This is a genomic window from Kitasatospora sp. NPDC092286 (assembly GCF_044755565.1).
In the GTDB taxonomy this organism is placed as follows: Bacteria; Actinomycetota; Actinomycetes; order Streptomycetales; family Streptomycetaceae; genus Kitasatospora.
Genome location: NZ_JBIVRD010000029.1, coordinates 1 through 56,668 on the forward strand (window position 1 = coordinate 1; position 56,668 = coordinate 56,668).

48 protein-coding genes and 2 tRNA genes (1 of these 50 cut by a window edge) are annotated in these 56,668 nt (G+C 72.4%); 20 read left to right on the forward strand and 30 right to left on the reverse strand.

All coding sequences use genetic code 11. The features are described 5' to 3' along the window. Positions 1-91 precede the first annotated feature (91 nt). On the reverse strand, positions 92-544 hold the full coding sequence (locus ACIQIB_RS26535; protein ID WP_400761193.1) for a GNAT family N-acetyltransferase: 453 nt from the start codon (positions 542-544) through the stop codon (positions 92-94). Positions 545-690: 146 nt separating this feature from the next. After that, complete coding sequence (locus tag ACIQIB_RS26540) at positions 691-1,482, reverse strand: VOC family protein (RefSeq protein WP_363608104.1); 792 nt, start codon at positions 1,480-1,482, stop codon at positions 691-693. Between the two features lie 180 nt (positions 1,483-1,662). On the opposite strand from ACIQIB_RS26540, the gene ACIQIB_RS26545 reads away from it, so the two are divergent. From ACIQIB_RS26545 to ACIQIB_RS26555, 3 genes are all read left to right on the forward strand, one after another. After that, positions 1,663-3,900, forward strand: a complete 2,238-nt coding sequence (locus tag ACIQIB_RS26545; protein ID WP_363608103.1) for an ATP-dependent RecD-like DNA helicase — start codon at positions 1,663-1,665, stop codon at positions 3,898-3,900. Between the two features lie 224 nt (positions 3,901-4,124). Then, positions 4,125-5,414: a citrate synthase gene (locus ACIQIB_RS26550; protein ID WP_363608102.1), complete on the forward strand. Its 1,290-nt coding sequence runs from the start codon at positions 4,125-4,127 to the stop codon at positions 5,412-5,414. A gap of 521 nt (positions 5,415-5,935) precedes the next feature. Next, the gene (locus ACIQIB_RS26555; RefSeq protein ID WP_363608101.1) at positions 5,936-6,655 is read left to right on the forward strand and encodes an SDR family oxidoreductase; all 720 of its coding nucleotides are present in this window, start codon (positions 5,936-5,938) and stop codon (positions 6,653-6,655) included. A 71-nt stretch (positions 6,656-6,726) separates the two neighbouring features. On the opposite strand, the gene ACIQIB_RS26560 is transcribed toward ACIQIB_RS26555, so the two are convergent. Both ACIQIB_RS26560 and ACIQIB_RS26565 read right to left on the reverse strand, forming a co-directional pair. Further along, positions 6,727-9,045, reverse strand: a complete 2,319-nt coding sequence (locus ACIQIB_RS26560) for a heavy metal translocating P-type ATPase (RefSeq protein WP_363608100.1) — start codon at positions 9,043-9,045, stop codon at positions 6,727-6,729. Between the two features lie 79 nt (positions 9,046-9,124). Continuing rightward, entirely contained in the window at positions 9,125-9,343 is a 219-nt protein-coding gene (locus tag ACIQIB_RS26565) for a cation transporter (protein WP_363608099.1), read from the reverse strand. Positions 9,344-9,586: 243 nt separating this feature from the next. Here ACIQIB_RS26565 and ACIQIB_RS26570 point away from each other — a divergent pair, with 243 nt between their 5' ends. After that, on the forward strand, positions 9,587-10,759 hold the full coding sequence (locus tag ACIQIB_RS26570) for a PP2C family protein-serine/threonine phosphatase (RefSeq protein ID WP_363608098.1): 1,173 nt from the start codon (positions 9,587-9,589) through the stop codon (positions 10,757-10,759). A 22-nt stretch (positions 10,760-10,781) separates the two neighbouring features. Here ACIQIB_RS26570 and dhaL read toward each other — a convergent pair whose 3' ends face one another. Together dhaL and dhaK are read right to left on the reverse strand one after the other, a co-directional pair. Beyond that, on the reverse strand, positions 10,782-11,489 hold the full coding sequence (gene dhaL, locus ACIQIB_RS26575; protein WP_400761091.1) for a dihydroxyacetone kinase subunit DhaL: 708 nt from the start codon (positions 11,487-11,489) through the stop codon (positions 10,782-10,784). Positions 11,490-11,511: 22 nt separating this feature from the next. Further along, positions 11,512-12,507, reverse strand: a complete 996-nt coding sequence (gene dhaK, locus ACIQIB_RS26580) for a dihydroxyacetone kinase subunit DhaK (RefSeq protein WP_363608096.1) — start codon at positions 12,505-12,507, stop codon at positions 11,512-11,514. Positions 12,508-12,646: 139 nt separating this feature from the next. Between dhaK and dhaM the strand changes: the two genes are divergently transcribed. Then, positions 12,647-13,039: a dihydroxyacetone kinase phosphoryl donor subunit DhaM gene (gene dhaM, locus ACIQIB_RS26585; RefSeq protein ID WP_400655796.1), complete on the forward strand. Its 393-nt coding sequence runs from the start codon at positions 12,647-12,649 to the stop codon at positions 13,037-13,039. 50 nt (positions 13,040-13,089) lie between these two features. Here the strand turns inward: dhaM and ACIQIB_RS26590 are convergent, their stop codons facing one another. After that, positions 13,090-14,805 carry a bifunctional 3'-5' exonuclease/DNA polymerase gene (locus ACIQIB_RS26590; RefSeq protein ID WP_400761094.1) on the reverse strand — a complete coding sequence of 572 codons (1,716 nt, stop codon included), beginning with the start codon at positions 14,803-14,805 and terminating at the stop codon, positions 13,090-13,092. A gap of 125 nt (positions 14,806-14,930) precedes the next feature. Between ACIQIB_RS26590 and ACIQIB_RS26595 the strand changes: the two genes are divergently transcribed. Further along, complete coding sequence (locus ACIQIB_RS26595) at positions 14,931-16,955, forward strand: M3 family metallopeptidase (RefSeq protein WP_400761096.1); 2,025 nt, start codon at positions 14,931-14,933, stop codon at positions 16,953-16,955. A gap of 82 nt (positions 16,956-17,037) precedes the next feature. Here ACIQIB_RS26595 and ACIQIB_RS26600 read toward each other — a convergent pair whose 3' ends face one another. Next, positions 17,038-17,703: a TetR family transcriptional regulator gene (locus ACIQIB_RS26600; RefSeq protein WP_363608092.1), complete on the reverse strand. Its 666-nt coding sequence runs from the start codon at positions 17,701-17,703 to the stop codon at positions 17,038-17,040. Positions 17,704-17,897: 194 nt separating this feature from the next. On the opposite strand from ACIQIB_RS26600, the gene ACIQIB_RS26605 reads away from it, so the two are divergent. Then, positions 17,898-19,121 (forward strand): acyl-CoA dehydrogenase family protein, encoded by a 1,224-nt coding sequence (locus tag ACIQIB_RS26605; RefSeq protein WP_363608091.1) that lies wholly within the window; start codon positions 17,898-17,900, stop codon positions 19,119-19,121. Between the two features lie 72 nt (positions 19,122-19,193). Here the strand turns inward: ACIQIB_RS26605 and ACIQIB_RS26610 are convergent, their stop codons facing one another. The 3 genes from ACIQIB_RS26610 to ACIQIB_RS26620 form a co-directional block, all read right to left on the reverse strand. Next, entirely contained in the window at positions 19,194-19,793 is a 600-nt protein-coding gene (locus tag ACIQIB_RS26610) for a phosphatase PAP2 family protein (RefSeq protein ID WP_363608090.1), read from the reverse strand. A gap of 140 nt (positions 19,794-19,933) precedes the next feature. Further along, on the reverse strand, positions 19,934-20,743 hold the full coding sequence (locus ACIQIB_RS26615) for an enoyl-CoA hydratase/isomerase family protein (RefSeq protein WP_400761099.1): 810 nt from the start codon (positions 20,741-20,743) through the stop codon (positions 19,934-19,936). A 210-nt stretch (positions 20,744-20,953) separates the two neighbouring features. Further along, entirely contained in the window at positions 20,954-21,502 is a 549-nt protein-coding gene (locus ACIQIB_RS26620; RefSeq protein ID WP_363608087.1) for a GNAT family protein, read from the reverse strand. A 96-nt stretch (positions 21,503-21,598) separates the two neighbouring features. Between ACIQIB_RS26620 and ACIQIB_RS26625 the strand changes: the two genes are divergently transcribed. Continuing rightward, positions 21,599-22,246, forward strand: coding sequence for a TetR/AcrR family transcriptional regulator (locus tag ACIQIB_RS26625; protein WP_363608086.1), 648 nt, complete (start codon positions 21,599-21,601; stop codon positions 22,244-22,246). 490 nt (positions 22,247-22,736) lie between these two features. Here ACIQIB_RS26625 and ACIQIB_RS26630 read toward each other — a convergent pair. Then, positions 22,737-22,809: transfer RNA gene (locus ACIQIB_RS26630), tRNA-Arg, on the reverse strand. Positions 22,810-23,311: 502 nt separating this feature from the next. Here ACIQIB_RS26630 and ACIQIB_RS26635 point away from each other — a divergent pair. The 5 genes from ACIQIB_RS26635 (at position 23,312) to ACIQIB_RS26655 (ending at position 29,138) form a co-directional block, all read left to right on the forward strand. Then, positions 23,312-23,986, forward strand: a complete 675-nt coding sequence (locus ACIQIB_RS26635; protein WP_400761102.1) for a single-stranded DNA-binding protein — start codon at positions 23,312-23,314, stop codon at positions 23,984-23,986. A 347-nt stretch (positions 23,987-24,333) separates the two neighbouring features. Next, on the forward strand, positions 24,334-25,794 hold the full coding sequence (locus ACIQIB_RS26640; protein ID WP_400761105.1) for a Cys-Gln thioester bond-forming surface protein: 1,461 nt from the start codon (positions 24,334-24,336) through the stop codon (positions 25,792-25,794). A 342-nt stretch (positions 25,795-26,136) separates the two neighbouring features. Beyond that, a complete protein-coding gene (ettA, locus tag ACIQIB_RS26645) occupies positions 26,137-27,801 on the forward strand; it encodes an energy-dependent translational throttle protein EttA (RefSeq protein WP_363608083.1) in 1,665 nt (554 codons plus the stop codon). Positions 27,802-27,910: 109 nt separating this feature from the next. Further along, the gene (locus tag ACIQIB_RS26650) at positions 27,911-28,399 is read left to right on the forward strand and encodes an acyl-CoA thioesterase (RefSeq protein WP_400761108.1); all 489 of its coding nucleotides are present in this window, start codon (positions 27,911-27,913) and stop codon (positions 28,397-28,399) included. A gap of 46 nt (positions 28,400-28,445) precedes the next feature. Continuing rightward, positions 28,446-29,138, forward strand: a complete 693-nt coding sequence (locus ACIQIB_RS26655) for a hypothetical protein (RefSeq protein ID WP_400761111.1) — start codon at positions 28,446-28,448, stop codon at positions 29,136-29,138. Between the two features lie 54 nt (positions 29,139-29,192). Here ACIQIB_RS26655 and ACIQIB_RS26660 read toward each other — a convergent pair whose 3' ends face one another. The 10 genes from ACIQIB_RS26660 to ACIQIB_RS26705 form a co-directional block, all read right to left on the reverse strand. Beyond that, positions 29,193-29,597: a globin gene (locus ACIQIB_RS26660; RefSeq protein ID WP_400655816.1), complete on the reverse strand. Its 405-nt coding sequence runs from the start codon at positions 29,595-29,597 to the stop codon at positions 29,193-29,195. A gap of 88 nt (positions 29,598-29,685) precedes the next feature. Beyond that, complete coding sequence (locus ACIQIB_RS26665; RefSeq protein ID WP_363608079.1) at positions 29,686-30,846, reverse strand: ABC transporter permease; 1,161 nt, start codon at positions 30,844-30,846, stop codon at positions 29,686-29,688. Beyond that, complete coding sequence (locus ACIQIB_RS26670) at positions 30,843-31,760, reverse strand: ABC transporter ATP-binding protein (RefSeq protein ID WP_363608078.1); 918 nt, start codon at positions 31,758-31,760, stop codon at positions 30,843-30,845. Before ACIQIB_RS26670 ends, ACIQIB_RS26665 begins: the two co-directional genes overlap by 4 nt. A gap of 131 nt (positions 31,761-31,891) precedes the next feature. Then, positions 31,892-33,262 (reverse strand): FHA domain-containing protein, encoded by a 1,371-nt coding sequence (locus ACIQIB_RS26675; RefSeq protein WP_400761114.1) that lies wholly within the window; start codon positions 33,260-33,262, stop codon positions 31,892-31,894. A gap of 72 nt (positions 33,263-33,334) precedes the next feature. Beyond that, on the reverse strand, positions 33,335-34,690 hold the full coding sequence (locus ACIQIB_RS26680) for a VWA domain-containing protein (RefSeq protein ID WP_363608076.1): 1,356 nt from the start codon (positions 34,688-34,690) through the stop codon (positions 33,335-33,337). Between the two features lie 77 nt (positions 34,691-34,767). Beyond that, complete coding sequence (locus ACIQIB_RS26685) at positions 34,768-36,063, reverse strand: PP2C family serine/threonine-protein phosphatase (protein WP_363608075.1); 1,296 nt, start codon at positions 36,061-36,063, stop codon at positions 34,768-34,770. Between the two features lie 3 nt (positions 36,064-36,066). After that, positions 36,067-38,604 (reverse strand): tetratricopeptide repeat protein, encoded by a 2,538-nt coding sequence (locus ACIQIB_RS26690; RefSeq protein WP_363608074.1) that lies wholly within the window; start codon positions 38,602-38,604, stop codon positions 36,067-36,069. A 5-nt stretch (positions 38,605-38,609) separates the two neighbouring features. Continuing rightward, positions 38,610-40,025 carry a hypothetical protein gene (locus tag ACIQIB_RS26695; protein WP_363608073.1) on the reverse strand — a complete coding sequence of 472 codons (1,416 nt, stop codon included), beginning with the start codon at positions 40,023-40,025 and terminating at the stop codon, positions 38,610-38,612. Positions 40,026-40,245: 220 nt separating this feature from the next. Next, positions 40,246-41,205: a glutamate ABC transporter substrate-binding protein gene (locus tag ACIQIB_RS26700; protein ID WP_363608072.1), complete on the reverse strand. Its 960-nt coding sequence runs from the start codon at positions 41,203-41,205 to the stop codon at positions 40,246-40,248. A gap of 16 nt (positions 41,206-41,221) precedes the next feature. Beyond that, positions 41,222-42,589: a hypothetical protein gene (locus tag ACIQIB_RS26705; RefSeq protein ID WP_363608071.1), complete on the reverse strand. Its 1,368-nt coding sequence runs from the start codon at positions 42,587-42,589 to the stop codon at positions 41,222-41,224. 304 nt (positions 42,590-42,893) lie between these two features. On the opposite strand from ACIQIB_RS26705, the gene ACIQIB_RS26710 reads away from it, so the two are divergent. After that, entirely contained in the window at positions 42,894-43,469 is a 576-nt protein-coding gene (locus tag ACIQIB_RS26710; protein ID WP_363608070.1) for a nucleosidase, read from the forward strand. Between the two features lie 32 nt (positions 43,470-43,501). Then, a complete protein-coding gene (locus ACIQIB_RS26715) occupies positions 43,502-44,020 on the forward strand; it encodes a DinB family protein (RefSeq protein WP_400761119.1) in 519 nt (172 codons plus the stop codon). Between the two features lie 56 nt (positions 44,021-44,076). On the opposite strand, the gene ACIQIB_RS26720 is transcribed toward ACIQIB_RS26715, so the two are convergent. Both ACIQIB_RS26720 and ACIQIB_RS26725 read right to left on the reverse strand, forming a co-directional pair. Further along, positions 44,077-44,994 carry a helix-turn-helix transcriptional regulator gene (locus tag ACIQIB_RS26720; RefSeq protein WP_400655830.1) on the reverse strand — a complete coding sequence of 306 codons (918 nt, stop codon included), beginning with the start codon at positions 44,992-44,994 and terminating at the stop codon, positions 44,077-44,079. A 907-nt stretch (positions 44,995-45,901) separates the two neighbouring features. After that, a complete protein-coding gene (locus ACIQIB_RS26725) occupies positions 45,902-46,513 on the reverse strand; it encodes a cysteine hydrolase family protein (RefSeq protein ID WP_363608067.1) in 612 nt (203 codons plus the stop codon). A 150-nt stretch (positions 46,514-46,663) separates the two neighbouring features. On the opposite strand from ACIQIB_RS26725, the gene ACIQIB_RS26730 reads away from it, so the two are divergent. Further along, positions 46,664-47,629 (forward strand): GlxA family transcriptional regulator, encoded by a 966-nt coding sequence (locus tag ACIQIB_RS26730; RefSeq protein WP_400761122.1) that lies wholly within the window; start codon positions 46,664-46,666, stop codon positions 47,627-47,629. Here ACIQIB_RS26730 and ACIQIB_RS26735 read toward each other — a convergent pair. Beyond that, entirely contained in the window at positions 47,626-48,135 is a 510-nt protein-coding gene (locus ACIQIB_RS26735) for a hypothetical protein (protein WP_400655837.1), read from the reverse strand. The two genes, ACIQIB_RS26730 and ACIQIB_RS26735, sit on opposite strands and share 4 nt — an antisense overlap. A gap of 133 nt (positions 48,136-48,268) precedes the next feature. Between ACIQIB_RS26735 and ACIQIB_RS26740 the strand changes: the two genes are divergently transcribed. Then, positions 48,269-48,619, forward strand: coding sequence for a hypothetical protein (locus tag ACIQIB_RS26740; protein WP_400761125.1), 351 nt, complete (start codon positions 48,269-48,271; stop codon positions 48,617-48,619). A 130-nt stretch (positions 48,620-48,749) separates the two neighbouring features. On the opposite strand, the gene ACIQIB_RS26745 is transcribed toward ACIQIB_RS26740, so the two are convergent. Next, a complete protein-coding gene (locus ACIQIB_RS26745) occupies positions 48,750-50,519 on the reverse strand; it encodes an amidohydrolase (protein ID WP_400761128.1) in 1,770 nt (589 codons plus the stop codon). A 398-nt stretch (positions 50,520-50,917) separates the two neighbouring features. Here ACIQIB_RS26745 and ACIQIB_RS26750 point away from each other — a divergent pair, with 398 nt between their 5' ends. Both ACIQIB_RS26750 and ACIQIB_RS26755 read left to right on the forward strand, forming a co-directional pair. Then, positions 50,918-52,252 (forward strand): hypothetical protein, encoded by a 1,335-nt coding sequence (locus tag ACIQIB_RS26750; RefSeq protein ID WP_400761130.1) that lies wholly within the window; start codon positions 50,918-50,920, stop codon positions 52,250-52,252. A gap of 62 nt (positions 52,253-52,314) precedes the next feature. After that, positions 52,315-52,398 (forward strand) — tRNA-Leu (locus tag ACIQIB_RS26755). Between the two features lie 184 nt (positions 52,399-52,582). Here the strand turns inward: ACIQIB_RS26755 and ACIQIB_RS26760 are convergent. Together ACIQIB_RS26760 and ACIQIB_RS26765 are read right to left on the reverse strand one after the other, a co-directional pair. Beyond that, positions 52,583-53,917 (reverse strand): NAD(P)/FAD-dependent oxidoreductase, encoded by a 1,335-nt coding sequence (locus ACIQIB_RS26760; protein WP_400761132.1) that lies wholly within the window; start codon positions 53,915-53,917, stop codon positions 52,583-52,585. A gap of 144 nt (positions 53,918-54,061) precedes the next feature. After that, positions 54,062-54,688: a TetR/AcrR family transcriptional regulator gene (locus tag ACIQIB_RS26765; RefSeq protein WP_363608060.1), complete on the reverse strand. Its 627-nt coding sequence runs from the start codon at positions 54,686-54,688 to the stop codon at positions 54,062-54,064. A gap of 112 nt (positions 54,689-54,800) precedes the next feature. On the opposite strand from ACIQIB_RS26765, the gene ACIQIB_RS26770 reads away from it, so the two are divergent. After that, positions 54,801-55,853, forward strand: coding sequence for an alpha/beta hydrolase (locus ACIQIB_RS26770; protein WP_363608059.1), 1,053 nt, complete (start codon positions 54,801-54,803; stop codon positions 55,851-55,853). A gap of 24 nt (positions 55,854-55,877) precedes the next feature. On the opposite strand, the gene ACIQIB_RS26775 is transcribed toward ACIQIB_RS26770, so the two are convergent. After that, positions 55,878-56,000 (reverse strand): hypothetical protein, encoded by a 123-nt coding sequence (locus tag ACIQIB_RS26775; protein ID WP_400761136.1) that lies wholly within the window; start codon positions 55,998-56,000, stop codon positions 55,878-55,880. A gap of 141 nt (positions 56,001-56,141) precedes the next feature. Next, on the reverse strand, positions 56,142-56,668 hold the 3' portion of the coding sequence (locus ACIQIB_RS26780; protein WP_400761138.1) for a hypothetical protein. Its footprint extends 1,405 nt past the window's final position; 527 of the gene's 1,932 nt are visible here — the last part of the coding sequence; the start codon falls outside the window, past its right edge — the gene reads right to left on this strand; its stop codon occupies positions 56,142-56,144.

Sequence of the window (56,668 nt, forward strand, 5' to 3'; positions counted from 1 at the left end):
ACTGCAGGGGGGACCCTGTGGGAGAGTAGGACGCCGCCGAACAATTATTCCAGAGAACCCCCACCCGATTCCGGGTGGGGGTTCTCTGCGTTTACAGCGCGAGTTTGAAACCGAGGTGCGACGGGACGAAGCCGAGGCGCTCGTAGAAACGGTGCGCGTCGGTGCGCGTCGCGTCGGAGGTGAGCTGGACGAGATCGGCATCGAGCTCGCGGGAGCGGTCGATCGCCCAGGTGATCAGCTCGCTGCCGAGGCCGGTGCCCCGTTCGTCGGCGTGGATCCGGACGGCCTCGATGATGGTGCGGGTGGCGCCCTTCCTGGCGAGACCGGGGACGACGGTGAGCTGGAGGGTGCCGACGGTCCGGCCGGCGCGTTCGGCGACCACCAGGTGCTGCTGCGGGTCGGCGTCGATGCGGGCGAAGGCGGGGTGGTAGGGGGTGAGGTCGCCGGGGCTCTCGCGGGTGGCGCCCAGCGGGTCGTCGGCGAGCATCGCGACGATCGCCGGGACGTCGTCGGCGGTGGCGCGGCGGATCGTCAGGCTGTCCATGATCAGGTTGTCCATGACCAGAGCGTAGGGCCACCCCGGGGACCCGGCCCCGCGACCGTGGCCCTCTCTCGCCCCGGGCCGAGGGTCCAGGGCCACCCAGGGCCGCTCAGGGGCCGTCCACGCCCGCGGTGAGGGGTGAGTGGGCGTCACTCACCGGGCGCCGCGCTGGTGATGACGGCGAAGACCGCGCCGTGCGGGTCGATCAGCTGGGCGAGACGGCCGACGCCGTGGACGTCCATGGCCGGGATCCGGGTGGTGGCGCCCAGCTTGTCGGCGATGGCGAGGCTGGCGTCCACGTTGGGGACCTCGAAGTAGGGGAGCCAGTGCGAGGAGGTGCCGGCGGCCGTCTGCTCGGGGCCGAGCTGCATGATGCCGCCGAGCGCGTCGTCGGTGCCGCCGCCGGCCGGGGTGAGGACGGTGTACAGCGCGCCCTCGAGCGGGACGTCCTGCTCCTGCCAGCCGAAGACACGGCGGTAGAAGGTCTTCGCGGCCTCGGCGTCGATGCTGTAGCACTCGGCCCAGCAGAGGGTGTTCTCGTCGGTCACGGCGTCGAGGCCCCTGGTGTCGCGGGGCTGCCAGACGGCGAACTCGGCGCCGGTGGGGTCGGTGAAACCGGCCATCCGGCCGTTGGTGAAGACGTCGAACGGGGTGAATCGCACCCGGCCGCCGGCTTCCTCGACGAGTTCGGCGGTGCGGTCGGCGTCGAGGGTGCAGAAGTAGAGCGTCCAGGCGGGCGTCGAGCCCTCCTCGGTGAGCGGGCCGAGGGCGGCGACCGTGCGCCCTTCCTGCTGGAAGAAGCCGTAGCCGCCGGCCTCGGGGCCGGCCGAGTCGAAGGTCCAGCCGAACAGGGCGGTGTAGAAGTCGACGGAGGCCCGGGTGTCGGGGCTGCCGAGGTCGAGCCAGTTGGGGGAGCCGGGGACGAAGGCGGTGGTGAGCATGGTGGCACTGCTCCTTGGACGGGCACGCCGTGACGCGGGTGCGGTCGGTGCCCCCCGTGGTTTTCTCCCAGCCTGGCACCTCGGCCGGACCGCTGCATCGCAGGGCCCGGACCCGGCTGTCGTGGCCGGGCGGTACGGTGCGTAGCGGAATGGTCCACCCGCACTGGTGAAGGGGGTCCGGTGGCCAGGCAGGCGCAGGCGGGCCAGGTAGCCGCGCCGCGCCAGCTCGCCCAGGTCGAGGGCGTGCTGGAGCGGATCACGTACGCCAACGAGGAGACGGGGTACACCGTCGCCCGGGTGGACACCGGCCGGGGCGCGAACGACCTGCTGACGGTGGTGGGCGCGCTGCTGGGGGCGCAGCCGGGGGAGTCGCTGCGGCTGCACGGGCGGTGGGGGTCGCATCCGCAGTACGGCAAGCAGTTCGTGGTGGAGAACTACACGACGGTGCTGCCGGCCACGGTGCAGGGGATCCAGCGCTATCTGGGCTCGGGGCTGATCAAGGGGATCGGGCCGCGGTTCGCGGAGCGGATCGTGGAGCGGTTCGGGGTGGACACCCTGGAGGTGATCGAGAACGAGCCGGGCCGGCTGATCGAGGTGCCGGGGCTCGGGCCGAAGCGGACCAAGAAGATCGCGGCCGCCTGGGAGGAGCAGAAGTCCATCAAGGAGGTGATGGTCTTTCTGCAGGGGGTCGGGGTGTCGACCTCGCTGGCCGTACGAATCTACAAACAGTACGGGGACGGCTCGATCGGGGTGGTGAAGAACGAGCCGTACCGGCTGGCGTCGGACGTGTGGGGCATCGGCTTTCTGACGGCGGACCGGATCGCGCAGGCGGTGGGGATCCCGCACGACAGTCCGGAGCGGGTGAAGGCGGGGCTGCAGTACGCGCTGTCGCAGAGCAGTGACCAGGGGCACTGCTTCCTGCCGGAGGAGCGGCTGATCGCGGACGGGGTGAAGCTGCTCCAGGTGGACGTGGGGCTGGTGATCGACTGCCTGGCGGAGCTGGTGGCCGCGGAGGGAGTGGTGCGGGAGTCGGTGCCGGGGGAGAGCGGTGAGCCGATCACCGCGGTGTACCTGGTCCCGTTCCACCGGGCGGAGATCTCGCTCGCCAACCAGCTGTTGCGGCTGCTGCGGTCGGACGTGGACCGGATGCCGTGGTTCGCGGACGTGGACTGGCCGGCCGCACTGGGCTGGCTGGCGAAGCGTACGGGGGTGGAGCTGGCGCCGGAGCAGGAGCAGTCGGTGCGGCTGGCACTGACCGAGAAGGTCGCGGTGCTGACCGGGGGCCCCGGCTGCGGCAAGTCGTTCACGGTGAAGTCGGTCGTGACGCTGGCGCTGGCGAAGCGGGCGAAGGTGGTGCTGGCGGCACCGACCGGCCGGGCGGCGAAGCGGCTGTCGGAGCTGACCGGGGTGGAGGCGTCCACCGTTCACCGGCTGCTGGAGCTGAGGCCCGGCGGGGACGCGGCGTACGACCGGGACCGCCCGCTGGACGCCGACCTGGTGGTGGTCGACGAGGCGTCCATGCTGGACCTGATCCTGGCGAACAAGCTGGTCAAGGCGGTGGCGCCGGGGGCGCACCTGCTGTTCGTGGGGGATGTGGACCAGCTGCCGTCGGTGGGCGCCGGCGAGGTGCTGCGGGATCTGCTGACGCCGGGTGGGCCGATCCCGTCGGTGCGGCTGACCAGGATCTTCCGGCAGGCGCAGGAGTCGGGGGTGGTGACCAACGCGCACCGGATCAACGAGGGCCTGCCGCCGCTGACGGAGGGCCTGCCGGACTTCTTCCTGTTCGTGGAGGACGACACGGAGCAGGCGGCGGGCCTGACCGTGGACGTGGTGGCGCGGCGGATTCCGCAGCGGTTCGGGTTCGACGCGCGGCGGGACGTACAGGTGCTGGCGCCGATGCACCGGGGCCCGGCGGGCGCGGGGAACCTGAACACGCTGCTGCAGGCGGCGGTGACGCCGGCCCGGGAGGGGCTGGCGGAGCGGCGGTTCGGCGGGCGGACGTTCCGGGTCGGGGACAAGGTCACCCAGATCCGGAACAACTACGACAAGGGGCGGAACGGCGTCTTCAACGGCACAGTGGGAGTGGTGACCGCGCTCAGCGTGGACGACCAGCGGCTGACGGTGCTCACCGACGAGGACGAGGAGGTGCCGTACGACTTCGACGAGCTGGACGAGCTGGCCCACGCGTACGCGGTGACGATCCACCGGTCGCAGGGCAGCGAGTATCCCGTGGTGGTGATTCCGGTCACCACGTCCGCCTGGACGATGCTCCAGCGGAACCTCCTCTACACCGCTGTGACCAGGGCGCGGAAACTGGTTGTGCTGGTCGGGTCACGGAAGGCGATCGCTCAGGCTGTTCGAACCGTCAGTGCAGGTAGGAGGCATGCCGCGTTGGATCACCGGCTGGCAACTGGATGATTCTCCAAGGGATGGTTGCCTCTATTGTTCTCTTGACGTGAAGAGATTTACGACAGAGCCTAGGGTGGTGCCGATCTTGTCCGGTTCGTACCGGCTGCGGCAGAAGGTTTTGTAGGGGCGGGCCCTTCCGGGCCACCCCGGGTGCGCGGCTGTCCGCCAGATGGGGGATGGTAGAGACAGTCAGGGCACCTTGGAAGAGGATTCATTTCGTCGGTGAGGAAGACGTGAGCGACAACTCGGTAGTACTGCGGTACCAGGACGGCGAGTACGAGTACCCCGTCGTCGAGAGCACTGCGGGCAACGCCGGCTTCGACATCTCGAAGCTGCTCCCGCAGACCGGCCTGGTCACCCTGGACAACGGCTTCGGTAACACCGCCGCGTACAAGTCCGCGATCACCTTCGTGGACGGTGACAACGGCATCCTGCGGTACCGCGGCTACCCGATCGAGCAGCTCGCCGAGCAGGGCAGCTTCATCGAGACCGCGTACCTCCTGATCAACGGCGAGCTGCCGACCCCGGACCAGCTGGCGGAGTTCAACCGCGAGATCACCCAGCACACCCTGCTGCACGAGGACGTCAAGCGTTTCTACCAGGGCTTCCCGCGCGACGCCCACCCGATGGCGATGCTGTCCTCGGTGGTCGGTGCGCTGTCCACCTTCTACCAGGACAGCCACAACCCCTTCGACGCCGCCCAGCGCCACCTGTCGACGGTCCGCCTGCTGGCGAAGCTGCCGACGATCGCGGCCTACGCGTACAAGAAGTCGGTCGGCCAGCCGTTCGTCTACCCGCGCAACGACCTGAGCTACGTCGAGAACTTCCTCCGGATGACCTTCGCGGTCCCGGCCGAGGACTACGAGCTCAACCCGGTGATCGTCAACGCGCTGGACAAGCTGCTGATCCTGCACGCGGACCACGAGCAGAACTGCTCGACCTCCACCGTCCGCCTGGTGGGCTCCAGCCACGCCAACCAGTTCGCGTCCATCTCGGCCGGCATCTCGGCGCTCTGGGGCCCGCTGCACGGTGGCGCCAACCAGGCCGTGCTGGAGATGCTGGAGAGCATCCAGAAGGACGGCGGCGACGTCGACGCGTTCATCCGCAAGGTGAAGAACCGCGAGGACGGCGTCAAGCTGATGGGCTTCGGCCACCGCGTCTACAAGGCCTTCGACCCGCGCGCCGCGCAGGTCAAGATCCTTGCGCACGAGGTGCTCGGCCAGCTCGGCAAGTCCGACGAGCTGCTCGAGATCGCGCTGAAGCTGGAGGAGCACGCGCTCAGCGACGACTTCTTCGTCTCCCGCAAGCTGTACCCGAACGTGGACTTCTACACCGGCCTGATCTACCGCGCCATGGGCTTCCCGACCAGCATGTTCACCGTGCTGTTCGCCCTCGGCCGGCTGCCGGGCTGGATCGCCCACTGGCACGAGATGATCAACGACCCGACCAGCCGGATCGGCCGTCCGCGCCAGATCTACACCGGCACCGCGATCCGCGACTACGTGGCTCTCGACGCCCGCTGACCCAGGCACCGGAAGGGCCCGGCCGCACTCCCGAGATTCCGGGGAGTGCGACCGGGCCCTTCCGCGTCCCTCGCGGGGCCGCACACGTACGGCGCACGACTCCGGGGCCGGCCGCAGCCCGGGACGGCCGCTCAAAGCGTCCCTGACCCGCCACACCCCGGCGTCGTGCGCGAAGGCCGTCGAAGTCGACGACCGACCCGGGGCCCGCCGGAGCCCCGTCGGCGGCAGCGTGGCAACGCGGTGACATGATGCCGTTCGCCACGTCTCCGCCCACCAAAAAACTGCCGCACTACCAACCTAAGACGTATCAGGGTGCGAGAAGTTACGCCGGGGGGGTGTGAGCTGCCTCTCGCCACGCTCCGTGTGCGCGTGGTGCCGCGCCCATACCACACCTTCCCGCGCGCGCGACGTCACCCTCCCCGCAGTCACGGCAACCGAGCGTGATAGGAATCGTGGCATTCCGGTAGGGACCGTCCCGCACCCTCGCAGCGTGGCGGCGGAACTGGGGAGGGAGCGCGCAGATGGCCAGGAACGTCGTTGTCACCGGTGGTGGCACGGGTATCGGGTACGAGGTGGCGCGGCGGTTCGCCGAGGCGGGCGAACAGGTCGTGATCGTCGGCCGCCGGCGGGCGGTGCTCGAACAGTCCGCCGCCGACCTCGGGCCGAACGTCACCCCGCTGGTCTGCGACCTCGCCGACCCGGACGCGGTGGAGGCCGCGCTGGCCGCGCTGCCGGAGCGGATCGACGTCCTGGTGAACAACGCGGGCAGCCGGGAGACGGTGATCGGGGCCGGTCCGCACGCCCTGCTGGCCCGCTGGCGCGGGGACTTCGAGCGCAATGTGCTGACCGTGGTGATGCTCACCGAGTCCATCCGCGACCGGCTCACCCCGGGCGCCGGCCGGGTGGTCACCATCAGCTCGATCGCGGCGCTGCGCGGCGCCGGTTCGTTCGGGGCGGCCAAGGCCTCGCTGCACGCCTGGAACCACTTCCTGGCCGCGCAGCTGGGCACCTCGGGCATCACCGCCAACATCGTCGCCCCGGGAACGGTGGCCGGCACCGAGTTCTTCGGTCCGCGGCTGGACGAGGCGGAGGTCTCCCGCCGGGCCGCCCGGACGCTGCTCGGCCGGGTCGGCGAGACCGGCGAGGTCGCGGCGGCGGTCTACTTCCTGGCCTCGCCCGAGGCCGGGTTCATCACCGGCGAGATCCTGCACTGCAACGGCGGCGAGCTGCTCGGCCGTTGACGGCCCGGCCGCGCGGTCGCGGACGCCGAAGGACCCGTACCAAGCGGTACGGGTCCTTCGGCGTCCGCGGGTCAGGCGGCCCGGAAGCGGCGCAGCCGGAGGCTGTTGGTGACCACGAAGACCGAGGAGAAGGCCATCGTGGCACCGGCGATCATCGGGTTGAGCAGGCCGGCCGCAGCGAGCGGGATCGCCGCGACGTTGTAGCCGAAGGCCCAGAACAGGTTGCCCTTGATGGTGCCGAGGGTCCGCCGGGAGAGCCGGATGGCGTCCGCCGCTGAGCGCAGGTCGCCGCGGACCAGGGTCAGGTCGCTTGCCTCGATCGCGGCGTCGGTGCCGGTGCCCATCGCCAGGCCCAGGTCGGCCTGGGCGAGCGCGGCGGCGTCGTTGACGCCGTCGCCGACCATCGCGACCGAGCGGCCCTCGGCCTGGAGGCGCTTGACGGTGCTGACCTTGTCCTCCGGCAGCACCTCGGCGATCACGTCCTCCGGGGCGATGCCGACCTCGGCCGCCACCGCCTCGGCGACCAGCCGGTTGTCGCCGGTCAGCAGGACCGGCCGCAGGCCCAGGGCCCGCAGGTCGGCGATCGCCTCGGCGCTGGTCGGCTTGACCGCGTCGGCGACCTCCAGGACAGCCCGCGCCTCGCCGTCCCAGCCGACCGCCACGGCGGTCCGGCCGGCGGCCTCGGCGGCGGCCTTGGCGGCGGCGAGGGCCGGCGGCAGGTGCTGGGCCCAGTCGGCGAGCAGCGCCTCGCGCCCGGCGACCACGGCGTGGCCCTCGACGACGCCCTGCACGCCCCGGCCCGGGACGTTCTCGAAGCCCTCGACGGGCGGCAGTTCGCCGGTCCGCTCGGCGGCGGCCGCGGCGATCGCGGCGGCGATCGGGTGCTCGGAGGCGTGTTCCAGCGCGCCGGCCAGCCGCAGCGCCTCGGTCTCGGTGACACCGTCGGCGGTGTGCACGGCGGCGAGCGCCATCCGGCCGGTGGTGACGGTGCCGGTCTTGTCCAGCACGATGGTGTCCACCCGGCGGGTGGTCTCCAGTACCTCCGGGCCCTTGATCAGGATGCCGAGCTGGGCGCCGCGCCCGGTGCCGACCATCAGCGCGGTCGGGGTGGCCAGACCCAGGGCACAGGGGCAGGCGATGATCAGGACGGCGACGGCGGCGGTGAACGCCTCGGTGGGGCTGTTGGAGACCAGCAGCCAGCCGACCAGGGTGCCGAGCGCGATCAGGATGACGACCGGCACGAAGACGGCGGAGATCCGGTCGGCCAGCCGCTGGGCGGCGGCCTTGCCGTTCTGTGCGTCCTCGACCAGCCGGGCCATCCGGGAGAGCTGGGTGTCGGCGCCGACCCGGGTGGCCTCGACCACCAGACGGCCGCCGGCGTTGACGGTGGCGCCGGTGACGGAGTCGCCGACCGCGACCTCGACGGGCACGGACTCGCCGGTGAGCATCGAGGCGTCCACGGCGGAGGCGCCCTCGACGACCACGCCGTCGGTGGCGATCTTCTCGCCCGGGCGGACCACGAAGCGCATCCCGACGGCCAGTTGGGCCACCGGCATCCGCACCTCGCGGTTGTTCTGGAGCACGGCGACGTCCTTGGCGCCCAGGTCGAGCAGGGCGTGCAGGGCGGCGCCGGCGCGGCGCTTGGAGCGGGCCTCCAGGTAGCGGCCGAGCAGGATCAGCACGGTGACGGCGGCGGCCGTCTCCAGGTAGAGCGTGGAGGAGGCGTCGGTGTCGCCGATCGAGAACGAGAAGTCGTGCCGCATCCCGGCCATGCCCGCCTCGCCCCAGAACAGGGCCCAGAACGACCAGCCGAAGGCGGCCAGGGTGCCGAGCGAGACCAGGGTGTCCATGGTCGCGGCGCCGTGCTTGAGGTTGGTCCAGGCGGCCTTGTGGAACGGCAGGCCGCCGTAGACGACGACCGGGCCGGTGAGTGCGAAGGCCAGCCACTGCCAGTTGGTGAACTGCAGGGACGGGACCATCGACAGCATGACCACGGGGATGCTGAGGACGGCGCTGATCAGCAGCCGGTCCAGCAGCGGGTCGGCCGGCGGCTGCTCCTCGGCGGCGGCGGCCGTGCCGGGAGCGGTGGCCGCGGTGGCCGGCGGCGGGGGCAGCTCGGCGGTGTACCCGGTGTTCTCGACGGTGGCGATGAGGTCCGCCACGCTCACTCCGGGCCCGAAGTCGACCCGGGCCTTCTCGGTGGCGAAGTTGACGGTGGCCTCGACGCCGTCCATCCGGTTGAGCTTCTTCTCGATCCGGGCCGCGCAGGAGGCGCAGGTCATCCCGCCGATCGACAGCTCGACCCGGTCCTGTACGGCGGCCCGGCCGTCCTGGCCGCCTATGCCGGCGGTCGCGCCCGGGGCGCTGGTGCCCGGAGTGGAGGTGCTCATGCTGATCAGCTCCTTGAAGAGAGCGTACGGCGGGGGCGCGGGGTGGGGCTCGTCCGGCCCCCGCCGTACTGCGGGGGGCTCAGGCGGACCGGCCGACCAGCTCGTAGCCGGCCTCGTCGACCGCGGCGCGGACCTGGTCGTCGTCGAGCTCGGTGGCGGAGGAGACCGTCACGGTGCCTGCCTTGGCGTCGGCGGCCACCTCGGTGACGCCGGTCAGGGTGGAGAGCTCCTTGCTGATCGAGCTCTCGCAGTGGCCGCAGCTCATGCCGGTCACGGTGTAGGTGATGGTGCTGGACATCGGGGCCTCCGAAAGGATTTGCGCTGCCACGGGTCTGCGCCCGGACTCTGATTCTGATAACACCATACCCCCAAGGGGTATTCCTCGGGAGAGTGAGTGATGTGGCGTGGATCGCATTGCGGTGCGATCCGAGTGCAGAGCGTATGCGTGTGACTACGTCGTGCCGGAATCCACGCCGGGGGCGGGCGGGGCGATGGGGCGGGTGGGTGGGTGAGTGCGTTGATCGTCCGTTATGTTCGATATGTGTTTCCGATCCGCCGTGCCCAGTCGCCCGCGGTCCCGACTGCCTCGGGACTCCCGCCGGACCGGCGACGTGGCGCCCTGCTGGCCGCCGATCTCCAGGACGTGCCGTTCTGGCGGCGGGCCACCCCGGCGCTGATCGCGATCCTGCTGGTGGCGCTCGCGGACTTCCTCTCCGGCAAGGACCGCTACCTCGCACCGCTGATGTCCGTCGTCCCGACCATCGCCGCGCTCACCCTGCGGCCGGTCGAGCTGCTGATGGTCTGCTCGCTCGGGCTGCTCTCGGTCTTCGGGCTCAGCCACTACGACGAGGTCGCCGACGTCAACGACGACCGCTTCCTGTACGGCGCGATGGTCAGCTACCTGATGCTGACGCTGTTCTCCGCCTGGGTGGCCAAGATCCGGATGCGGCGCGCGGCGGCCTTCGCGGCCGTCAGCTCGGTGGCCGAGGCCGCCCAGCGGGCGCTGCTGCGGCTGCCGGGCCCGGTGGTCGGACCGCTGCATCTGGCGGTGCGGTACGTCTCCGCCGCCGACGCCTCGCGGATCGGCGGCGACCTCTACTCGGTGCTGGAGACCCCGCACGGCACCCGGGTCGCGGTCGGGGACGTCCGCGGCAAGGGGCTGGGGGCGGTGCAGACCGCCGCCGTGGTGCTCGGCTCGTTCCGGGAGGCCGCGTACGACGAGGCCGGGCTGCGCGGGGTGGCCGCGCGGATCGAGGCCAGCGTCGAGCGGCACGCGCCGGCCGGGGAGTTCACCACGGCGCTGTTCGCCGAGTTCCGGACGCCGGGGGTGATGGAACTGCTCCAGTACGGGCACGTCCCGCCGATCCGGGTGGACCGGGAGGGCCGGGCGCACGTGCTGGACGCCCCGGACCCGTGGGTGCCGCTGGGCCTCGGCCGGCTGGCCCCCGGTGAGCCGGCCACCTGGGACCAGCCGTTCGGCCACGACGACGTGCTGGTGCTCTGCACCGACGGTGTGGTCGAGGCCCGGCACCGGAAGAACGGCGAGTTCTACCCGCTGGCGGAGCGGGCCGGCCCGTTGGTCCGGGGCGCGGCCCGCTCGGCGGCGGAGCTGGAGGCGGCGGTCGGCCGGATCTACGCCGACCTGCTGGAGCACACCGGCGGGGAACTGCGGGACGACGCGCTGCTGCTGCTGATCACCCGCACCGACCGGTAGCGGGCACCGGCCGGCTCCCGGTTCAGGCCGCGGTGACCTCCGCGAGGGCGCGGAAGATCAGCGCGGTCGAGGTGGCGCCCGGGTCCTGGTGGCCGATGCTGCGCGGGCCGAGGTAGGAGGCGCGCCCCTTGCGGGCCTGGAGCGGTACGGTGTCGCGCGCCCCCTGCTCGGCCGCGGCCGCCGCCGCCGAGGCGGCCCCGGGCAGCCCGGCGCCCGCCGCCACCGCCGCCCGGTAGGCGGCCACCGCCGGGGTGTACGCGTCGACGATGGTCTTGTCGCCGGGCTCGGCCTTGCCGAGGGCGCGGATCGCGTCCAGGCCGGCGGCCAGCGCCTCGCCGAGTGCGGCGGCGTCGGGCAGAGCGGTGTCGGGCAGGGCGGTGTCGGGCAGGGCGGTGTCGGGCAGGGCGGCGCCGATGGCGCGGAAGGCCTTGCCGTACAGCGGGCCGGAGGCGCCGCCGACCTTGGAGATCAGCGTGGTGCCGGTCCTGTTCAGCAGTGCGCCCGGGCCGGCCGGGTCGAGGCCGTCCAGGGCGGTCAGCACGGCGGCGAAGCCGCGCCGCAGGTTGCTGCCGTGGTCGCCGTCCCCGATCGCCGAGTCCAGTTCGGTGAGCCGATCCTGCTCCTTCTCGACGGCCGTGGCGATCGCGCGGACCCAGGCCTCGGCGCGGGCGGTGCCGAAGCCCTCGGCCGCACCGCCCTCGGCCGCGCCGTCCCTGACTGCGTTGTCCATGACGGTGGTGTCCGCCTTCCGTTCAGGCCCGCTTGAGGGCGGGGGTGTCCACCGGGGCGTCCCACAGCTCCAGCAGCTGGGCGTCGGCCTTGGTGAGGGTGAGGGAGAAGCCCGCCATGTCGAGGCTGGTGACGTAGTTGCCGACCAGGCTGCGGGCCACCGTGATACCGCGTCCGGCCAGCCGGGCGGCGACCTCGCCGAAGACGATGTACAGCTCCAGCAGCGGGGTGCCCCCGAGGCCGTTCAGCAGGGCGATCACCTCGTCCCCGGCGGTCAGGTCGTGGTCGGTGAGGATGGTCTCGACCACCTCGGCGGCCAGCTCGCGGGCCGGGCGGAGCTTCTCGCGGCGCCGGCCGGGCTCGCCGTGGATGCCGACCCCGACCTCGATCTCGTCCTCCGGCAGGTCGAAGCCGGGCTTGCCGGCCGCCGGGACGGTCGCGGCGGTCAGCGCGACCGCGAAGGAGCGGGAGGCGGCGTTGACCCGCTCGCCCAGGGCTGCCACCTCGTCCAGCGTCGCGCCGCGCTCGGCCAGCGCACCGGCCGCCTTCTCCACCAGCACGGTCGCTCCGGTGCCCCGGCGGCCCGCCGTCCAGGTCGAGTCCTCGACCGCGACATCGTCGTCGACCAGGACGGTGCGGACCTCCAGGCCCTCCTCGGCGGCCAGTTCGGCGGCCAGCTCGAAGTTCATCACGTCGCCGGTGTAGTTCTTCACCACGAAGACCACCCCGGCGCCGGAGTCCACGGCCCTGGCGGCGGCCAGCATCTGGTCCGGCACCGGGGAGGTGAACACCTCGCCCGGGCAGGCCGCGTCCAGCATGCCCGGGCCGACGAAGCCACCGTGCAGCGGCTCGTGGCCCGACCCGCCGCCCGAGACCAGGGCGACCTTGGACGCCTCCGGGCGGACCGCGCGGGTGATCACCCGGTTCGCGATGTCCACCGTCAACTCCGGGTGGGCGGCCGCGACTCCGGCCAGCGCGTCCTCCAGGACGCTCTCCGGGGTGTTGATCAGCTTCTTCACAGCGCTTCGCTCCCTCGGCAGACGGTGCTGCCCCGACGCTACGCCAGACGGGGGTGGTCGGCACCGGTTGCGACACGCGGAGGACGGGGTCGGACGGATCACTCCGCCGGAGCAGCGGGCCGGTCGTAGGGTCGGGGCCATGAGCGACTACGTGGGCATCGTCCTGGTCTCGCACAGCGCACAGCTGGCCGCCGGGCTGCGCGAGCTGCTGGGCGAACTGGCTTCGGACGCGGTGCGGGTGGTGGTGGCGGCCGGGACGGAGGACGGCGGGCTCGGCACCAGCTACGACCTGATCGCGCGGGCCGTCGTGGCGGCGGACGGCGGGGCGGGGGTGGTGGTGCTGCCCGACCTGGGGAGCTCGGTGCTGACCGCCGTCGCGGTCCTGGAGGACGAGCCGCGCCCCGGCACGGTGCTGGTGGACGCGCCGTTCGTGGAGGGTGCGGTCGCCGCCGCCGTGACGGCCTCCACCGGGGCGGCGCTGGCCGAGGTGGTCGCGGCGGCCGAGGAAGCGCGGGCCTTCCGGAAGGTGTAGGGCCGGAAGGCGGTGGTCCGGGAGGTGTGGGCGAGGGGGCGGCTCAGGCGCTACTTGGCGTCGGCGTAGCAGTCCACCACCGCGGTGGTCAGCGGGAAACGGACCGGGGTGTCCCCGAAGACCAGCTGCCGGGCCTCGTCGGCCGCCTCGGCGACGGCCGCCGCCACCTGGTCGGCGAGATTGGCCGGGGTGTGCACCACCACCTCGTCGTGCTGGAAGAACACCAGGTGCGGGCGGTCGTCCGGGCCGGCCGCCGGCAGCGCGTTCAGCCGGCGGCGCAGCGCGGCGAGCAGCGCCAGCGCCCAGTCGGCGGCGCTGGCCTGGATGACGAAGTTGCGGGTGAAGCGGCCCCGGGCGCGGGCCGAGCGGCCGCCCGCGTCCGCCGCGTTCTCGGGGGCCTCGGTGAGGTCGAGCCAGTCGGCCGAGGGCGGCGGGCAGGCCCGGCCCAGCCGGGAGACGACCACGCCGCCGTCCTCGCCGGTACGGGCGGCCGCCTCCACGTACCCCATGGCGGCGGGGTAGCGGTGGCGCAGGGTGTTCAGCAGCGGGCCGATGTCGCCGCTGGTCTGCCCGTACATGGCGCCCAGCAGGCCGAGCTTGGCCTTGTCGCGGTCGCCCTGGAAGGCGCTGGCGGCCAGCGCCTCGTACAGGTCGCCGCCGGCTGCGGTGCGGGCCAGCCCGGCGTCCTGGGAGAGGGCGGCCAGCACCCGCGGCTCCAGCTGGGCGGCGTCCGCGACGACCAGCAGCCAGCCCGGGTCGGCGACCACGGCGCGGCGCAGGATGCGCGGGATCTGCAGGGCGCCGCCGCCCCGGCTGGCCCAGCGGCCGGAGACCACGCCGCCGACCACGTACTCGGGGCGGAACCGGCCACCGCGGGCCCAGGCGTCCTGCCAGGCCCAGCCGTGCGCGGCGTGGATCCGGGACAGCTCCTTGTAGCGGATCATCAGCGCGGCGGCCGGGTGGTCCACCTCCTTCAGCTCCCAGGAGCGGGTGGAGCCGAGCTGGATGCCCCGGTCGGCGAAGGCGCGCAGTACCTGGCTGTGCGAGTCGGGGTTGAACGGGCGCCCGCCGAGCGCCTGCTGGAGCTCGACGGCCAGCTCGGCCAGCAGCCTCGGCTGGGTGCCGGGGACGGTCGGACGCGGGCCGAGCAGTTCGGTGAGCAGCCGGTCGTGGATGTCGGCGCGCCAGGGCAGGCCGTCGTCCGCCATCTCGGCGGCCACCAGTGCGCCGGCCGACTCGGCGGCGACCAGCAGCCGGAACCGGGACCGGGCGGCCGGGTCGGCGATGGCGGCCAGCCGGCGCTGCTGCTCGGCGTGGACGGCGACCACGGCGGTCAGTGGGTCGGCGCCCGGCGGCAGTTGCAGGCGGTCGGGGGCGAACAGGGTGTCCTGCCCGTCGCCGGAGTCGGCGGAGCCCGGCTCGGGCAGATCGGCGGGGACGGGCAGGCCCTTCAGCCGGGCCCAGGCCGCGCCGAGCGAGCGCGGTGCGCCGAACCGGCCCTCGTGGGCCAGCAGCAGCGCCTCGGCCAGTCGCAGGTCGTGGCAGCGGGCGAGCCGGTCGGGCAGTCGGGGGAGCAGCGGCGCGTAGCCGCTGTCGGCGGCGGCCCAGACCCAGCGCGGGTGCTCGGCCGCCTCCCGTTCGGCGACGGCGGCGGCGAGGTCGGCGGTGGCGGCGGGCGGACCGAGCGGGGCGCCGGAGTCGTCGAGGGGCTGGAGCCGGCCACCCGGGCCGTGCGGGTCGGGGACGAGGGCGATCCGGGGTGCCACGGGGGCTCCTCCTCTCGGGCGTACGGGCGTGTGACCTCGACGGTAGCCGGTGGGTACGACAACCGGCGTCCGGCTCGGGGCGGGGGGCGTAGGCAGCCCGGGTGACACCGCGTAGGGTCGGCGAAATGACCGAGAACCCGTTCTTCAAGGCCAGCACCCTGGCCTACGAACTGCCGCCGTTCGCCGAGATCCGGGAGGAGCACTACCTGCCGGCGTTCGAGCGCGGTATGGCCGACCAGCTCGCCGAGATCGCCGCGATCACCGCCGACCCCGAGCCGCCGACCTTCGACAACACGGTGATCGCGCTGGAGCGTTCGGGGTCGCTGCTGCGCCGGGTGAACGCGGTGTTCCTCAACCAGTCCTCCTCCGACACCACACCGGTGATCGACCGGATCGACGCCGAGGTCAGCCCGAGGCTCGCCGCACACGACGACGCGATCCACCTGGACGCCGAGCTGTTCGCCCGGATCGAGGAGCTGTACGGGCGGCGCGACGGGCTCGGCCTGGACGGGGAGTCGCTGCGGCTGCTGGAGCGCCGGCACACCGCCTTCGTCCGGGCCGGCGCCCGGCTGGGGGCCGCCGACCAGGAGCGGCTGCGCGGGCTGAACGCCGAACTGGCCGCCGCCGAGACGGCGTTCCGGCAGAACGTGTCGGCCGACTCGCAGGCCAGGGCGCTGGTGCTGGACTCCGCCGAGCAGCTGGACGGGCTCTCCCCGGACGCGATCGCCGCGGCGGCGGAGAACGGGCGGGCGCTCGGGCACGACGGCAAGTACGTGCTGAGCCTGAAGAACTTCTCCAACCAGACCGAGCTGGCCTTCCTCACCGACCGCTCGGTCCGCGAACGCCTGATGGCCGCCTCGCTGGGCCGCGCGGCCCGGGCCAACGGCCCACTGGCGATCCGGATGGCCACCCTGCGCGCCGAGCGGGCCCGGCTGCTCGGGTACGGCACGCACGCCGCCCACGTGGTCGCGGACGAGACCGCCGGCACCGTCGAGGCGGTGGACGGGCTGCTGGCCAGGCTGGTGCCGCCGGCGGTGGCCAACGCGCGCCGGGAGGCGGCGGAGCTGGCCGCCCTGGCGGCGGCCGACGGGATCGACGAGATCGCGGCGCACGACTGGGCGTACTACTCGGAGCTGGTCCGGCAGTCCTCGTACCAGGTGGACGCGGCGGCGCTGCGCCCGTACTTCGAGCTGGAGCGGGTGCTGCACGAGGGCGTCTTCTTCGCGGCGAACCTGGCGTACGGGGTGACCTTCACCGAGCGGCCGGACCTGACGGCGTACCACCCGGACGTGCGGGTCTTCGAGGTGTTCGAGGCGGACGGCGGCTCGCTGGGCCTGTTCCTCGGGGACTTCCACGCGCGGGCGTCCAAGCGCGGCGGCGCCTGGATGGACGAGCTGGTCACCCAGTCGAGGCTGCTCGGCCGGCGGCCGGTGGTGATGAACAACCTGAACATCGCCCGCCCGGCGTCCGGCGAGCCGGTGCTGCTCTCCTGGGACGAGGTGCGCACGCTGTTCCACGAGTTCGGGCACGCGCTGCACGGGCTGTTCTCGGACGTCCGCTACCCGTACTTCGCGGGGACGGCCGTGCCGCGGGACTTCGTCGAGTTCCCCTCGCAGGTCAACGAGATGTGGATGGTCTGGCCGGCCGTCCTGGCCAACTACGCCAAGCACCATGTGACGGGCGAGCCGCTGCCGGCCGAGCTGGTCGAGCGGATGGCGGCGGCGGAGGGCTTCGGGCAGGGCTTCCGCACGGTCGAGTACCTGGCGGCGACGCTGCTGGACTGGGCCTGGCACACCGTGCCGGCCGGCCAGGAGATCGCGGACGCCGAGGAGTTCGAGGCGCGGGCGCTGGCCAAGGCCGGGCTCGCGGTGGCGGCGATCCCGCCGCGCTACCGGACGGCCTACTTCACGCACATCTTCGCCGGCGGGTACAGCGCGGGCTACTACGCCTACATCTGGTCGGAGGTGCTGGACGCCGAGACGGTGGAGTGGTTCAAGGGGAACGGCCGCGGGGTGCGGGAGAGCGGTGAGGTGTTCCGGGCCGAGCTGCTGTCGCGCGGCGACAGCCGGGACGCGCTGGACTCCTTCCGCGCGGTGATCGGGCGGGACCCGCAGACCGGGCCGCTGCTGGCGCGCCGGGGCCTGGCGTAGGGGAGCGCCCGTCCGGTGGCCCGCCCCTCGCCGGCGGGCCACCGGTGCCGGGTCGCCGGTGCCGGGCCACGGGCCGGGGGCCTCAGCGCGGGTCGGACGCCGGTGCGGCGGGATCGGGGGCCGGTGCGGTGGGCGGGACGGCGGTCGGCAGGTCGGCGGCCGCGGCCAGCCGGCCCCAGAGCAGGTCGGCGAGCGCCTGGACCATCCGGGGGCGTGAGCAGGGCCGGGACTCCAGCCACCAGTCGCCGGCCGCCAGCACCATGCCGGTGATGCCCCGGCCCCAGGCCTCGGCGAGCAGGTCGCGGTCGGGGCCGAGGTCCACCTGGCTCCGCACGGCCCCGGTGATCTCCTCCGCGATCTGCCGCAGGGCCGGGGCGAGCGCGTTGCCCGCGCCGCCCGGGTCGCCGGGCTCGGGGTGGGTGAGCAGCCGGTAGACCTGAGGGCGGGCCTCGATGCCGGCCAGGTAGGTGTCCAGTACGTGTTCGACCCGGTCCCGGCGCTCCAGCGGTTCGGTGAGTGCGGCCCGGACGGCGGCCAGCAGACTGCGGGTGTGGCGCTCGGTCAGGGCCCGGATCAGCCCGTTCCGGTCGCCGAAGTGGCGGTAGAGGATCGGTTTGGTGATCCCCGCCTCGGCGGCGATGGCGTTCATGCTGGCGGCCGGCCCGTCGCGCCGGATCACCCGGTCGGCGGCGTTGAGCAGTTGCTCGCGGCGCGGCTCGCCGGGGTTGGCGGGGGCGGCGGATGGCATACGGGGGCTCCTGGCTGGTCCGGGCGGGGGCGTTGACACGTGTTGCCCATCAGTAGCAGACTCCGGCGATGTTACCGCCGGTAACACCGGCCCGACACCGTTTCGGCGCCCGCTCCCCGGGGGCCGCTCGCGGGTGCCGCCGCAGACCCTCCCGCACCGTCCGGACCCCCTCGACCCCTTCGACCGGAGGCACCATGGGCACCTTCTCGCTGGACCCGGGCGCGGACCAGCTCGCCGTACGCGACTGGCTGCACGGCTTCGCCGCCGACGTGATGCGGCCCGCCGCGGCCGAGTGGGACGAACGCGAGGAGACCCCCTGGCCGATCATCCAGGAGGCCGCCAGGCTGGGCATCTACTCCCCGGACTTCTACGCCCAGCAGTACTTCGACCCCTCCGGCGTGGGCATCCCGATCGCCATGGAGGAACTGTTCTGGGGCGACGCGGGCATCGGCCTCGCCATCGTCGGCACCACGCTGGCCGCCGTCGCGGTGCTCGCCAACGGCACCGACGAGCAGATCGGCACCTGGGCGCCGCAGATGTTCGGCACGCCGGGCGACGTCAAGGTCGCCGCGTTCTGCTCCTCCGAGCCGGACGCCGGCTCCGACGTCTCCGCGCTGCGCACCCGCGCCGTCTACGACGAGGCCAAGGACGAGTGGGTGCTGAACGGCACCAAGACCTGGGCCACCAACGGCGGGATCGCCGCCGTCCACGTGGTGGTGGCCACCGTCGATCCGCGGCTCGGCGCGCGCGGGCAGGCGTCCTTCGTCGTCCCGCCGGGTACGCCCGGGCTGAGTCAGGGCCAGAAGTTCAAGAAGCACGGCATCCGCGCCTCGCACACCGCGGAGGTCGTTCTGGACGGTGTCCGGGTGCCCGGCCACTGCCTGCTCGGTGGTCGGGAGAAGCTGACGGAGCGGCTGGCCCGGGCCCGCGAGGGCGCCCGGAAGGGCGGCGGCCGGGGAAACGCCGCGATGGCCACCTTCGAGGCCTCCCGCCCGGCGGTCGGCGCGCAGGCGATCGGCATCGCCCGGGCCGCGTACGAGGTGGCGCTCGACTACGCGAAGACCCGGGTGCAGTTCGGCCGTCCGATCATCGACAACCAGGGTGTGGCCTTCCAACTGGCCGACATGAGGACCCGGATCGACGCCTCCCGGCTGCTGGTCTGGCGGGCGTCCTGGATGGCGGCCACCAACCAGCCGTTCACCTCGGCCGAGGGTTCGATGTCCAAGCTGTACGCGGGTGAGACCGCCAAGTGGGTCACCGCGCAGGCGATGCAGATCCTCGGGGGCAACGGGTTCACCCGGGAGTACCCGGTGGAGCGGATGCACCGGGACAGCGCGATCTACTCGATCTTCGAGGGGACCAGCGAGATCCAGCGGCTGGTGATCGCCCGGGCGATCTCCGGCCTGCCGATTCGGTGACCGGTCGCGAAGCGGTTCGGGCGGCTGTTCGGGGTGGTCGCGGGCGGCCACGGGTGGCCGCTCCGGCGGCTGTTACCGGGCGGCCCAGAAGGTGAGTCCGGCGGTCAGGGCACCCACCGCCGCGCCGGCGACGGTCTGCGCGGCGGTGTGGTCCCGCAGCACCACGCGGGACCAGCCGATCAGTGCGACCACCGGGGCGAGCAGCAGCCACCAGGGGCCGAGCGCGACGGCCAGGCAGACCACCGCGCCGCCGGCGACGGCGGTGTGGATGGAGACCTTCCACCAGACGGTGATCACCAGGATCGGGACCAGTGAGGCGAACATCGCCAGCACCATCGCGGTCAGGTCGGCGGGCGCGTCCAGCCAGAGCATCACCGCGAGGCTGGTCAGCACCGACAGCATGATGAACGGGATCACCACCAGGCGCCGCTGCCGGTGGCCGACGTGCCGGTCCTCCAGGGTGCCCTTGCGGATGCCGCGCTGGATGAACAGGGTCGGGACGACCGCCGCGAACAGCGCGGCGAACGCCGCCCAGCCGAGGCCCTTCCAGCCGTAGCGCAGCACGCCCAGCAGCGGCAGCATCGCGATGATCACGTTCTTCGGCTCGACGCCGTCGGTGACTCGCCGGGCCCAGGTCGTCCTGGTCGTCGGCTCGGTCGTCGGCTCGGCCATCGGGGTGCGTGCTCCAGGCGGGATCGGGTGCGGGGTGATCGGATGATCGTAATGTCCCGATGCCCGATGCCCGATGCCCGATGCCCGGGAGCCGGGGCGAGGGGCCCGGGGCGAGGCCGTTCGGAACCGGCGGAGGTCGATCAGAACCGGGGCGGGCGGCCCTCCAGGAAGGCGGCGAGGCCCTCGCGGACGTCCCCGGCCTCGCGGGACCGCCGCTCCCAGGGCTCCAGGGCGGCCGCGGCGTGCTCCGGCGGCACCGCCAGCGCGGCCTTGACGGCGCCGATCGTCTGCGCCGAGCGCCGGGTCAGCAGCCGGGCGAACTCCAGTGCGGCGGCGTCCAGTTCGGCGCCCGGCGCGACCCGGTCGGCGAGGCCGATCGCGGCGCTGTCCCGCCCGGTCACCAACTCCCCGGAGAACAGCAGGTACTTCGCCCGGGCCGGGCCGACCAGCCGGGCCAGCCGCAGGGTCGGCACCGCCGGGTAGACCACGCCGAGCTTGGCCGGGGTGATGCCCAGCCGGGCGTCCTCGGCGACGAAGCGCAGGTCGCAGGCGACGGCCAGCTGGCAGCCTCCGCCGACGCAGGCGCCGTGCACCACCGCGACGGTGGGGTGCGGAAAGGCGGCCAGCGCCTCCTCGGCGGCGACGTTGACGGCGTGGTAGTCGTCGGCCCGGTCCGGGTCGGCGTAGACCTCGACGAGTTCGGCGATGTCCGCGCCCGCGCTGAAGGTTCCGCCCGCCCCGGTGACCAGCAGGGCGCGGACGCCCGGTTGTTCGGCGAGCCGGAGCAGGACCCTGGGCAGCGCCTGCCAGATGGCCAGGGTGACGGCGTTGCGCCGGTGCGGGCGGGCGAACTCCAGGACGGCCACGCCGTCCTCGCCGGTGAAGGCGTTGAGGCCCTCGACCTGGGTCGGGAACGGGGAGCGGTCCCGCGTGAGCGGCGGCCGGGCCATGCGTACCTCCGGGAGATCGTGGTGGGGCCCACTCTCTCAGGGCGTGGCGGCGCAGTGGTCGCCGAGCCCCCGTTCGATCAGGGCGAAGGCGCGCAGGGCGTTCTCGGTGGCCTCGGGCCGGACGCCGGACGCCGGACGCCGGACGCCGGACGCCGGGCGGGCGCGGCGGGGCCCGGTGGTGCGTCCACCGGGCCCCGTCCGGGGTCGGCGTCAGCCCGCGGGCTTCCACTCGGGGGCCAGGATCGACCAGACCTCCTTGTTGTGGCGGACCCCGTTGTGCAGGAAGAACTCCCGCAGCGTGCCGTCCAGCTTCATGCCCATGCGCTGGGCGACCGCCCGGCTGCGGGCGTTGGCCGAGCTGCTGTACCACTCGACGCGGTGCAGGCCCCGGGTGCCGAAGGCGTAGTCGATCAGATGGCGGACGGCGGCGCCGACCAGACCCCGGCCCTCGCCCGCGGGTTCCGTCCAGACCCCGATCTCGCAGTTGCCCGCGTCGGCGCTGAAGTGCACGAACATCACGCCGCCGACCAGCGTGCCGTCCAGCCAGATGCCGTAGATCCGGCCGGTGTCGGCGGCCTGCCTGTCGGCGTAGCCCTGGAGGGTGGCGCGGGCCGAGTCGAGGTCGGTGGAGCGGGAGGCCCAGGGGATCCAGGGGTCGGTGTGGGCGCGGGCCCGGTCGATGTGGGCCAGGAACTCGGCCGCCTGCCACGGCTCCAGCGGGCGCAGTTCGGCGTTCTCGGCGAGCGGTACGGCAAACACGGGCGGGCCTTTCGGAGCGAGGGGCGGGGTGCGGCCGGAGTGCGAACCGGTTGAGTCATATATACATAACAAACGTTTGGTACGTAAGATAGCGGCATGACGCCAGCCCGTGGAGACCATGCCGCCCGCCGCCTGGAAGTCTCCGAAGCGGTCTGGCGGGTGCTGTCGGCCCATGGCTTCGAAGGCCTGACGCTGCGTGCGGTGGCCGCCGAAATGGGCGCCTCCACCGGGCTGTTGACGCACTACTTCGCCAACAAGCGGGCCCTGGTGGCGTATGCGCTCGACGTGCTGGACCGGCGGTCCGGCGAGCGCCCGCGCCGCGCCGCCCCGGTGGACGGCCCCCCGCCGCCGGCCGGGCTGGCCCGGCTGCGGGCGGCGCTGCTGGACGTCCTACCGCTGGACGAGGCGGCCGTGGCGGGCAACCGGATCTGGGTCGGCTCCTGGGACGTGGCGCTGGCCGACCCCGAGCTGGCGGCCGCGCACGCCGGCCGCTACGGGCGCTCGCGGGAGGCGCTGGCGGGGCATATCACGGACGCCCAGCGGCTCGGCGAGCTGCCGGCCGGCGCGGACGCGGCGCGGCTCGCGGCGGGCGCGCAGGCCTTCGTGCTGGGGCTGGTGGTCCAGGCACTGTTCGCCCCGGGGGAGTTCCCGGCCGAGCGGCAGACCGCGTTGCTGGACGGCTATCTGGCCGGTCTGCCGACGGCGGCGGACCCGGCGGACCCGGCGGTTGCGACGGCGGGTTGAGCGGGGCGGTGCCCGCTTCGTGGTGTGCTGCCGGGCGGGGAGGAACCGTGGTGTCATCCACCGGCCGCTCGGGGGCGGTTCTCGGGCTGCGGAATGCCAGGTGCGCATTTCCCTCCCGAGGCCCGCTCGGGGAGGTCGGTGATGTGAGCTTCGCTGTGTTCGCGGCGAATGTCCTCCGGTACCCCGGGTGCGGGTGTTCCGCTTCTCCGTCGTGCATATGCCAGCAGAAAGTGAGCGGGCTGCGACGCCTCGTGTTCGCCGATTTCACCGAGTGTCCGCGGGTGGGTTCCGGGCGTGCGGGGATCGGACCCGGGAGGTAATGGGAGAGTCGGGCGGAACGGGCGGGGGATTCGGTGAAACCGGCGCCGGCGTTGCTGTGCGGTCACGCTGGGTAGTGATGGCCAATTTGCCCGGGCGGTTGGTGTCCAACCGCCGCGTATTGGGCCAAAGTGCCGAACGCCTGGCGACTTCCCAGGTGAGAGGTGAGGTGTGCCCCCAGCAGGATTCGAACCTGCGACCTACCGCTTAGAAGGCGGGTGCTCTATCCGCTGAGCTATGGGGGCGGGACGGGCGGCGCCCTGGCGGGCGTGACCGTTGCCGGGGTCGGGCGACGGGCGCGTGCTGCGCCCGCTGTCCGGCCCCGTGCCTGAGGGTGCGGGTGGGGGTTGGCGGACCCTTGCCCTGTCGGGGACAGGATAAGGGTGTCCAGTTCCTCGGCCGGGTGTAACAACACCGTCGCGGGTGTGTCGGCTTCGGTGGAGCGGTCCGATAATCGCAGGTGAAGGCCGTGAGTGCAGCGGTCTGGCGGCCTTCCGTGCCGGACGTTGTGCAGTCGTTACGGGGCTGCCGCCCCACCCGTTATGGATTCGGCACGGAGAAAGTGTCGCGGCCAACGCGGGTGGGGGGTCGTATTCGGGTTCGTTCGGTCGGATGACGTGCGCGGACGGTGGAGTGAACCACCCTTCGGGGTGTGCGGTCGGGGCGGGAAGCGGCCGGTTTCTTGTCATGGCCGCGCGGAAGTGGGTGTGAAGCGGACTCTTGAAGGGCTCAAATTCACTCCTGCGAGTGACCCCGGTTTTCCACAGGCCCGAGTTGTCCACAGGATTTCCGATCTCGCTGGCGTTGATTTCCGGGGAAGAGCACTCTCAACTCGCGCCGATCGATTCCGTACGGTGCATCGCGGAGAACGGAGAGTGTTCTGTGAACGAGACCCAGGTGACGGTGATCGGCAATGTCGCGACCGAGGTGAGTTACGCCGAGACGGCCGGCGGTGTCCCGATGGCCAACTTCCGGCTGGCGTCGACGGAGCGCCGTTACGACCGGCAGAAGGACGGCTGGGTGGACGGCGAGACCCAGTGGGTGACGGTGACGGCCTGGCGTGCGCTGGCGGTGCATCTGATCGGCTCTCTCGCCAAGGGTGATCCGGTGGTGGTGAACGGTCGGCTGAGGGTGCGCGAGTGGACCGAAGGGGAGGCACGGCGCAGCAGGGTCGAGATCGACGCCCGGTCGGTCGGACACGATCTCACTCGCGGTACCACGGTCTTCCGCTGGTCGTCGGGGGTCAGGGGCGAGTCCGTGGGCGGTGCCGGGCCGGCGGCCGGTGTGCTCGTCGGGGAGGCCGTGCCGGGCTGGATCGCGGACGCGCTGGAGGCGCGAAAGGCGTCGGCGATGGCGTCGGTGACGGGCGCCCAGGTGGCCGACGAGGGGAATGGGGGTGGCGAGCAGGCTGCCCTGATCTGACCGGCGGGTGATCTTAACTGTCGACAAATATGTTGATCGAGACGGTTGTTGTGCCCGCACGCGCAATCCCGGATCGGTTTACCGAAAGATCCAGACTTTCTGGCTGAGCGTCAGCTTGTGTGGAAGCTGGGAGTGTTGATAACGATACAGATACGGAATCGTCCTGATTTCGCATGGGGGTTTGCGCGCCTCCTGGACTCAATAGGATTCGTCTGGTTCACACACATGCGGCTGCGCCACAGGGGGCGCGGCAATGCAAGGCGGGCTGCCCATCGGCATGGCCCGGCCCGGAGGGATCCCAGATGTTCCACAGGCAGGGGCGGAGTCTTCCGCGCGTCACCACTGTCATGCTCACGACCAGCTTGGTGCTGGGCGGAAGCCTGCTCGCGGCCGGTGCGGCGGCTGCGGCTGACGCGCCCGGTGCGGGCGTCACGGCTGTCATTCAGCCGACGATGACGAGTGAGGAGATCGCCATCGAGGGCGGTCACTCCATACAGGGCGGTCTGTTCACGCTCAAGACGGCCAACGGTGTGATCCAGACGTACTGCATCGACATCGACCACCCGGTCAACATCACCAGCGGGGTGGAGTACCAGGAGTCGGACTGGAAGTCGAGCTCGCTCGGCCGCAAGGAGAAGGCGCAGGACGCCGCCAAGATCCGCTGGATCCTGGAGAACTCCTACCCGCAGGTGACGGACCTCAAGAAGCTCGCCACGGACGCCGGCGTCCAGGGCGAGCTCACCAAGGAGGACGCCGCCGCCGGCACCCAGGCCGCGATCTGGCGCTTCTCGGACGGCAAGAACGCCATCCCGAAGGACTCGCAGGCCAAGCAACTGCGCGACTACCTGGTCAGCGAGAAGAACAAGGGCATCGCCGCCGAGCCCAAGCCCTCGCTGAGCCTCACCCCGGACTCGGCGTCGGGCAAGCCGGGCAACAAGCTCGGCCCGTTCACCATCAACTCCAGCGCCTCCGAGGTGAAGCTGGCGCTGTCCGGCGACGCCGCGGACAAGGTGAAGCTGGTCGACAAGGACGGCAAGCCGGTCACCGGCCTGACCGGTCCGGTCGCCAAGGACACCCAGCTGTTCCTGGACGTGCCCGCGGGCACCCCGGACGGCGCGGCCACCGTCACGGCCGCGGCCGACACCGTGGTGCCCAGCGGCCGGGTCTTCCTCAGCAAGGGCTACACCCCCGAGAAGCACAGCCAGACCATGATCCTGGCCGGTTCCACCAAGCTCAGCGTCACCGACGCGGCCAAGGGCTCCTGGAGGCAGGGCAAGGGCGCGCTGCTGGACAGCACCGCCCAGGTCGAGTGCGACTCCAACGGCGTCCGGGTCACCGTGACCAACGGTGGTGACGAGGCGGCCACCGTCACGGTGAAGCCGGGCAAGTCGCTCACCGTGCAGCCGGGCAAGGCCGAGAGCGTCGTCGTCCCGGTCGCGGAGGACACCGCCTACGACATCACCGTCACCGGCCCGAACGGCTTCAGCAAGGAGTTCAAGGGCATCCTGGACTGCAAGGTCTCCAGCGTGACCCCGCCGACCTCCAGCCCGTCGGCCACCCCGGTCCCGACCGGCACCCCGACCGGCACCCCCAGCGGTACGCCGTCGGCCGCCCCCAGCACCGCGGCCGGGCAGCCGACTCCGGCCGGCAGCAGCTCGGCCCCCGGCACCACCGGTGACCTGGCCCAGACCGGTGGTAACGACGCCACCCCGATGATCGCCGCCGCCGCCGGCGGTCTGGTCGTGGCCGGCGGTGCCGCGGTCTTCGTCCTGCGCCGTCGCGGCCGCCACGGTCGCAGCGCCGCCTGAGGCCGCTGAGGCACTGAGGCTGCCGGCCCACTGAGGCAGCCGGGGCGCCGAGAGCGCCCGAACGCCACCGGCGCCGCACGCCGAAGGCGGCTGTACCCCCGGCCCGGCCCCCCGCACCTGTTGCGGGGGGCCGGGCCGCTTCGCGTCCGGGGCACCTCGCCGTCATGCCCGTCCCTGCCCTCGCGCCGCCGCGTCCGCCGTCCCTGCCCTCGCGCCGCCGTGTCCGGTGGCCCGGGCGGATACCCCGGTGGGGCAGCCGGGGCGGTTCGGGGCTCCCGGCGGGTGCGGCACAATGGAAGGCTGCAAGCCGAATTACTCCCGACGACGCCGGAGCGATCTCACGTGGCGGAATACATCTACACGATGCGCAAGGTACGCAAGGCGCACGGAGACAAGGTCATCCTTGACGACGTGACGCTCAGCTTCCTCCCCGGAGCGAAGATCGGCGTCGTGGGCCCCAACGGCGCGGGTAAGTCCACCGTGCTGAAGATGATGGCCGGTCTGGAGCAGCCCTCCAACGGCGACGCCTTCCTCTCGCCCGGTTACACCGTCGGCATGCTGCTCCAGGAGCCGCCGCTCGACGAGACCAAGACCGTCCTGGAGAACGTCGAGGACGGCGTCAAGGAGATCAAGGGGAAGCTCAACCGCTTCAACGAGATCGCCGAGCTGATGGCCACCGACTACTCGGACGCGCTGCTCGACGAGATGGGCAAGCTCCAGGAGGATCTGGACCACGCCAACGCCTGGGACCTCGACGCCCAGCTGGAGCAGGCCATGGACGCGCTGGGCTGCCCGCCCGGCGACTGGGCCGTCACCAAGCTCTCCGGTGGCGAGAAGCGCCGCGTGGCGCTCTGCAAGCTGCTGCTGGAGGCCCCCGACCTGCTGCTGCTCGACGAGCCCACCAACCACCTGGACGCCGAGTCGGTGAACTGGCTGGAGCAGCACCTGGCCAAGTACGCCGGCACCGTCGTCGCCGTCACCCACGACCGGTACTTCCTGGACAACGTGGCCGGCTGGATCCTGGAGCTCGACCGCGGCCGCGCCATCGGCTACGAGGGCAACTACTCCACCTACCTGGAGAGCAAGCAGTCGCGCCTCAAGGTCGAGGGCCAGAAGGACGCCAAGCGCGCCAAGCGGCTCCGCGAGGAGCTGGAGTGGGTCCGCTCCAACGCCAAGGGCCGCCAGGCGAAGTCCAAGGCCCGTCTGGCCCGCTACGAGGAGATGGCGGCCGAGGCCGACAAGATGCGGAAGCTGGACTTCGAGGAGATCCAGATCCCGCCGGGCCCGCGTCTGGGCAGCATCGTCATCGAGGTGGAGAACCTCTCCAAGGCCTTCGGTGACAAGATCCTCATCGACGACCTGAGCTTCACCCTGCCGCGCAACGGCATCGTCGGCATCATCGGCCCGAACGGCGCCGGCAAGACCACGCTGTTCAAGATGCTCCAGGACCTGGAGACCCCGGACTCCGGCAAGGTCAAGGTCGGCGAGACGGTCAAGATCAGCTACGTCGACCAGACCCGCGCCAACATCGACCCGAAGAAGACGCTCTGGGAGGTCGTCTCCGACGGCCTGGACTGGATCAACGTCGGCCAGGTCGAGATGCCGTCCCGCGCCTACGTCTCGGCGTTCGGCTTCAAGGGCCCGGACCAGCAGAAGCCGGCCGGCGTGCTCTCCGGTGGTGAGCGCAACCGCCTGAACCTGGCGCTCACCCTCAAGCAGGGCGGCAACCTGCTGCTCCTCGACGAGCCGACCAACGACCTGGACGTCGAGACGCTCTCCTCGCTGGAGAACGCGCTGCTGGAGTTCCCCGGCTGCGCCGTGGTCATCTCCCACGACCGCTGGTTCCTGGACCGAGTGGCCACCCACATCCTCGCCTACGAGGGCGAGAGCAAGTGGTTCTGGTTCGAGGGCAACTTCGAGTCGTACGAGAAGAACAAGATCGAGCGGCTGGGCGCCGACGCCGCCCGTCCGCACCGGGCCACCTACAAGAAGCTGACCCGAGGCTGACATCCAGCTGTCACAACGGCCCGGCAGACTGCCCTCCGGGGCGGCCTGCCGGGCCGCGGCCCGCCGCCACAGCCGTCCGGCGGGTCAACGGACGTCGAGGAGAACACTCGTGGCACGCCACATCTACGCCTGCCCGCTGCGCTGGTCCGACATGGACGCCTTCGGGCACGTCAACAACGTGGTCTTCCTGCGGTACCTGGAGGAGGCCCGGATCGACTTCATGTTCACCCAGGCCGCCGCGGCCGGGGCGGGGGAGTTCGCGGGCGGTTCGGTGGTGGCCCGCCACGAGATCGACTACAAGCGCCCGCTGGTGCACCGGCCCGAGCCGGTCACCATCGAGACCTGGGTGACCAGGATCGGCGGCGCCTCGCTGACGGTCTCGTACGAGATCAAGGACACCGCCGAGGACGGCACCGAGACGGTGTACGTCCGGGCGTCCACCGTGGTCGTCCCCTACGACCTGGCCGAGGGCCGGCCGCGCCGGATCAGCCCGGTGGAGCGGGAGTTCCTCACGCGCTTCATGGACGACCGCAGCATGGACGACCGCAGCATGGACGACCGCAGCCCGGCCGGGGAGACGGCCGGCGCGGCCGCCTGAGCATCCGCTCCACCACCGACGACCTGACGATTCGAGCTGACGAGCGTTGACCACCACCGCCCCCCTCGCCCTCGCCGACGCCGGGGAGGCCGCCGACCTGGCCGCCTTCCTGGTCCGCCTGCTGCGCTTCGACAAGGCGGCGGCGGTGCGGTTGCAGGCGGTGGCCCGGTCCGGGGCCGACAGTGTGCTGGCGGTCTTCGGACGGCTGCCGCTGGGTGGTTCGGGCGCGCTGGCGATCCGCACCGCGCGGCTGACCGCGCTCGCCGCGCCCGTCGACCGCACCGTCTCGGCGGGCCAGTTGCTGGACGGTGTGAACGGCGAGGCGAACACCGTCACGCTGCCCGCGCCCGTCACCGGCCCGGCCTGGGCGGGTCTGCTGCCGCCGCGCTCCGGCTGGCGGCCGGCCGGTGAGCCCCCCGTTGACGAGGTGTACCCCGAACTGATGGCCGGCGTGAGGGAGTTCCGCGAGCGTAGCGAGGCCGTTCCGGAGCACCACCGGACCCGTGCGGTGCTGGACGCGCTCGCCGACGAGATCTGGTCCCGGCCGGTCGCCGCCCTGCCCGAACTGCCGCTGCGCGCCGTGCACGCGGCCTATGTGATCGGCTTCCTCAAGCCGGCCGTCCCGCTCACCGTGCACCGGGCCGGCGGCTGGCTCCGGCTGAGCGCCCCGGCCGGATCGGTGGCGGTCCGTACGGCGGCCGCGCCGGGCGCGGGTCTGGGGCTCAGCCCGGTCCGGTAGGACCGGACCCGGCGCGACCCGACCCGTCGCGTTCCGGGCGGCAGGCCGGGCCGGTCAGCCCTCGGTGTTGATCATCGAGGCGGCGGCGTAGACGAGATAGTCCCAGAGCTGGCGCTCGGCGTCGGCCGGCAGGGTCAGTTCGTCCACGGCGGTCCGCATGTGCTTCAGCCAGGCGTCGTGCGCCGCGCGGTCCACCTTGAACGGCACGTGCCGCATCCGCAGCCGCGGGTGGCCGCGCTGTTCGCTGTAGGTGCGGGGGCCGCCCCAGTACTGCATCAGGAACAGGGCGAAGCGCTCCTCGGCGGGCCCGAGGTCCTCCTCGGGGTACATCGGCCGCAGCAACTCGTCCTCGGCGACGCCCTGGTAGAAACGGTGCACCAGTCGACGGAAGGTCGGTTCGCCGCCGACCTGCTCGAAGAACGTCTCCTCGCTGAGCGTGCCACGCCGGATCTCTTTCACCCGACCATGGTCGCAGACGCCGACGGGGTCGTACACCGGGACTTCCGGCCTACGACCCCGTGCGGGACCCCTCGACGGGGAGCGGCTGCTACGCGTCCTCCCAGCGGAACAACCGCCCGGCGATCGCGGTGAGCACGGCGGCGAAGGCCAGCAGCCCGCCCATCGTCGGCAGCGCGTCCATCACGCCGCCGCCCCGGGAGAGCACCGACTGCGCCGCGCTGACCAGGTGCTTCAGCGGTAGTACCTCGGAGAAGGTCTTCAGCCAGCCGGGCATGTTGTCGGCCGGGAAGAACGAGCCGGACAGGAACGACATCGGCAGCACGATGATCTGCGAGATGCCGTTGGCCGCCTCCTCCGTCTTGGCGACCGACCCGGCCAGCAGGCCGATCGACATGAAGGCGATCGTGGCGCACACCACCAGCGGGATGATCAGCCACCAGTCTCCGGTGAGCTTCAGCCCGAAGAACGGGGTGGTGGCGACCGCGATGAAGACGGCCGTCTGGACGAGCGCGGTCAGCACCGAGACCGCGATCCGGGAGGCCACGATCGACCCGGCGCTGACCGGGGCCAGCCGCAGGCGCCGCAGGACCTTCTTCTGCCGCCAGGAGACCAGGGTCAGTGAAGCGCTGAACACCGCACCGGTGGCCACCGCCCAGCCGAGCAGGCCGGGAGTGAGGAATTGGATCGGCTTCAGCGAGTTGTCCTCGACCTGGCTCGCGTCCAGCACGAAGGCCGGCGGTTTGCCGGTGGCGGCCTGGTTGGCCTGCTGGACCACCGAGTTGACGATGCCCTGGACGGAGCCGGCGCGGACCTGGTCGGCCGCGCTGAAGCGCAGTACCACCTTGCCGTCCGGCCCCTCCTTGATCATCGCGTCCAGGTCGCCCTTGCGGACCTTGTCCAGCGCGGCGGCCTCGTCGTCGCTGCGGTTGATCGTCAGGACCTTCTCCAGCTGGGCCCGGCCGTCGCCCTGCACCGAGTCCAGGATCTGGACCGCGCCGACCTGGACGACCTTGGCGTGCGGGCTGGTGGCGCCCTTGAGCAGGGTGCCGAGCAGCAGCAGGAACATCAACGGGAAGAGGATCACGAAGAAGACGGCGGCGCGGTCCCGGACGAAGGAGACCAGCATCACCCGCGAGAGACTCCCGAAGGCGCTGACCCGCTCGCGTTCCGGCGTTCCGGCGGGGCCGCCGGCCGGGGCCTGGGCCCGCTGCGCGGGCACTGCGGTGGCCTGGGTGCGGTCGGCGCTCATGCGCGGTACTCCCGTCCGGTGAGCTGGAGGAAGACGTCCTCCAGGGTGGCGCCGCGCACTTCGAGGCCGCGCAACGCGTTGCGCTCGGCCAGTACGGAGAGCACCGGGGCCGGGAGCCGGGTGGAGACGGAGAGCGAGACACCGTCGTCCTCGATCGAGGCGATCTCGGCACCGGCCGCCGCGAGCAGTTCGCGGGCGGTGTCGGCGCTCAGCAGGCCGGACTCCACGCTGACCCGCACGGTGTCGTCGATCTCCCGGACCAGGGCGGCCGGAGCGCCGGTCCTGAGGATCCTCCCGTGGTCCATCACCGAGACGCGGTCGCAGAGCACCTCCGCCTCGTCCAGGTAGTGGGTGGTGAGCACGACCGTGCGGCCCTCGGAGTTGATGCCCCGCAGCAGGTCCCAGAGGTTGCGGCGGGCCTGTGGGTCGAGGCCGGTGGTGGGTTCGTCCAGGAAGACGAGCTCCGGGTCGTGGGCCAGCGCGCAGGCGATGGAGAGTCGCTGGGCCTGGCCGCCGGACATCTTGTCGGTCATCACCGCGGCCGACTCGGCCAGGCCGACCCGCTCCAGCATCGCGTCGGCGCGCTTGGGGCCGACGCCGTAGAAGGAGGCGAAGGTGCGGATCGTCTCGCGTGCCGTCAGTTTGTTGAAGAAGGCCGAAGCCTGGAACTGCACGCCGATGCGCGGCAGCAGCTTCGGATTACGCGGCCAGGGAGCCATCCCCAGCAGCTCGATCCGGCCCTCGTCGGGTTTGCGGATTCCCTCCAGGATCTCCAGCGTGGTCGTCTTCCCGGCGCCGTTCGGGCCCAGGATCCCGTAGAACTCGCCGACCTCGACGGTGAGTGACACTCCGTCGACGGCTTGTACGTCCCCGTACCGCTGACGGATTCCGTCGGCGGATATAGCAGCAGTCATACATCCTGACCCTACGGGTATTCAGGAACGCCGTGCAGGTGGAGCACGGTCTTTGGGAGATCATTTTGCCTGGGGCGGTAATGCGCCCGGACCGAGCGGTGGTTGACGACCGCTCGGCCCGGGACGGAGGTTCAGGCGCGGTGCAGGGTGATGGTGGTCCACGCTCCGATGTGGATCCGGTCGCCGTCGTTCAGCGGGATCGCGGTGTGCGGGGCGATCGGTTCGGCGCCGCCGTTCACCGTGGTGCCGTTGGTGGAGTCCTGGTCGACCAGCACCCAGCTGCCGTCCGCCTGTTCGGCGAGCAGCGCGTGCTGGTGCGAGGCGCCCGGGTCCTCCGGCGGTACCGACAGGTCGATCTCCGGTACGGTGCCGCGGTGCTGGCTTCGCCGGCCGATCCGCAGCTGGCCGCGACCGGTGATCGGAATGCGCCGCTCGGGGCAGTACGGCGGGAAGAACAGGCCCGCCGCCTCCGGGCCACTGCGGGCCATCATGTCGGTGAAGTAGTCGCGGTCGGCCGAGACCACCGCGAGCCAGTTGGACCGCACCGGCTCGGGCCGGCCGGGGTGCCCTGGTTGGCCGGGGTGGCCCAGCGGGGGCTGCTGCTGGGCCTGCGGGGGAGCCTGCTGGACCTGCGGCGGCACCGGCGGGGCCAGGTTGAACGAGGTGCCGAACTCCTCGCCGCGACCGGTCGGGCCCGGCTGGGCGTAGACCGGGCCGGAGTCCTCGCGGGGCGGGTTCTCCTGGTACGGCGAGCCGTGCGCGGGTGCGGGTGCGGGTGCGGGCGCCTGCTGCCCGTTGGCGGGCTGGGGCGGCGGGTAGCCGTAGCCGGACGGCGCGCCGCCGTGGGGGCCCTGCGGGTGCTGCGGCTGCGGTGGCTGCTGCGACTGCGGCTGGTGCTGGGCCTGTTGGTGCTGACCGTGTTGGTGCTGGCTGTGCTGAGGCTGGCCGTGCTGGGGCTGGGCGTGCGACAGCTGGCCGTGCTGGGGCTGCTGGTGCGGGGCCGGCTGCTGCTGTCCCTGGCCGCCGGGCTGCGGGCTGCCGCCGTACGCGGCCGGGATGTTCAGCGGGGCGGGCCCGGCCGCCTGCCCGGGGATGCCGCCGTCGGCCGTGGGCTGGCGGTGCGAGGGCGCGGAGAGGTCATAGTCGTACCCGCACTCCTCGCAGAACCGGCCGGTCTGCGGGCTGCGGCAGATCGGGCAGACCACCAGGCCCTCGGTGAGCTCCGGGTAGCCCTGCGTGGCAGGGGGCGGTACCGCGCCGGGCGCCACCGGTCCGCCGAACGGCGCTCCGCCGTGACCGCCGGGCGCCCCGTGGGAGCTGTGGGAGCCGTGGGAGCCGTAGCCGCCGGGGGCCGCGTGCCCTCCGGGCGTCCCAGGGATCCCGTGCGCGCCCGGGAGAGTGCCGGGCGGCGGCGGGATCGGTGGCGGTGGTGTCATCGGGAAGCCGCAGAAGTCGCACCAGTCCTCGGCCTGCGACTCATGGCCCCTCGGGCAGATCGGCATCAGGTCCCCCCTCAATTCCAGCCAGCTGGGGCAGCGTCAGGCCGGGCTCGGGCCCGGTCACGTCCTCACCGGTCACTTCTTCACACGTACGGTCTTGGTCGACCGGGTCTCAAGGGTCATCGAGTCGGCCTCGCTCACGTCCTTACGGAACCGAACCGTACCCTCCTTGGGGTCGACCACGTCCACCACCTTCTGGAGCAGTTTGAAGGTGCCCTCGTTGCCGGTCGCGTGGGCGATCCGGACGGCGGCGCCGAGCTTCGCGGTGGCGCGGTCCACGTCCCCGGCCCGGTGGGCCTCCAGCCCCTCCTGGATGGAGGAGGCCAGTTCGGCCTGCCCGGTGTAGTGGGCCACCTGCGGGCTGATCCGGGTGGACGAGGCCAGGTCGTCCGTCCAGACCGCCTTGACCAGGCCCTGGGTCAGCACCTCGGGCCCGCCGCCGGCCTGCGGCGGCAGGACCAGGCTGACCCGGGCGGCGAGCATCTCGTTGCCGACGGCGGCGGCCGGGACCTCCACGCAGACGTGGTAGTCGCGGCTCTCGTCGCCCCAGGAGCCGGTGGGATAGTCGCCCGCGCGGGGGCCGGCCTCCGCGCGGCGGCCGGTCAGGTCCTCCACCGAGGGAGCGACCTGCTTGACGAACTTGACCACCGCGTTGGCCGGCGTCCAGATCCGCAGCGCGACGTCGGCGACCTGCTTGCCCATCGCGCCGGCCATCATCGAGCGGAAGTCCTCGGCGAGGCCGGACGGTTCGGCGACGATGTCGACGGTGCCGAGCAGCGCGGAGGAGATCTTGCGCAGCTCGTCCACCTTCCAGTCGGTGCCCACGCCTCGGCAGTCGGCGGTGAAGTGGCCGGTCACCCGCTCGATGGCGCGGTCCAGGTCGGCCGCCGACTCGTGCTCGTTGTTGCCGTCGGTCAGCAGGATGGCGTGCCGGATGGCGATGTCGCGGCGGCTGAGGAAGAGCTTGTCGGCCTTGGCCAGCCAGGTGCCCATGGCGGTGCCGCCGGCCGCGTTGAGCCGGCGCAGCGCCTCTCTGGCCCGGGCGCGGGTGGCCTCGGAGGCGATCGCGAGGGTGCCGTCCCCGGGATAGATGTCGCGGGCCTCGTGGGTGCCGGCCACCACGGCGAAGGCGACGCCGTCGCGGACGGTGCCGATGGCGGCGGCGGTGGCCTCCCGGGCGCCGCGCATCTTGCTGGCCGGGTAGTCCATCGAGCCGGAGCAGTCCACCATGATCACCACGGCGGCGGACTGGTTGCCCGCGCCCTGCGACCCCGCGTCGGACACTCCCAGCGGACGGCCGCCGGACGTGCCGCCGCCGGTCGCGGTGACGGTGACGATGGCGTTCACCTCGCGGGCGCCGTCCGCGAGGAACTCGTTCTGGAAGATGTCCACGTCGAACCTGGGCAGGTTCGGCTTCGCCAGTGTTGCCATGGGCCGGTGGCTCCCGTCGGGTGGTCGAAGGTGCGAAACGGTCGGTGGGGGCGGGTGGGGCCGGGGCGGCGCGTGCGTCAGGCCGTCGGCGGGTGCGGCGGTCGCGGGGGGACGACCGGCGGTGCGGCGGGCGGCGCGGCGGGCGGCAGGGGCGCGGCGGGCGAGCCGATCACCGGCAGGTCGGGGAGGGTCGGGTCGTGTTCCTCCTCGGGGCCCTCCGGTGCGGCGCCGATCACCGGCAGGTCCAGCGCGGTCGCCGTCCGGGCGTCCTCCCCGGTGTCCTCCCCGCCGGCGGGCCCGGCGGCCGGCCCGGTGGTCGGGTCGATCGGCAGGACGGCGACGGTGATGTTGTCGTGCCCGCCGGCCGCGACCGCGAACTTCACCAGGGTCTGCGCCGCGGCGAGCGGTTCGGCGCGGGCGTCCTGGCGGACGAAGTAGGCCAGGTCGGTGGCGGCCTCGGCGTAGTTCCAGAGGCCGTCGGTGCAGATCAGCAGCACACCGGGGACGTGCGGGGTGAAGTCCAGGGTGTGCGGGACGACCTCCTCGGCGTCCGCGCCGAGCCAGCCGGTGATGGCGTGGGCGCGCGGGTCGGCGTAGGCCTCGGCCTCGGCCATCAGCCCGGCCTCGACCATCCGGGCGGCCCAGGAGTCGTCCTGGGTGAGCCGGAACGGCTCGGCGCAGGCCCGGTCGTCCGGGATCCAGTAGGCCCGGGTGTCGCCGACCCAGCCGATGGTGACCCGGCCGCCGGACGCTATCGCGCTGACGTAGGTGCAGGCGGGCGCGTTGAGGTCGGGCCGGGTGGGCGAGGCGCCGTCCACGGCGAGGTCGGCGACGGCCTTGGCGGCGTCGGCGATCGCCTGGCGCATCGCCGCGTTGGGCTCGTGGCCGGCCTCCAGTGCGGTGAGCAGCGACTCGGAGGCGGTGTCGACGGCGGTCTCGGACGCCTCGTCGGGCCGGTCGGAGGAGGAGACCCCGTCGCAGACCACGGCCACCACGACCGGCTCGCCACCGGGCAGCGAGGTGGCGGCGACGGTGAAGGAGTCCTCGTTGCGGTGGTGGCGCACGCCCCGGTCGCTGACCCCGGCGACGCCCGCGAGGGACTTCTCCATGTGGTCGCGCGGGCGGGGCTGGGCGCCGCCGCAGGCCTCGCAGTAGCCGTCGGTGGTGACCTGCGGCACGCCGCAGTGCACGCAGACCGGAGCGCTCTGCGCCGGGACGGTCGGCGGGTGGTCCTCACCGCGGGCGGCGGACCAGCTGGCGGGCATCGCGCCCGGGGCCGGGCGGCCGTCCCGGCCGGCCCCGCAGGAGCCGCAGAAGACGTCCTCCGGATCCAGCGGCTCGGAACAGCTCGGGCACACGGTCTGCTGTGGCATTGGCTACACCCACGTCCTGGGGCGGGCACGGTTGGCCCGCTCCACCATCTCGATCCTGGTCTCGGCCCGGTCGGCCAACCGGGCGAGTACCCGGTAGGACTGCTCCAGTGCGAACCGCAGTTCCCGTTCGACGGCCGGCCGTCCCAGTACGGTGACCTCGCCGGCCGACCGGGCCTGGCCGCCCTCTCCGGGAGAGCCGGCCGTCACCCAGCCGAGCGCGGCGCCGAGCACCTCCACGGCGAGCTCCTCGCGGCGGCGGTCGTCCAGGCGCAGCGCGGTCAGCTGCGCGGAGCTCGCGCCGAGGTCGGCGCCGAGCGGGTCGGTGGCGGGCCGTTCGCGCAGCCGGGCCCGGACGGCGGCGATCCGGGCGGCGGTGAACTGGCTGGAGGTGGCCGGCACCGACTCCAGGACGGCGACGGCGCCCGGCCGGTCGAGGTCCCCGAGCCGGACCCGGGCCAGCCCGAAGGCGGCGCTCAGGTAGGCCTGGTCGGTGCTCCACACCAGCCGGTAGAACTCGGCCGAGTCGCCGCCGGAGCCGAGGAGTTCGGCGCAGATGGCGAGGGCCAGCTTCGGGGCGCTCTCGCCGGGGAAGGCGTCGTAGACGGCGTCGAAGGCCTCGGCGGCGGCGCGTACGCCGCCCGGGTCGGGGGCCCGGTCCGCCGCGGTGGCGGAGCCGGCCAGGGCGGTCAGGCCGCGGTACCAGACCACCCGCCAGTCGTCGGGGTGGTCGTTCTCCAGAGCGGTCAGGGCGTCCGCGGCCTCGCGGTGCCGGCCGAGTTCCAGCTGGGCGCGCAGCTCGCGCAGCCGTCGCTCGACGGAGTCGGCGGGCGCGCCGGCCAGGGCGGTCAGCGCCTCCTCGGGGTCGGCCCCGAGCAGGGTGGCGAGGAAGCCGGCGTTGGGGTCGGCGGGGTCGACCCGGGGGGCGGGCAGCGCCAGCGCGGCGGCGGCCGGGTCGAGGGCGGCCACCCGCAGCTCGCCGGGTACGGTGCCGGGCAGTACCAGCTCGGTGTCGACCACCCGCAGCTCCGGGCCGAACAGGGTGGAGAGGGCGGGGCGCGGCCGGCCGTCCTGGAGCGCCAGCACCTCGCGCAGCACGCCGGTGAGCTGGTCGGCCATCTCCTCGGCGGAGGCGAACCGGCGGGCCGGGTCCGGGTCGGTGGCACGGACCAGGAAGCGGTAGTACGACTCGTACGCGGCGAAGACCGGTACGGCCTCGGGCCCGGGCAGGGAGTGGCGGTAGGTGGTGCTGTAGCCCTGGAAGTCGAAGGTGAGCACCGCGAGGGTGCGGGCCACGGTGTAGAGGTCGGAGGCGGGGGAGGGGCCGTCGGTGGCGATCTCGGGGGCCTGGTAGCCGATGGTGCCGTAGATCGGGCCGTCGTCGTCCAGGTGGCGGACCGCGCCCATGTCGATGATCTTGAGCGCGTCGCCGCTCTGGATCACGTTGTCGATCTTGAAGTCGCAGTACACCAGGCCCCGGCTGTGCAGGTACCCGAGTGCGGGCAGCGCCTCCAGCGCGTACGCGATCGCCTGCTCCACCGGCAGCGGCTCGCGGTGGCCGTCCGGCGTGCGGCGGTCGTTGGCGATGTCCTTGAGCGACTTGCCGCCGACGTACTCCATGACGATGTAGCCGTCGGTGGAGCCGGTGCGCAGGTCCGGGTGCTCGGCGAAGTTGATGATGCGGACGATGTTCGGGTGGTCCACCTCGGCCAGGAAGCGCCGCTCCGCGACGGCCACCGCGAGCGCGTCCTCGTCCCCGGTGTCCAGCAGGCCCTTCAGCACCACCCACTTGTCGTTGACCCGCCGGTCCACCGCCAGGTAGATCCAGCCGAGCCCGCCGTGCGCCAGACAGCCCACCACCTCGTACTGCCCGCCGACCAGGTCCCCCCGGCGCAGCTTGGGCGTGAACGAGTACGGCGTGCCGCACTTGGTGCAGAAGCCCTCCGGGCGGCCCGGGCGGCCGTTCTTCTCCCGGCCCACCGGGGTGTCGCACTTGGAGCAGAACCGCTTGCGCTCCGGCACCTCGGGGTTGGCCAGCACGGCCTGCGCCGGGTCGGCGTCCGGGACGCTCGGCACCGTCACCAGGCCGGCGCCGAGCCGGCTGCGGGTGCCCGCGCTGACGCTGCCCCGGCTGCTGCGCACCGACACCGAGCGGCCGCTGCCGGTCCGGGTGGAGCGGTGCGAGCGGGAGCGGCCGGACATCGTGTGGGACGAGCCGGAGCCGGCCCGGGACGAGCCGCTCCGCCCGGAGTCGGGGGCGACCCGGGCCGAGGGCAGGTACGGCTGGGTGAGCCCGGTGTCGCCGCCGGGGGCGGTGAGGCCGCACTCGTCGCAGTAGCCGTCGTCGTCGATCGTCCCGGCGCAGTCGCGCGGGCAGGGCGAACCCGGGCCCGCGGCGGTGGCCGGGGTGCCCGCCGGGCTGCCGGAGGCGGCGGTCTTCACCGAGGACGCGCCCGCCGGTGCGAGCCCGCACTCGTCGCAGTAGCCGTCCTCGTCGATCGTCCCGCCGCCGGTGCACTCCGGCCGCTCGCACGCTTCGCCCATGAACCTCAGCCCCCCTGAACCTGTCCGTCGACCGGCGCCCCGCCGGCCTCTCCCTGCACGGCCTCTCCTTGCGCGGCCCCGCCGGCTCCGGCCCCGCCCGCTCCGGGCCCGTCCTGCTCCGACGCGTCCGGGGTGGGCCGCAGCGACTGCTGGAAGCGGGCCACCGCGGCGGCCGCCGCCCGCAGGTCGCAGGGCGCGCTCCAGAGCAGCCAGCGCGCCTTCTCGTAGCGCTCGACCACTTCCGGGTCCTCGGCGACCCGAAGCCGGGCCGCCATCGCCTTGTACGCGTCCAGCCGTCCGCGCAGCTCGGCCCGGACGGCCAGCGGCTGGGTCACCTCGGTGAGCGACTGCCGGGCCCGGCCCAGCTCCTTGGCGGCGGCGTCCTCCAGGGCGTCCAGCAGCGGTGCCAGCCGGTACCACTGGCCGCTCTGGCGCAACTCCAGTGCCAGCACGATCCGTTCGCGCAGCGCCGAGGCCGGGCCCGGCACCGCGGGCACCTCGGTGGCCGCTATCTTCGCCAGCACCTCGCCGCGCGCCCGGCGGGCCTCCGCCAGCGTGGCGTCCGCCCGTTGCAGCAGCTCGCCGACGCCCTGCAGCCGCTCCTCGGCGTCGTCGCGCAGCCGCAGCATGTTCTCCAGCTCCAGCCGGACGCCGTCCAGCGCCCGCCCGGCCCGGTCGAACCGTTCGGTGTCCACCATTCCGGAGGGGGTGGCCAGCGCGGTGCCGTCCGGAGTGGTGCCGCGCTGGGCGGGCACCCGGGCCGGTCGCCAGAGCGCCAGCGGGTCGCTGCGGACCTCGGCCCGCAGCTCCGTCAGATCGGCGTCCAGCCCGACCAGGTCGTCGGCGAGCGGGTGGTGGCCGGTGCGGACGCCGAGCGAACCGGCCAGGTTCCGTACCCGGTGCAGCTCGGCCAGCAGCAGGTCGATCCGGGCCGGCAGCGCGGACCAGACGGCGTCGGCGGCGCTCACCACCTCCAGCACGGTGGCGTACCAGGAGTTCATCCGCACCATCAGCGCGTCCAGGCTGACCCGCTCGACCAGCCTGGCGGGTGCGCCGAGCAGCTGCGGGCCGTCCGGCAGCGCACCGCCGGGCACGGTGACCGCCTCGCCGGTCAGCAGCTCGCTCAGTTCGGCGAGTTCGGGCGTGCCGGGCCTGGCCTTGCGGGCGCGCACCGCGCGGGCGGAGGCCAGGGCCTCCGAGTAGCGGTCGAACAGCGCCCAGAGCAGCGGCAGGCCCTGCCCGGCGACCGTCCAGCGCTCCTGGGTGCGGCCGGCCAGCTCGGCGCCGTCGAGCAGGCGCAGACCGGGATGGTCCTGGAGCGAGAGCAGGGCCGACTCGACCGCGTCGCGCTCCGCGCCGAGGCGCGCCAGCGCGCGGTCCACCTCCTCCCGGCTCAGCACCGGACCAGCAGATGCTGCCAACGCCGTGTCCTTCCTGTCTGGTGTCGCTCGCTGTGCCGTCCGGTGCCGCTCGCTGCGGTGTCCGCCGTGGTGTCCGCCGCGCTGTCCGGGTCCCTCCGCTCCGGTCGTCGGCCGCACCGCGACCGTCCTGACCCTAGCCGGTGGCCCGGAGGACGGGCCGGGCGCGGGCCGTCAGGACGCCCTCATCGGCGCGCCTCGCACCGATCCGGTCGGGCGCCGCTCAGCGGGCCTGCTCCTTCGGCCAGTAGTGGTCGGCGTCGTTCAGCATGTACGGCTTGAGCCAGCGGTCGTAGCCCGCCCGCCAGGCGCCGCCGGAGTGGTAGTCGGCGAGTACCTGGTTCACCCGGGCCGTCAGGTCGGTGCTGTTCTTCAGCATCGCGATGCCCATGACGGCCGGCCGGACCTCGCCGTCCACCACCCGGACGGTCTGGTCCTGGGCCGCCTGGCTCGCCGCGAGGCCGTCGTCGGTCATGGTCGCGTCGATCTTGCCGAGCTGCATCAGCACCAGGCAGTCCAGGTGGTTCTCCACCGTGACGATCTTCCCGACCTTCGGGCGGGCCTTCAGCTCGTCCTCCGCCGAGGAGCTCGACGCGGCGCAGACGGTCTTGCCGTTCACCGCCTCGTCTATGGTCCTGGCCGGCGACGACTTCGGCACCAGCACCCGCTGGCTGGTGGTGAAGTACGGCTTGGAGAAGGCGACCTGGTCCAGCCGGTCGCAGGTGATCGTCATGGTCCGGACGATCAGGTCGACCCGGCCCTCCTGGATGAACTTGATCCGCTCGGCGGTCGGCACCGCCTTGAGGGTCACCTTCTCCGGGTCGCCCATGAGGGCCGTGCCGATCGCCTTGGCGAGGTCGATGTCGAAGCCCTCGATCTGACCGGTGTTCGGGTTGCGCGCGCCCCAGCGGTAGCTGTTCTGGTCCACGCCGATCACCAGGCTGCGCCGGGCCTTGATCGCCTTCACCGCCGGGCCGTCCTCGGTGCTCGCCGGCACGCTCTTGTAGACGTCGCAGTCGGCCTGCGGCTGCTGCGGCGCCTGTTCTGCCCGGGGTGCCCGCTGCCCCGCGGCCGCCGCCGGCAGCACGGCGCCCTGCGGGGCGCCCGCGCCCAGCACCGCCGCGCAGGACGCCAGCAGCGCCACCGCCGTCACCGACCGGGCCCGTACGTTTCCCTTGCGCATGATGTCCGTTCCCCCTCTACCGGTACTCGGCCAGTCGCCGGCCGAGGCCGCGCGCCGCCGCCACGGCCGCCACCAGGGCCAGCAGCGCCACCGCCACGGCGGCGGTGCGCAGGTCCCCGTCGATGCCCTCGGCCGCCTGCCGGAACTCCTTCAGCTCGATCCCGGCGGCGTTGGCCAGCCCCTGGTCGGCGGCGCTGAACGAGGCGTCGGCGCTCTTCGGCACGTCCGCCTCCTTGACCGTCACCGTGGCGTCCAGCGCGCCCTGGTAGTCCGCGTCGACGTTCTCCAGCCTGCTCGCCGCGGCGTGCCGGTCGTACCACTCCTCGTACCGCGTCCTGGCGTCCCCGATGGCCGGGGACGCGTCCGGCGGGGCCAGCCGCAGCGCCGTCACCAGCGTGCCGCCGCGGGGGAGATCCCCGTCGCCCTCCTTGCGGCTCTCCAGGTGCTCGGTCGTCGTCGTCCACAGGTCCGCGTACGTGGTGCTCGAACCCCGGGCGACGAAGTGCAGGTTCTCCGCCAGCCGGGCGGTCAGCACGTCCACCCGGGCCGCGTTGAGCGCCCGCAGCGGGGCCGCGCCCCTGGACTCGCTGCGCGCCAGGCCGTTGTGCGCGTCCAGCCCCGCGACCGTCAGCCAGAGCGCCCCGGCCAGCACGGCGGCGGTCGCGCCGAGCAGACCGGGGTTGAACACCCGGTTGGTGCGCCGGAACAGCCTGATCTGCACCCAGACCAGCGCGCCCAGGGTCACCACGCCCAGCCCGTACGCCGCCCACGGCACGGCCTTGGCCTCGGCGAAGTCGTCCGCCAGCTCCTGGTTCTCGGCGGCGGTCAGCTGGGCGGCGGCCGGCAGCAGCACCGTCCGCATCTGGTCGGAGGCGTACCGCAGATAGGCGCCGCCGAGCGGGAAGCCCTGCCGGTTGTCCGCCCGGGCGGCCTCCACCAGACCGGCGTAGACCGGCACCTGCTGGTTGAGCGTGGTGAGCCAGCCCTGGGCGGGGGAGGAGGCGGTGGTCCGCGCCGCGGCCTCGGTGATCAGCCGGGAGGCCGTCGCCAGGTCCTGCTCGTACCGGTCCCGGACGGCCTTCGGCTCCGCACCGGCCAGCAGGAAGCCGGTGGCCGCCGTGGTGTCCGCGTCGGCCAGCGAGCGGTGGATGTCGGCGGCCGCCTGGCTCAGCGGCTGGCTGTACGAGACCACCCGTTCCGCCGCCTGCGCACGGGAGTTGACCTGCCAGGCGGTGAGCGCGCCGAACGCCACGGTGAGCACGGCCAGCAGGGCCCCGGCCAGCCGCAGCCGGCCCGGCGCCGTTCCGGTGGCTCGGCCGAGCCGGGCGCGCAGCCCGGTGGCCGGGACCGCCGCCGCCGGGCCGCCGGGCGGTACCGGCACCACCGCGCCCGGCTCCTGTGTACGTACTGGTGTCGCCACCCGCCTCACCCTCCCCTGTGGCCCGCCCCGTCATCCGGGGCCCGACCGTTGCCAGCAGTATGGCCGTCAGTCCCCGCGGCCACACCCGACTTGCGCCGATCTTGAGCATCTCCGAGCGGCGGAACGGCCGCTGCCGCCGGACGCGGGGCGGGCGGCGATCGCTGCGACGCGGGATGCACCCTATGCGGTTCCCCGGACAGTCGGAGGGGAGGGGTCCGCTTGTGTCCGGGCACCGGTTCGGCGGGGACCGCTCCGTACCATGGGCCGTATGCGCCTGCTTGGAACCATCTCCGCCGACCGTCCGCTGCTCGTCGTCGCCGTCCGGGAGGAGGCCGCCCACCTCGGCGACCGGCTCCCCGTGCTGCTCACCGGCATTGGCAAGGTCAACGCCGCCGCCGCGCTGGCCACCGTCCTCGCCCGGGGGGAGCACCCCAGCGAGGTGGTCAACCTCGGCACCGCCGGCGCCCTGCGCCCCGGCTGGGAAGGCACCCACCAGGTCACCCAGGTGCTCCAGCACGACATCGACACCCCGGCCCTGTACGCCCTCACCGGCCGCACCTACGGCGCGCCGCTCGTCGTCGGCAAGGGCGACGGCCCGGTACTGGCCACCGGCGACCTCTTCGTCTCCGACCCGGCCGCCCGCGAGCGCCTGGCCGAGCACGCCGACCTGGTCGACATGGAGGGCTACGCCCTCGCCACCGTCGCCCACCGGGCGGGCGTGCCCGTCCGGCTGGTCAAGCACGTCAGCGACGAGGCCGGCGCGGACGCCGGGCACACCTGGCGCGAGTCGGTCGACGACTGCGCACGCCACCTCGCCGACTGGCTGCACACCCAGGGCTGGTGACGGTGCGGCCGGAGCGATTCAGGGGGGTACGAGTGAACGGGAAGACCACACCGTCCGTGGGCCGCGACGTCCGCCCGCCCGGGCTCAACGCCGACGAGCCGACCACCCTGCTCACCTTTCTCGACTACCTGCGCGAGGCCGTCATCGGCAAGACCGCAGGGCTCTCCGACGAGGACGCCCGGCGGCCCGGCGTCGCCTCCGGCACCAGCCTGCTCTGGCTGGTGCGGCACCTCACCGCCGTCGAACTCAACTGGTTCGTCTGGGCCTACCGGGGCGCGGACGTCGAACCCTGGGACGACGACGCGCCCTCGCCCGGCGACGAGACGGTGGCCGGATCGGTCGCCGCCTACCGGGCCGCGATCGCCCGGGCCAACGAGGTGATCGCCGCCGCGGCCACCGACCTCGACCACCCCGGCGTGCGCCCGCTGCGCCCCGACGCCGAAGCCCCGTCGATGCGCTGGCTGCTCGTCCACATGATCGAGGAGACCGGCCGGCACGCCGGCCACGCCGACATCCTCCGCGAACAGCTGGACGGTTCGGTCGGTCGCTAGGGCTTGGGCCGGGCACCGACCGCTGCCGGCGGGGGCGGCAGCGGCCCGCGAAGCGCTCAGGCCGCGATGGAGAGAACCCGCTGAATCGCCCCTGATGCCCCGCCCGGCTCTTCGTCCTCCGCCACCGGGGCGAAGGCGGCGTGCGGATGCTCCCGAAGCAACTCCATCCACGTGCGGACCGTGGTTCCGTGCGGTACGGGGACGACGCTGACCGGGCGGGCCGGTAGCCGCGGCGACATCACGGATGCCACAAGGCTGTTGTCGATCATCGTTACCAGGATCGACTGGTGGCCGATCCGTCCGATGCGTTCCATGACATGACGCGCGGGCTCGTCGGCGGCCGCCACGATCAGGTCGTGCTCACCGGATCCTGCGCCACCGTCGATGCTGGAGAGGAAGTTCATGAAACCGGTGATGTCGTTCGACCGGAGACGTTCGATCACGGCATCCCGCGCCAGATTGAATGACGGGTCGTCCGACGCCGCGCGGAAGTTCAGGGACATCGAGTTCGCCACGGCGAAGTCGATCTCGGTCATCTCTTCCCGTGTCGGGTAGGCGATGTCATCGGCCAGGCCGTGCTGGGCCAGCCACTGATTGACCTCGGTCCACAGCCAGACCTGGGAGCGGCCCGCCGTACCTTCCGGAGGGGGGAAGGGGGTGCCTCCCGACTTGCGGCTTCCGTTGATCCACTGGGCCACGTTCTGGCGGGTCCGGTCGGTCCGGTCGGCAATCTCGTGGATGCCCACGAGATCTCGGTCGAGCCTCAGCACCCGAAGCTGGGGAAGTGTCGCGTGTGCCACCGACACCGCACCGAGTGCGGCCTGGACGGCAGTGGCGCCGTCAAAGGCGACCGTCAACAAATTCAAGCCGCCCGCGCGGGCCAGCATTGCATCCATCTGCTCGCGGAGGGTTTCAACCGCCGAATCGTCGTCTACATCGACACCGGCGACAACGAAGGTGAACTCGTACTCCATGGCGTCCCCCTTCTGCTCGACATCCTCACGATGGCAGAAGTGTTGTCGTTCGTCAACGGTTAAATAGCCATAAAGTGGACATTTCGCTGTGTGACTAGTTGCGGGGCAACCCTGTCAGGCTTCGGTTGGCGGCCTCGGGCGGCAGTGGGCAGCGGGCGGCCGTACGGTTGATCCGCTTGGCTTCGTTTCCGGCATTCCTCGGGGTGCTGCTGATCGGGATCGTGGTGCACCGGGCCGCGCACGGGCAGTAAAGCCTGCCCCAGTGTCCGTCCTGGTGGAGGGCCCAGCCTTGGGCCACCCACTTTTCCAACGCCTCCCGAATCTCCTTCTTCGGGTGGCCGCCCGGCGACAGGGGGGCGCCTACCACCAGGGCACCTCCATCGGGCTGTGTCCGGCATGCCGCCCGGCCGGGTGCGCCGCCGCGCATCCGGAGAGTCGAACGTCGAGGCGGGAGGAAGCGGCCTCGGTGACGGCTCTGGCCGGGGCCGAGTCAAGGTCGAGCAGAGACACCAAGTGCCCTTTCGCGCGCTCACGGCCCCGGTTGGAGTGCTGTCCGGCCTGGGCGTGTCTGCGCCGCGGCTTCAGCGGGCCGTTCGGGTGGTGCGAAAAGCCTAGCCCTCTGCCGGGCCGTGCCGCTTCCGTGCCGCGAAGCAGCTGGTTGTATGTCAGTTCCTCACCCTGTGCCGCGGTTCAGCGCGGCCGTCCCCCCAGGAGCGGTCGCGTTGTCGGGTCGGGGTTGGCGCTGACGGTGTTCCGGGCGGCGGCGGCGGCCGCCGCGCTCTGGCTTGAACTCCACGCCGAGGTCGATGCGTTGGCCCGCCGTTACGAGGTGGCCACCGGTCCCGGCCGGGATGTCGTGCTACTCGACGGGGTGGAGGGGACGGTCCATGAGCGACTGAGTGGCTGGTCAGCTGATCACGGCGGCCGACTGGGCCGCCGCCACCACGGCCTCGGTGGTGGTGACCTTGGCGAACCGCATCGCGTGCAGCACCGCCCCGGTGGCGCGGGCGAGTTCGGCGGCCGGGACGGTCACGCCGTCCGGGCCGGCCATGTCGAAGGTGTGCATGGCGTCGGCCGGGAAGACGGTGTCGTAGCCGAGGTTGCCGGCCATCCGTGCGGTGGTCTCGTTGCACACGTTCGTCATGATCCCGGTGATCACCACCTGCCGTGCGCCCCGCTGCTGGAGCCAGGCGTGCAGGTCCGGCGTGCCGTAGAAGGCGCTGTTGACCGGCTTGGTGATGTGCAGGTCCGCGCGCACGCCCGCGACCACGTCCTTGAGCTCGAACCCGGAAGTCCCCGGCACCAGCGGTCCGACCTGCGACGCGTGCTGCACCACCACGATCGGTCGTCCGGTGCTCTCCCATGCGGAGACCAGCTCGCCGATCCGCTGCTCGGCCTCCGGGTTGTCGCGGGTGCCCCAGAACGCGTAGTCCTCGAAACCCTTCTGAACGTCGATCAGGACGAGGACGGAGTCGGTGTCAATGGTCAGTGGCGCGTCGAGCGCGCTGGTGTTGGTCATGGCTCCATCCTGCAACGCGACGCGTACCGTCCGTGATGGGTCGTGGTGCCAGGTATCGATAGATTTCTGCCAGGGTGCGCGGTCCGGTCCCACCGGCCGGGCACGTGTTGGTTCCGGGCCCCAGGGGTCGGCCGCCGCTAGATTTCTGCCATGCGCAGGGTGGGTTGTCTGATCTTCGATGGTGTCCGGCCGTTCGACTACGCGGTGATCGGGGAGGTGTGGTCGAACCGGGTCACCCGGCCCGGGCTGCCCCATTTCGAGCTGCGGGTGTGCGGACCGGACGGCGCCCGGGTGCGGCTCGGGGGCGGCCTGGAGCGGGTGCCGGACTTCGGGCTGGACGCCCTGCTGGACTGCGATCTGATCGTCGTGCCCGGGCTGGAGAACCCGACGGAGCCGCGCGATCCGGCGGTCCTGGCGGCGCTGCGGGCCGCACACGAACGGGGCGTGTCGATCGCCTCGCTCTGCGCGGGCGCGTTCGTCCTCGCCGAGGCCGGGCTGCTGGAGGGCCGTACCGCCACCACCCACTGGGCCCTCGCGCCCGAACTCGCCCGCCGCTTCCCGGCCGTGGACGTCCACCCCGAGGTGCTGTTCACCGGCGAGGGCGACCTGTGGACCTCCGCCGGAGTGGCGGCCGGTATCGACCTCTGCCTGCACCTGGTCCGCGCCGCGCACGGCCAGCAGGCCGCCGCCGCGATCGCCCGTGCGATGGTCACCGCTCCGTTCCGGCCCGGCGGCCAGGCCCAGTTCATCCCCTCCCCGGTGCCGGAGGACGCCGGCCGCGGCGACGACACGCTGGCCCGGGCCCGCGCGGAGATCCTGGGCTCGCTGGACACCCCGTGGAGCGTCCGCCGGATGGCCGGGCTGGCGCTGATGTCGGAGCGCTCCTTCGCCCGCCGCTTCGGCGAGACCACCGGCACCACCCCGCTGCGGTGGCTGCTGGAGCAGCGGGTCCTGGCGGCGCAGCGGCTGCTGGAGGAGACCGACCTGCCGGTGGACGCCATCGCCGTCCGCTGCGGCTTCGGCTCGGCGGTGTCCCTGCGGCCCGCCTTCGTGGCACGGGTCGGCATCGCCCCGCGCGAGTACCGGCGGACCTTCCGGGGACGGGAGGCCGGTTAGAACGCGGCGGGCGGGCGGAGGGCGAGGTCGGAGGCGAGCGCCCAGTGCTCGTCGGGCGCGGTGACGATGAGGTACCCGGCGCCGTGCGGGAGCCGGGCGCTGGTGCAGCCTTCGGCGGAGTACGCGTCGACGGCGACGGCGACCCCGTCCAGCCGGACCTCGGTGCGCCGGGAGTCCGGAGTGATGACGCGGCCCCGGTACGGACCTGGCCCGAGCCGATCCGAGTTGGCGAGGAAGACCTGGAGCTGGGTCTCGGGTGTGGTCAGCGACTTCACCCGGTGACTCTCGGGCACGGGCCGTGAGGTCTGGACGATCGCGACCAGGTCCTTGTTCACGTGGTAGTTGACGTCGAGGTGGCAGAGGAACCCGTTGGAATTCTGCCGCCCCAGCAGCGTGAACCACTCGCCCGGAGGCTGCCGCAGGACGGCGATCGGCTCGCCGAAATCCTCGGCCACCTCGCGGGAGGACGGGATGCGGAAGTCGCGCGGGCCGGTGCTGCGGAACATGGATGCACCCCAATTGCTTTGGATGGGAAAGGCATTGGTCAAGTACACCATCGGCGTGGAGGGGTGTCGACGGGATTCGAAACCTTGGCTCAGGGTTCGTCCAGGCGTCGAGGTGGGAACTCAGCGTGATCGCGTGGCCGCCGAGGGTGTGAAGAACTGGACTGCCGATGTGAGCGTTGCGCACGACTGCGAGGACATACACCACCTGGTGGATCGGATGACCCCGGCCCAGGTGCGGCGATTGATGCCGCTCGTCACGCAGGACGAGGAACTGGCGCCGGTGGCGGAGGGCCTGACCGCGGAGGACGAGACTCGGGAGGCGGAGGCCGGGCACTCCGACCGGCTGCTGTCCCTTGCGGGAATCATCGATGGTCCGGCGGACCTTGCCGAGCGGCTGGGCGTGGATCGGGTGGCGACGTTGGATCGTCGGCACTTCACGGTCGTGAAGCCCGCGCATTGCGCCGTTCTCACCTTGCTGCCCTGAGTCGCACAGCGCATCGATGGCGCGTCGGCAGGTCGGCCGACGCGCCATCGCGGATCGTCGTCGGTGAGTGTTCGGAGGCCGGCAGCCGCCGGTTGCGGCGGCGGCCGGCCTCCGACCGTCCCGGGGCGGGTCAGCAGTTGCAGTGCCACTGGTAGTCGACCGGGGGAGTCCGGACGGCGCCGTGGGGGACGGTGCGGGAGGCGATCGCCGGGTGGATCGTCCGGCCGGCCTTGATGGTCTCGGCGACCTTGATGTGCTGGATCTCCTCCGGGGCGACCGTCACGGGGTTGGCGCTGAGGATGACCAGGTCGGCGAGTTTGCCGACCTCGATGCTGCCCTTGGTGTCCTGCTCGAAGTACTGGTGGGCGGCGTTGATGGTGATCGACCGGACGGCGTCCAGGGCCGACACGCACTGGTCCGGGCCGAGGACGACCTTGTCGGTGCGGGTGCGGCGGGTGACCTGGCTGGACAGGATGGCGATCGAGTTGGGCAGCGCCACCGGGGCGTCGTGGTGCGAGGTGTAGATCATGCGGCGCTCCAGCGCCCAGCGGGCCGGGGAGATGTTCGCGGCGCGCTCCTCGCCGAGGACGGTCTTTCGGTACCAGTCGCCCCAGTAGTAGGTGTGCATGGAGAAGAACGACGGGATGATGCCGAGCAGGGCGAAGTCGTTGATCTGGTCATGGCGGGCGGTCTGGGCGTGGATCGCGACCGTCCGCCGGTCGCCGGGCCCGGCCTCCTCGGTGGCGGCCCTGACCGCGCCGATGAACTGGTCGATCGAGGCGTCCCCGTTGACGTGCGCGAGCACCTGCCAGCCGTGCTCGTACGCCGTCCGCACCTGGGTCAGGACGACGGCGTCGTCCTTGATGGTGGGGTAGCCGCAGTAGTCGTCCGGCTTGCCCGCCGGGGGCTTCGCGTACGGCTTGGTGAGCCAGGCGGTGCGGCCCTGCGGGGAGCCGTCCAGGTACATCTTCACGCCTGCGGCCCGCACACCGTTGACGTACTTCGGGCCTGCCTCGACCGGGTCCCCGATCGTGTCCCGGTTCAGCACCGCCGCCGTGGACTCGTCGGCCCGCGCGTAGGCGACGACGTCGATCTCGAACGGCACGGCGGCGGCGATCGCCCGCAGGATGCCCAGGTTCTCCAGGGTGGTGCCGCCCTCCTGGACCGTCGTGAAGCCGAACGAAGCCGCCGACTCCGCCCCCTTGCCGAACAGACCGAGCCGCGCGGACTCCGGCAGGCCCGCCATCGCCGCCGCCGAGGCGGGGGAGAAGGCCGTCTCCTCCAGCACCCCGTTCGGCTCGCCGTGCGGAGGGGCTTCGACGTCCTCCCGGCGGCGGATGACGCCGCCGTCGGGGTCGTCGCTGTCCGGGGTGTAGCCGAGCGCCGCCAGCCCCAGGCTGTTCACCGCCCCCAGGTGGAAGGACTGGTGGATCGCCAGCACCGGCCGCTCGGTGGACACCTCGTCCAGGTCGTCCCGGGTGGGGTGCACACCCTCTTCCAGCACGGCGTCGTCGTAGCCGAAGCCGACGATCCACTCCGAGGCGCGCCCGACCGGTGTGTCCGCCCAGTCCCGCAGCTTCTGCTGGAGCGAGGCGATGTCGGTGACGTCGCCGTCCGGGTCGGCCAGCAGATTGGCGATGGTGGCCTGGAGGCCGATGCCCCCGAGGTGGCCGTGCGCGTCGATGAACCCCGGGAGCAGCGCCCGGCCTTCGAGATCACGCACCTGCGTGGCGGGACCGCGCCAGCGGTCGAGGGCCGCGGCGTGGTCGCCGACGAAGACGATGATGCCGTTCTTCACCGCCACGGCCTCGGCGGTGGGCGGCTCGGCCACCGTCACGATCTCACCGTTGTGGAAGATGAGGTCGGCCTCGTCGTACGGTGCCTGCGGCTGATCGCCCATGCTGCTTCCTTCGCGCCGATTGCGGTCTGTCGTGCGGGCACTACCCCGGGTGATCGATCGTCAACCCCGCTTCGTCACACGGTGATCACGCTCTGCGTGCGTCCGAAGGCGGGGTCCGTGCGCCCGGGTGCGGGGGCGATCGGCGCCCGGGCGAACTCGCCGATCCCGCCCGCACGCGGGCGGCAACCCCGGTGCTCGGTCGGCTCGTTGGCGAGGAGCGACCCGCGTCCGCCCGCCCTTTCCCTGTCTGACTGACTGATCGCTTCTGATCGCCTGGCGATCCTGACCAAACATTTTCGATCACTCTGCGTTTTGGGCTGGTGCTGTGAGTAGTCGAGCAGTTAGCGTCGCCCAGCGTGCACGGATGATCCCTGTTCGATCAACAGAGGTGGTAGTTCATGGCACAGGAACCCAGGGTCGATGTCGCCCTCACCCTCCTGGAGGGCCAGGCGGAGCCCTCCCGGGCGGAGCTGGCGGAGGCGACCGCCCAGCTGACGCCGGGGATCTGGTTCACCACGGCGTTGACCGCCCCCGCCGATGGACGGCAGCCCGACGTGGTGTGGGACCTGACCGGTGCCTCGCCCTACGAGGGCCAGGTCGCGAAGGGCCGGGCCGCGGTCTACTACGCCAACCCGAAGTTCGGCCTCAGCCGGCCGTTCATCTTCTCGGACGGCTTCAGCTACGGCCCGAGCGACCTGCCCGGGCTGTTCGCGCACTTCAACCAGGAGTACGAGGCCGGCAAGCCGGGCTTCCTCGACCAGCTGCTGCGCCGTGGCATCGACGTGATCCTGCTCGGCTTCGAGGAGCGGCACACCCACATCCAGGCCAACGCCGAGGTCGCGATCAGCGCCATCCTCAGGGCGATCGAGGAGCGCAAGAGCGACACACCGCTGACCGTCGGCGGGGTGAGCATGGGCGGGATCGTCACCCGCTACGCGCTCGCCAAGCTGGAGTCCCAGCAGGTCGACCACCAGACCGCGACGTACCTCTCGTACGACTCGCCGCACAACGGCGCCTGGATCCCGCTGATCCTCCAGCAGATGGCCTACTTCTTCGAGGACTTCACCCCCGCCGGGCCCGATGGGGCCAAGCAGGCCGATCTGATCCGGAGCCCCGCCGCGCAGCAGCTGCTCTGGGCCTGGGTGGAGAACTCCAAGTACAAGGGCCCGGTGGCCGCGCGGTCCAGCGAACTGCGGGACGACTTCCTGCGGGACTTCCAGAGCATCGGCAACTTCCCGCAACGCCCGCTCAAGCTCGGCGTCGCCAACGGCCGGGGCGACGGCGTCGGCCTTCCGCTGCCGACGGGCGAGGTCGCCTTCGACTGGCAGGCCCTGATCGCCAGCGCCACCGCCCGGTTCCAGCCGGACAAGGGTGAGAAGCAGAAGATCGGCGGCATGCACCTCGGCCTGGAGGTGCGCCGCAGTACCACCACCGAGGTCCCGGCGCTGGACAACGCGCCCGGCGGCACGATGGGCACCTTCGGCCTGGTCGCGGACGCGCTCAAGGCGAAGATCGCCGACGACTACCGCAGCGGCGCCTTCGTCCCGGCCGTCAGCGCGGTGGCGCTGGACTACGACCCGGCGAAGTGGGACGTCGACCTGAAGGCTCCCGTCCCCACGCCCGACAGCGGGAAGAGCCACCTGGACGACTACGCCCTCGACACCGACAACAACGAGCACGGCCACATCTCCGGCGCCCTGATCGACTGGATCGTCGAGCGCATCGCCCCCTGACCCTTCCGGCCTGGTCCGGAGCACCCCCGTGGATGGGCTACGATTTACCCCATCACCCAGATGCGCGGGTGGCGGAATAGGCAGACGCGCTGGATTCAGGTTCCAGTGCCCGAAAGGGCGTGGGGGTTCAACTCCCCCCTCGCGCACAAAAGGTCAACCGACCCAATGCGGCCGGTCAAACCGACACCATGTCGGTTTGACCGGCCGTTTTGATGTCAGGAGACGCGGATCGCCCCTCACGACACCGTGAGGGGCGATCCGCGTTTTCGCTGTTCAGGTGGGGCGTGGCGGATGGTGGCGGCCGGGCGCGGCCCGGCTGTGCGCCGGGGGTCAGGCCAGGTAGTAGTAGGGGGCCGCCCGGCCTGCCTCGGCGTCGAGGACCTTGGGGTTGGCCTTCAGGTAGTTGTGCATGGCCAGGGCGGCCTCCGTGCCCTCGCCCGCGGCGGTGGCGATGCGGCGTTCGGCGCGGTAGCGGACGTCTCCGGCCGCGAAGACGCCGGGTTTGTTGGTGGCCATGTCGGTCACGTTCTCGAGGTCCTTCTTGTGCTCCTCGTATTTGAACGTCCCCTTCTTGATGGCGTCGAGGAAGATGTCCAGGCCGGTGGCGACGAGTCCGTACTTGTCCGTCTCGTTCTTGCGGACGACGGTGATGCCCGCGTCCTCGATCCACTTGGTCTGGGGGTCGGCACTGATGAGGGCGTAGACGGCGGTGACGGCGTACGACTTGGCCTTGGCGACCACCGTCAGTTTCGCGTTCGGGTTGTCCGGCGGCGGGGTCTTGATGGCGTCGAACTCGGTGGCCTCGGTGTTCTCCACGACGGTGATGTTCTTGTCGGCCCTGATCTTGTCGGAGATCACCTTGAGCATCGTTTTGGTCAAGGTGTCGCGGATCAGCATGACAACCTTGGCGCCCTTGCCGGAGAACATGAGCGCGGCCCGTCCGGCCGAGTCGCCGCCGCCGATGACCATGATCGTGTCCTTCGCCGTCACGCCCTCCGCGTCCGCGGGCAGGGCGTAGTAGTAGATGCCCTCGTCCTCGAAGGCGGCGGCGGTGGGCTGGGTCAGCTTGCGCGGGATGACGCCGGTGGCGAGCAGGACCAGTGAGGCGCTCACCGTCACGGCGTCGTGGGGGGCGTCCGAGTTCGTCGCGGTGATCTCGTGCTTCTTCGTCTTCGGATCGTCGCTGGGCTTGAAGGCCGTCACGCCGTAGCCGGGAAGCCACTGCGCCTCGAACTTCTTCGCCTGGAGGACGGCCCTGTGGCACAGGTCGCCGGCGTCGATCCCCTCATCGAACCCGAGGTAGTTGTCGATCTGGTTGACCGCCGTGGCGGCCGTTCCGCCGGGGGCGTACTGCTCGATGATGAGCGTGGTGAGGTCGTAGAGGCTGCGGGCGTTGATGGCTGCGGCCAGGCCGGCCGGGCCTCCCCCGATCACGACGAGGTCGTACGTCGAACTCTTCTTGGGAAGCAGCAGATCCATCGTCGCCGCGAGCTGGGCCGGCGTGGGGTTTTTGAGAGTCGTCGTGCCGACCGTCACCACGGTGTCCGTCGCGTTCGGATCGATCGTCACCTTGACGTCGTAGTCGCCGAGTTCCAGAAACCGCTTGATCCGTTCGACCGTCTTGTCCTTGGCTTTCGCCGTGATCGTGGCCGTGGGCTTCGGCATCGTGCTCCTCCTTGCGAACGGCGGGGTCCCGTTCGGGGCGGTGCCTGCGCTCCACCCGGCCTTTCCTGGAGGGTCGGGACGCCCGATGGGGCACCATCCGGGCGGATCATGGACCTGAGGGGAAGGCCGGAAACCGAAGGGCGGTCAGCTGCGCCCGAACGAGTGGAGGGCCTGGCTCTTCCCCCTCAGTCCGTCCAGGACCATGTCCGTCAGGCGCTCCGGCAGGTCGGGCTCGATCGGGCGGTGGCCGAGCAGGGCGCGGGTCTGGAGCGGGGCGCAGAGCAGTTCCAGGGCCAGGGCCGTGTCGGTGTCCGTGGGGAGTTCCCCGCGTGCGACGGCCCGGTCGACGATGGCGCCGGCCTGGTCGAGGCGGGACTGCCAGAAGGTCTGCCAGGCCTCGGCGAGGTCGGGGTCGTCGGAACTGAGTACGGCCGCCCGGGCGACGGAGCGGCCGGTCGGGGTGGCGAGGTACTGGGCCAGCGCGCGGGCGAAGGCGGCCAGGTCGGTGCGGACGGCTCCGGTGTCGGGGACGGGGATGCCCTCGTTGCTGCCGGTGAGCATGGCATCCAGCACGAGCTTCTCCCGGGTGCCCCAACGCCGGTACACCGTGGTCTCGTTGACCCCTGCGCGCGCCGCCACCCCGGCGATGCTGAGCCGGTCGACGCCCTCCTCGGCCAGCAGCTCCGCGGCGGCCGCCAGAACGGCCTGGCGCACGCGCGCGGCACGGCCGCCCGGGCGGCGGCGGATCGGTTCCGGCTCTTCTTCGGTCATGCGGATCACCTCGGCCACCACATTAACGCAAGGATGCTTGCGTTAGGCGTCGCCCGGGCGCATAGTCGTTAACGCAGGAATTCCGGCTTTAAGTGCGACAGGAGGCACCACCATGTCCTTCACCTGGCCCCTGGACCCGCAGGACCTGTTCGTCGAGCGTTACCCGCAGATGGCCCTCGGCCTGCCCGCCGACGAGGTGGACGCGGTCCGCGCCGCCGTCACCGAGATGTGGCCCGACCGGCCCGGCGGCTGGGTGTACGAGTGGTCCGCCCTCGCCGCCCGCCACGCCGAGGCCGGGCGCCACCGCCTGGCCGCGCAGGCGTACGGCTGGGCCAAGTTCCCCTCGCTCGCCGACGACCCGAAGCGCACCGCGCTCGCCCGCCAGGTCGAGCAGTACGTGCTCGCCGCCCCCGGCTTCCCGGTGGAGTTCGAGCGCCGCACGCTCACCGTCCCCTACCGCGGCGGCGACGCCACCTTGCCGGTCCACCTGATGGCCGCCCCCGGCCTGCCCGCCGACGCCCCGGTCGTCCTCGCCAGCGGCGGCGTGGACTCCTGGAAGACCGACCTGCACGGCATGTGGGAGCAGCTCGCGTTCACCCTGCCGGCGCGGCTGCTGCTGTTCGACCTCCCCGGCACCGGCGAGACCGCACACCTGCCGATGACCCCGGACGCCGGGGCCGAGGTGATCGCCGCACTGGTCGGCTTCGCCCGCGCGGCCGGCAACGGGAAGGTCGGCCACTTCGGCATCTCGATGGGCGGCTACTACTCCGCCCGGACCGGACTGACCGGGGCGGTGGACGCCTCCGTGGTGCTCGGCGGCCCGGTGGAGCGCTCCTTCGCTCCCGGTCGCGGTTTCGCCTTCGGCATGGACGGCATCGTCGGCAACGCCCTGGGCTTCGACGCCGTGCCGACCAGGGCTGAGCTCGACGAGGCCTTCGCGGCATTCGACCTGCGCCCGCTGCTGGACCAGGACGCCAACGGGCCGATGCTGGTGGTCAACGGCGCCGAGGACGTCCACGTCCCCCAGGATGACACCCTGGTGTTCGAGGGCCGCCGGGACACCCGGGTCGAACTGATCCCGGACACCGGCCACTGCGCCATCTCGCGCTTCGACGAGGCGATGGCCGTGATCGCCCCCTGGCTGAAGGACACCCTGACCGGCTGATTCGGCGCTCCTGCCACGGGAAGCTCACCGCGGCGGCCGGCTCAGGAGAGCGAAGGGGCTGCTCCGGGCGAGCAGCCAGCCGCGGGTGAGCAGCCAGTCGCGGGTGAGCGTCCGAACGGTGAGCGGCGTCCGGGAAATGATCTCCATCCGGCCGGGAACGCAGACGGGAGCGCCGGTGGATTGCTGCTGGTGGAGGATTGCGTCGGTTGGCCACGAACAGATGAGGCCGGTCAACCCCACGGTTGACCGGCCTCGTTGTTTTCCGTCGCTTCTTGCAACTCCTTCACTTCACACCTGGAAGCTCTGGATGTCCGATGTCGAGCTCGTGAAGCCGTTGGTCGAAATGACCCTCACCTGAACCTGTGTTCCCGGAGAGAACTGGCTTCGGTCGATCGTGATCGTCGGGTTCTTCAGGCCGACCCCGACGGTCTGCCAGGTCCGTCCCCCATCAGTGCTGACCTGGGTCGCAAAGGTCTGACCGTCCTGCGGTACCGGGCCGAAGTCCAGATCCAGCCCGACGTTCCCGTCCTGTGCCGTCGTCGGACGGGCGCCGCGCAGGACCGGGGGCGGGGCTCCGGGGCGGAAGGTGTCCACGACCTGTCCGCCGACGAGCAGTTCGACGGACGCCGGGTCGGTCCCCACCGGGAGGACCGCGTCGACCAGGCCGGTGCGATCCTGCCCCGGTTCCGGGTCCGACGACAGCTTGACCGTGACCGGGAAGTCCTGCGGCGGTGCGCCGCCGGCCTGCTGGATCCGCAGGACCACCGGGACCCCTCCGTCCGGGCCGGCGCCGTCCGGCTGTTCGGCCTGTCCGG

Bases quoted from the DNA above. Each gene is read 5' to 3' on its own strand.
- ACIQIB_RS26685 (WP_363608075.1), bottom strand. From the start codon at position 36,063: ATGCCACAGCAGACCGTGTGCCCGAGCTGTTCCGAGCCGCTGGATCCG.
- ACIQIB_RS26700 (WP_363608072.1), bottom strand. From the start codon at position 41,205: ATGCGCAAGGGAAACGTACGGGCCCGGTCGGTGACGGCGGTGGCGCTG.
- ACIQIB_RS26760 (WP_400761132.1), bottom strand. From the start codon at position 53,917: ATGCCGAAGCCCACGGCCACGATCACGGCGAAAGCCAAGGACAAGACG.
- ACIQIB_RS26640 (WP_400761105.1), top strand. From the start codon at position 24,334: ATGCTCACGACCAGCTTGGTGCTGGGCGGAAGCCTGCTCGCGGCCGGT.
- ACIQIB_RS26615 (WP_400761099.1), bottom strand. From the start codon at position 20,743: ATGGCCCGGCCGCCGCTCACGCGGGACCGCTCCCCGTTCCCGACCCAG.
- ACIQIB_RS26690 (WP_363608074.1), bottom strand. From the start codon at position 38,604: ATGGGCGAAGCGTGCGAGCGGCCGGAGTGCACCGGCGGCGGGACGATC.
- ACIQIB_RS26730 (WP_400761122.1), top strand. From the start codon at position 46,664: ATGCGCAGGGTGGGTTGTCTGATCTTCGATGGTGTCCGGCCGTTCGAC.
- ACIQIB_RS26600 (WP_363608092.1), bottom strand. From the start codon at position 17,703: ATGCCATCCGCCGCCCCCGCCAACCCCGGCGAGCCGCGCCGCGAGCAA.
- ACIQIB_RS26775 (WP_400761136.1), bottom strand. From the start codon at position 56,000: ATGGAGATCATTTCCCGGACGCCGCTCACCGTTCGGACGCTCACCCGC.
- ACIQIB_RS26610 (WP_363608090.1), bottom strand. From the start codon at position 19,793: ATGGCCGAGCCGACGACCGAGCCGACGACCAGGACGACCTGGGCCCGG.
- dhaL (WP_400761091.1), bottom strand. From the start codon at position 11,489: ATGGACAACGCAGTCAGGGACGGCGCGGCCGAGGGCGGTGCGGCCGAG.
- ACIQIB_RS26745 (WP_400761128.1), bottom strand. From the start codon at position 50,519: ATGGGCGATCAGCCGCAGGCACCGTACGACGAGGCCGACCTCATCTTC.
- ACIQIB_RS26595 (WP_400761096.1), top strand. From the start codon at position 14,931: ATGACCGAGAACCCGTTCTTCAAGGCCAGCACCCTGGCCTACGAACTG.
- ACIQIB_RS26565 (WP_363608099.1), bottom strand. From the start codon at position 9,343: ATGTCCAGCACCATCACCTACACCGTGACCGGCATGAGCTGCGGCCAC.
- ACIQIB_RS26665 (WP_363608079.1), bottom strand. From the start codon at position 30,846: ATGAGCGCCGACCGCACCCAGGCCACCGCAGTGCCCGCGCAGCGGGCC.
- ACIQIB_RS26725 (WP_363608067.1), bottom strand. From the start codon at position 46,513: ATGACCAACACCAGCGCGCTCGACGCGCCACTGACCATTGACACCGAC.
- dhaM (WP_400655796.1), top strand. From the start codon at position 12,647: ATGAGCGACTACGTGGGCATCGTCCTGGTCTCGCACAGCGCACAGCTG.
- ACIQIB_RS26605 (WP_363608091.1), top strand. From the start codon at position 17,898: ATGGGCACCTTCTCGCTGGACCCGGGCGCGGACCAGCTCGCCGTACGC.
- ACIQIB_RS26670 (WP_363608078.1), bottom strand. From the start codon at position 31,760: ATGACTGCTGCTATATCCGCCGACGGAATCCGTCAGCGGTACGGGGAC.
- ACIQIB_RS26540 (WP_363608104.1), bottom strand. From the start codon at position 1,482: ATGCTCACCACCGCCTTCGTCCCCGGCTCCCCCAACTGGCTCGACCTC.
- ACIQIB_RS26720 (WP_400655830.1), bottom strand. From the start codon at position 44,994: ATGGAGTACGAGTTCACCTTCGTTGTCGCCGGTGTCGATGTAGACGAC.
- ACIQIB_RS26710 (WP_363608070.1), top strand. From the start codon at position 42,894: ATGCGCCTGCTTGGAACCATCTCCGCCGACCGTCCGCTGCTCGTCGTC.
- ACIQIB_RS26555 (WP_363608101.1), top strand. From the start codon at position 5,936: ATGGCCAGGAACGTCGTTGTCACCGGTGGTGGCACGGGTATCGGGTAC.
- ACIQIB_RS26625 (WP_363608086.1), top strand. From the start codon at position 21,599: ATGACGCCAGCCCGTGGAGACCATGCCGCCCGCCGCCTGGAAGTCTCC.
- ACIQIB_RS26535 (WP_400761193.1), bottom strand. From the start codon at position 544: ATGGACAGCCTGACGATCCGCCGCGCCACCGCCGACGACGTCCCGGCG.
- ACIQIB_RS26765 (WP_363608060.1), bottom strand. From the start codon at position 54,688: ATGACCGAAGAAGAGCCGGAACCGATCCGCCGCCGCCCGGGCGGCCGT.
- ACIQIB_RS26770 (WP_363608059.1), top strand. From the start codon at position 54,801: ATGTCCTTCACCTGGCCCCTGGACCCGCAGGACCTGTTCGTCGAGCGT.
- ACIQIB_RS26735 (WP_400655837.1), bottom strand. From the start codon at position 48,135: ATGTTCCGCAGCACCGGCCCGCGCGACTTCCGCATCCCGTCCTCCCGC.
- ACIQIB_RS26560 (WP_363608100.1), bottom strand. From the start codon at position 9,045: ATGAGCACCTCCACTCCGGGCACCAGCGCCCCGGGCGCGACCGCCGGC.
- ACIQIB_RS26680 (WP_363608076.1), bottom strand. From the start codon at position 34,690: ATGGCAACACTGGCGAAGCCGAACCTGCCCAGGTTCGACGTGGACATC.
- ACIQIB_RS26675 (WP_400761114.1), bottom strand. From the start codon at position 33,262: ATGCCGATCTGCCCGAGGGGCCATGAGTCGCAGGCCGAGGACTGGTGC.
- ACIQIB_RS26750 (WP_400761130.1), top strand. From the start codon at position 50,918: ATGGCACAGGAACCCAGGGTCGATGTCGCCCTCACCCTCCTGGAGGGC.